This is a genomic window from Salinisphaera sp. G21_0 (genome assembly GCF_017744115.1).
In the GTDB taxonomy this organism is placed as follows: domain Bacteria; phylum Pseudomonadota; class Gammaproteobacteria; order Pseudomonadales; family Endozoicomonadaceae; genus Endozoicomonas.
Genome location: NZ_JAGHQW010000026.1, coordinates 1 through 57,671 on the forward strand (window position 1 = coordinate 1; position 57,671 = coordinate 57,671).

Genomic DNA, 57,671 nt, shown 5'->3' on the forward strand with positions numbered 1-57,671 from the left:
ATCTGAGTTTCAACTGATTCTGAATAATTATTCATAACCACTCGCACAGAAAAGAGCCGTAAGGTAGATATTTATGGCTCTTTACTATAGGCGAAATGTAGGAATTATTTCGGGACAATTACTTACTTTGTAAATCATCGCCTGATTCCAACGGAACTGTCTAACCACCTGTGGGTAGTGGGTCAAACCTGAGATTGTTATTTTCTGCTAAAATGCGGCATATGACGCTTTTACAACTTAAGTAGTTGGTCAAATGGAATCGTATATTTCTGGCTAAGTGGGCAGTTACTATGCAAGGCACAACGAAGGGAGCATAGCCTTAGCTATGTGACCGGAGTTGTAACGCAGCAGAGTGACCGTCCACTTAGTCAGAAAATATGATTTCATTTGGTTAACTACTTAGATACATTAAAAAAAGAGGAAGGATTGGTTCAAGTCAATCCTAATATTCAGAAAACGAATCTTGGGGATCGGTTATACATGTAGGCCTTGTCTGCCAAGAGGCTGAACTGGATGAGCAATGGGTCCTTTGTTCATGATAAATCAAATCAGCGTTGGCTCTGGTATGCCGTTGACCACTTTACCAATACCGTTTTGGCTTATGTTTTTGGTAAACGAAATGATGAAGTTTTTAAAAAGCTGAAAGAACTTCTCGAACCATTTGGAATTAAGAAATTTTATACGGATGACTGGGGAGCTTATGATCGCCATCTTGATAAAATACACATCACATATAGTTGGAAAGAAAAACACCAAGAAAATAGAACGAAAAAATCTCAACTTTAGAACTTGGATCAAGCGTTTGGCCAGAAAGACAATATGCTTTTCAAAATTAGAGAAATGCATGATACCCTAATTGGCTTATTAATTAATAAAGTCGAATTTGGCATTGATACTCATGGAATATAACAGGTTTAGCCCACTACCAAGTCGATATAATCCTGAAAACTGGCAAGTATGGAAATACCATCCCCACCCCTGTTCCCCAAGCAGCCGGGGTGCCTCTTCAAGCAGCTCTTGATGAAGGTTGCTATGGTGAGTAATACCAATTCCGGCTTCTATTAGGAAACTAAATATATGAACCCCATGATTGAGCTTGCATCCTGCACAGAAGCTGTAAGCAACATCACACTACCATACAACCTTATCTTAGAGGCCAGGTTTAAAGGCTATAAGATTAGCATTGTGCCCAAAGTATCCGACATATCATATATTCGAGAATATTTTCATTCCAAAAATATAAAAGTCTCAGCTATTAAATATGCGAAGAAAGCATTAAAAAAAATAGATACAGCTAAAAACTTTAACAAAAGAGTTATTGAACTTATTGATATTAGTAATGCTACCACAGCTGCTTATCTATCATTTAAAATTAATCATGAATCAATATCTATTGAACTTTTATCGGTAAAAAAATCCTATCAAGGTAATGGACTTGGAAAGTTGTTGATGAAATCAATTATTGAAGTTGCGGTGTCCAGGAAAGTTCCTGTCATAGTCTTGAATAGCGACTACGATGCCATTTCATTTTATGAAAAATTTGGATTTGAAAAAGTTAAAGCAGGAGAATCTGAACCACTGATGAAATTAGCAACTCCTGTGCGAGATTATTTACGGCAAGAGAGCCTGGAACACTATAATCTGATCTGCCTTGATAAGCAGTTATTATCGCCAATTCCATATAAAAAGGTTTGACAAAACCGGGGACGGAAAGAAAACCGACACTGGACCGTCTTACACCTCATACTGCGCCATATCGGGCGCACTATTTTTGATCTCCACTGCCAAAATAATAATGAACATTTCTTTGTGCATCATGGAAATATACTTTTCTTATACCGTTGCCGCTGCCAATATCATCTCTACTGCACTGTCCGACATGGCATCAATGGAGTTTCTATCCAGGTAAATACCATCGTTCAATAAACGACTCATACCGTGCAACATGCTCCAGCTCACCTGGGCAAGGCGCAGACCATCGATATCTTTTGAAAACTTACCCTTATCCTGCCAGCTGCGGATCAGGTCGACATAGTGCTGAAAGCAGGCAAAAGAGGCCGCTCTCAGACTCTCTGTTGGTTCACCATTTTTCCAGACCGGACGACCAAACATCAGGTCATACTCCTCAGGATACTGCCAGGAAAGATCCAGATAAGCATGGACAAAAGCTTTTAACCAGCCATTCATGTCCCCTGACTGCTCATGCTTCTGTTGCGCAAAGTGTGCCTGCCACTTCTCAAACCCCTGCTCGGCGATGGCACAGAGCAGCGCATTCTTATCTTTAAAATGATGATAAGCCGCCGTTCTGGAGACCCCTACCCGTTCCGCCAGCGCGCGCATGGAAACGCCATCCACCCCCTGCTCCCCGATCATCCGGGTTGCCTCTTCGAGCAGCTCCTGGTGAAGGTTGCCATGGTGGTAGGATTTTCTGCCAGTCATATGTCGTTTAATGCCCGTGCGCTGTCTAATACAAAATGGTGCAGTCCAGAGACAATACAAATTATCTTGACAGTGTCAAAATACCATTTTATCTTGACAGCGTCTAGATGAGGCGTCGAATCACAAGAAGGATTATAAAATGACTACTCCCTACCCACATCTTCTGGCACCGCTGGATCTGGGTTTCACCACACTGAAAAACCGGGTTTTGATGGGCTCCATGCATACCAGCCTGGAAGAACAGCCCAACGGTTTTGAACGACTGGCGGCTTATTTTGCCGAACGCGCAGCCGGCGGTGTGGGACTCATTGTAACGGGCGGTATCGCGCCGAACCAGGAGAGCGGGGGTATGCCGGGTGCTGCCACCATGGAAACCATGGATGATGTTAAGCACCACCAGCTGGTTACAGACGCCGTGCATAAGGCTGGCGGAAAAATCTGTATGCAGATCCTGCATACCGGTCGTTATGCCTACCACCCAAAATGCATTGCTCCCAGTGCCATTCAGGCTCCTATCAATCCTTTCAAGCCTAAAGAACTGACCTCTGAAGAGGTGGACGAGCAGATCGAGAGCTTTGTCAACTCTGCGGCCCTGGCAAAAGAAGCAGGCTATGATGGCGTGGAAATCATGGGGTCTGAAGGGTACTTCATCAACCAGTTCATTGCCAATCGCACCAACCAGCGACAGGACGAATGGGGTGGAGAATACCATCAGCGCATTCGCCTGCCGGTAGCCATGGTGAGACAGACCCGGGAAAGAGTAGGTCCGGACTTCATCATTATTTACCGCCTCTCCATGCTGGATCTGGTTGAAGGCGGCAGTAGCTGGGATGAAATCGTTGAACTGGCCAGAGAGATTGAGCAGGCGGGTGCCACCATTATTAATACCGGCATTGGCTGGCACGAAGCCCGTGTCCCCACCATCGCAACGATGGTACCAAGAGCAGCCTTCACCTGGGTAACCGCAAAAATTCGCAACGAAATCAATATCCCGGTCATCACCTCCAACCGGATCAACATGCCGGAAACCGCAGAAGAAGTTCTGGCCCGTGGTGATGCAGACATGGTGTCCATGGCCCGCCCTATGCTGGCTGATGCCGAATGGGTGAACAAGGCGGCGGAAGGCAGAGCCGATGAAATCAATACCTGCATTGGCTGCAACCAGGCCTGCCTTGATCATGTCTTTTATATGAAACCCGTCAGCTGTCTGGTAAATCCCAGGGCGTGCCATGAAACCGAGCTGAACTATCTGCCAACCAGTACACCCAAGAAGCTGGCCGTGGTGGGCGCAGGTCCTGCTGGCATGGCATTTGCCACCACAGCAGCCTATCGTGGTCACAACGTCACACTGTTTGACGCGGCGGACAAAATTGGCGGGCAGTTCAATATCGCGAAAACCGTACCCGGCAAGGAAGAATTTGAAGAGACCCTTCGCTACTTCAAACGACAGATCGAGCTGACCGGCGTCGAGCTGAAGCTCAACCACAAAGTAACGGCAGAAGAGCTGGAAAACAGTGACTTTGACGAAGTCATCATCGCCACAGGTATCACCCCCAGAAATCTGGAGCTGGAAGGTATTGATCACGCCAAGGTCCTGAGTTACCTGGATGTGTTCAAGGGAGCACCTGTGGGCAACAAAGTAGCCGTTATCGGCGCTGGCGGTATTGGTTTTGATTTATGCGAACTGATTACCCAGGAAGGCCCATCCAGCAGTCTTGATATTCCGGCCTTTATGAAAGAGTGGGGCGTGGATATGACACTGGAAAATCGCGGTGGCCTGCTGGCCGAAAGCGAGCACCCAAAACCCTCCAGGGAAGTCTTTTTACTGCAGAGAAAAAAGAGCAAGCCCGGTAAAAACCTCGGCAAAACCACCGGCTGGATTCACCGCTCATCACTGGCTAACCGGGGGGTGCGCATGGTACCAGCCTGTGAGTACCATAAGGTGGATGATCAGGGCCTGCACCTGTCCATTGCCGGGGAACCCCAGGTGCTTGATGTGGATAGCGTTGTTATCTGCGCAGGCCAGGAGCCCATGCGCGAGCTTGCTGATAGCATCAGCGGTAAGACCGTGCACCTGATTGGCGGAGCGGATGTGGCTGCTGAGCTGGATGCCAAGCGGGCAATCAACCAGGGCTGCCGACTGGCCGCTGACATTTGATACTGCCACTTAACCAGAAAAGGGGGCTCGCCCCCCTTTATGATTTCGGCCTCAAGTAAACCTGACCCGAATTGCTATTATTTCTATATGTGTTTGACATAAATATTGAATGGGTTGTAGTGGGGAGGAACTTTTATAATAAAGGGTGGTCTTAAGCTGTAATTCTTTAATTTGATAATTCAATGGATCACTACAATAAATTACCGCCCTTCCATATTGCGTTTTCCGGACTCAATTTGAATTCGGTTCAACAAACGTACCAGCATGACAAAAATGAACAGCATCCCACCTATCAAGGTATAGCTGTCCAGACACTGAAATATCCTTTTCCTGTTTATGTCAGGCCAGAATCAACGGAATCTTCCGAGTTTGGTGAAGCTCTGCCCCTTCCCAATGAAGGGGCATGCACTTCTGGATTGGACAAAACGAGCAAAACCAAATACGCCGCACCCATTAAAGGTAAGGAAAGCAAAGACAAATGCATCGCAAAAGCTAAGCATAGGGCGGCCCAGGCCAGATACGCCGCATCCAAAAAAGGCCAGGCAAACAGAGCCAGGTACCTTGCATCCGATAATGGCAAGGTGAGCCAGGCCAAATACACCGCATCCATAAAAGGCAAGGCGGTCAGGGCCATATACAATGCATCCGATCAGGGCAAGGCAAGCAAGGCCAAATACGAAGCATCCGAAAAGGGCCTGGCGACAATAGCCAGATACAATGCATCCGATAGTCGCAAGGCGAGCCAGGCCAAATACAGAGCATCCGAAAAGGGCCAGGCGGCCAAGGCCAGAAAACTGGTCAGGTACGCCTTATCCAGGGATAAAAGGATTTCCCAGTCCATAAAAAATGCAAGATCATAAGCCTATCGATCAGCCATAAATAAAGGCTTTAGTGAACAAGTAGCGATGGAAAAAGAGTCAGCTACTACGACAAAAAAAGCAGGGTTATCATCAACGTCCTTCATCACTGCTCAGTTATCAGACTGAAGGAATATTTACAATGCCATTCGAGCCCTTTGACACTGAGTGGTTAACAGGCAAAGTAAAAAAATAGTTTCAGTTAACTGACTGATGACTGGATTGCGAAAGGCTGGGAACTTCTATAAAAAATAGCGGTCTTGAAATATATTTAAATGCTACAATTTCTCAATGCACAGTTCACCAATCATAAATGATGTTTCTTTTTGTTCGAACGCTTGTGATTCGATACAGTGGAAAGATTTAACTCCGAGCCCAGCTGCACCTTCAATTCATGAGCCAGGCATATCTGGTCATTCCGTGAAACAGGTATTTGATAAAACCATTCCTTTATATCTTACAAAGGATACAACATACCAGGTTATATTAACCCCTCAACACTCATTAACTGAATTTTCTATTTCTCATATTTCACCTGATATCGATGATTTATTTCCTGAATTATCACAGAGTACTGCCAATCAATTTTCATTTAATTCCGATAATAAACCCATCAATAATGGATTGATAAGCACAAACTCAACATCATTGAATCATAGTAAATTATCCCATAATTTACTATCTGCGAAACCACAAATTCCCCATAACCAATTAACTCATATAGAGGCTTCCAAAAATAAAATTTCAGACATGACAATATATGAGATTTGGAAAACAAATAACAGAAAGAAATTAAATAGGATATCTGCAAAAAGAAGCCGGGACAATATAGAAAACCATATACAAGAAATGGAGTCAAAGCTGGATTTACAAAAAATCACATCAATCAAGTCAATTTGCAGAAAAAAAATTAACAATATCAATGAACTTGATACAATTAGAGGTTATCTTGATCGCAACCAAAAAAACAACAAACTGATAGAAAAATACGGCATCGACAAATTATCTAATTTAATTACCGACGCCAAAAGAAGAAATATCAACTCAATTGATCTAGATGATTTGAATAGCTTTAAATTTTTAAAAAAGAAGGCTAGAAATTTATACTCTTCAACAAAATCAAGATTCTTCAAATCTGAATACATAAAAAAATTGGAATCTGCTATTGAAGCCAATACCAACTCCTCCTCTGAAATCCAAACACCAGGCTGAAAAATCGGCTGATTTCATCTATTAAACCCATACCCACATAGACTTAATTACCAATAACCCGACAACCACCATTCTTCACAACTGTAAAGTGCTGAATTTCACATTACCATGGTTAATAACTATAGAAAGCATCTATTCTTATTTGATATAGGGTCGGATAAATTATTTAAGGAAGGAACTTTTATAAAAATAGAAGGTCAAGGGTTACAGTTCAATAATTCAATAATTCAATAATTCAATGGATCACTTAAATAACTGCTCTCCATTCAACTTTGATCTTTCTGATTCATACTCCTACTCACTGAATTTGACAGAACAAACGTATCAGTTTGATAGGGAACAACAGCCAATGCATTTAGGTATGTCTATACAGGCAGTGGACTCCATTTTTTCTGTTTACAATTACGATAGCCAGTCAAAAAACCAACAAAGCAATGCTGATCCTCTTAGCTTATTGCATAAATATAATATTTCTGCTCGAACACCAACTAATCCAGAAGACTCTTTCGGATCCGATATTTTCGGGACACAACAGGCAGATCTTGATAAATATTTATTCTCGTATTCTGATAATGGGCACGACAATGATGCGATATCATCCATATTAAATGCCCCATTGACTCAGCAGACATGTTCATCAGGTAGTGAGACTGAAACCGGGGAGTCAGCACCAGCAAGTCTTTCGAATCCGGTAGACCATTTAACTGATCTTCCTGTTGGACTCTCAAACCCACAAAATATACAACCTGCTGCTGATAACCCACTCAACCTTTACCACACCACGAGTGATAACCAAACGACAGAAAAAGTTACTGTTGGTAACTCTTCAAGAGTCGTGGAACAAAAGGGTTTCTGCAAGAATCCCCTCAATGCCACAGAGCGGCAAAAACAACGCCAAAGGGAGCGCTATCAAAATGATCCCGACTACGCAGAGCGTATAAAGAAGATACATAGGGAGCGCCAGAGGGAGCTTCGTAAAGATCCTGTTTACCTGGAGCGCCAAAACAAGATACAAAAAGATCGACAGAGGAAACTCCACAGAGAGCGTAGCAAAGATCCTGCTTACGCAGAGCGCCTGAGGCAGCGCCATAGAGAGCGTCGCAAAGATCCAGCTTACGTAGAGCACTTGAGGAAGCGCCAAAGAGAGCGCCAAAGAGAACGCTACCAGAATGATCCCGATTACGCAGAGCGCCAAAGGGAGCGACAAAGAGAACTTAGAAAAAATCACGCTTACATGGAACGTCGAAGGAAGCAACAAATAGAGCGTTACCACAATAAGATCACCTGCGCCGAGCACAAAAGAACGCCTGGCAATAATCTCGCTTCTGCTGAGTGCGAAAGGGTTCGCCAAAAAAAACACAAACAGAATGATTCTGCTTAAAGAGAGGAACTTTTACCAATGGTTTGCGTCTTAAGCTATCACTCAATCATTCAATTATTCAATTATTCAATGAACTACTACAATAGCATACCTTCGCACAACCCTGCTTTTTCTGGCTTTTATTTCGACTCTTTACATTTAATAGAATACCCGTATCAACCTTATTCCGTTGAACAACCGTCGATCTATCAAGGCAGGTCTGTTATCAGGCTGGACAATCCTTTTCCTGTTTACCATAGCCAATCAGCCATTCTCCCGAATAATGAAGATTTTTTAAGATTATTGACTGAACATAATGTTGACTCTCAATTAATTCATGATCCGGCAAACCTCCTCAGAACTGATATTTATGAGATACCACAATCAGTTCTTGATGAATATGTACCATGGCATCCTGCTTATGAACGCACTAATAATCCGCCATCATCAATAACAGAGACATGCTGTACTCATCAGGCATGCTTATCGGGGAGTGTGCCTGAGATCAGGAAGCCAACCACAATAAGCTATTGGAATCCAGATCATCAATTATTCAACCCGCAAGATTTTCAGCCTATTGCTGTAGTTAACACGCCAAACCTGATCCAAACGAAAATTGCCCCTCCCCACCAGACAAAAGAAATGACTGAGAGTAACGCTTCAATAATTGAGCACAAAAGGAGCCGCTACCAGAGTGATCCGGCTTACGCAGCGCGCCAGAGGCAGAGCCAAAGGAACCGCTATAAGATGGCTTGCAAAGACCATGCTTTCCGGAAGCGTGAAAGGGAGCGTATAAGGCAGCTTCGCCGGGACCCTGAATACGCTGAGCGCGAAAGGGTACGCCGAAGGGAGCGCTACAATAATGATAAGGTTTATGCAGCGCGCCAAAGGGAGCGCCAAAGGAACTACAAAATAGCGCGCAAAGAAAAAGCAAAAAAGGAAGCGAAACCAGGATAATCATTCTTACCCTGTTGTCACCCTGTGTGATTACCAGCTGCAGATTAACCTTCAAGCAGTTACCTCTGCTGTGCGTCAACGATAGCGCCATTCAACCAATCAGAAAGGTCCAGGGGGATTTCTGAGTTGGTGCTCAAGGGCTCTAATGTATAGACACGCCTGTCTTAATATCTGTAGTTTTGTTAATGATTTGCCAGTCCCTCCGGGAATTTTATTTTTAAGTACCTTGAAGGCGTCGTTAATTCTACTGACACGACGCCTTTCTCTAAGGCTAGCTATTTCGCCTATGCTGATCAATGGCCGCTAGCAATCTTTCTCTTGTGGTGAGATCGGTATCTTCCCCTGCAGTTGGTGTGAAATAACGGTTTCGGTGATCAACTTGATGAACATCGCACTGTTTGAACGTTGTATCTTTATTTGTATGATTAGCAGGATTTATTCCTATAGCGCCAGATGGTTCATCTGGTGGCATCTGATTTGGCTGCATTGGTATTGTATTAATATGCATCTGATTTATTACCTTCTTCATTTTGAATAATGAATATAGCAAAGTACTCCCCAGCCCCCTTTTACGCTCATGTTAATGGCCCTGTCCCGGCTTCGGTAAGTAGAAAGACGACACTTTCCGAAAACTTAAGGCGCTGGCATGGTATCTTCAGAAACCTCAAAGTTATCGAAGTACGCTGTACGTGCATGCGCTGTTTTCAGAAATAGGCCAATACGGCTTCTGTCTACTGCGAAGCCATAAGATGTGAGCTTCTGCATGCCATTACCATCCAACAGGTCATAGAAGAACGTGTACCTGTCAACTCCGGTGCCATTGCCATTTTCAATCACTTCCATACGCAGTTTGACCTTGCCAGAAGCGTTGGCACTGACGTTAATAAGCGGGTTGTTGGTACCAAGGCCTTGGAGGTTAATGAGTCCATCACGGCCACTCCAGTAGTCCAGGCCATAGGAAAATACCGGTTGTGCACCATCTTCATCCGCATAGACAGTAAGACCTGCAATTTGACGATTTTGTGCGGCGTTCAGTTCGACTTCGGTTTCCACTGCCCAGGACTCAGAGCCGGGTGCTGCAAAATAAGCAATAGGGCCATTGTTACGTGCCTTCCACATATCCGTGTTGCCCGTTGTGGTAATGTCGAGACGATCATTAACCTCATCGATGGTAATAGAAGCCAGTGAGCTATCAGGGATATCCGCAGATAAGCCAGAGTCGGTGAGCGTAGCGCCTGCAAAAGACGTCGAATAAGTAGTATGAAGCGGTAGCCCCACCGTGTTGCCAATTGAAATGGTGAAGGTCTGTTCAGAAGAGTAACCATGTTCATCGGTTGCGCTGACAACGAGGCTGTATGAAGGTTTCAGGTCAAAGTCCAAAGCCGCTATTAAGGTCACTTTACCATCAGGGGCAACTGCGAAGTGACTGAGTCCATCACCACCCACTGCAGAATATAATACCGTTGTGTCTCCATGGTTGGCATCCGTTGCGGTGAGCGTCGTAACGACCGTGTTGACCGCTGTATCTTCCAATACGAGAAAAGCATTGCTGGTGAATTTCGGGGCTTGCTCAACCTGGTAATTCAAGTCGAAGAACGTTTCCTGACCCCGGTCGTCGACAACCTTGAGGTTTATGGTCTGCGCATCAGCATTCGTTACCCCCTCATTAGAGTAAACCTGGCCGCTACCATGGACGTTCAAACCCGCGGAAAAGGCACCACCCCATGGCCCATAAGTACCAGTAGCCGTATCTTTATGGAAGACGAGGAGTTCACCTCCCTCAGGATCACTGTAGTATTGGCTCAGATCAAAAGGTCCAAATGGTTTACTTCCTTCAATGGTACCAAGGTTAATGGTTGGCTGAGTGACCACCGGAGCCTGGTTGGTATGAGCCACGTAGCCAGAAGCCACTTTTCGAAAGCTGGAGGTATCCCCCCGGATACGACTGGCGTCGGCCATGACGGCATCCACTCGCCAGAAAATCTGGTCGGTGTCGTTAACCGTCTGTACAACTTCAGTAGGGCTGCCTTTCCAGGCTGCTGTTAAGCCACTGTCCGGGTTATCAACATCCGTTTTGTTTGAACTGACAAAGAGTTCGTAGCCTGCAGCACCGCGCACGCCTGTCCAGTCAAATTGGACATCTCCCGCAGCAACAATACCGTTATAAGCAGGAGCAATCGGGACCGGTTTAGTCCGTTGATAATTGGCAGCAACCTGATTGTCATTCAGGGCATAGTTAAAGCTTTGAATCTCATCAATGAGCCCGTTAAAGCCCTTGCCAAAAGTCAGACTGTTAAAGTTATAGGCATAGCCCACGTGGGGTGCAGAATCGACCAGTTGACCATCGAAGAAGAGTTTGTTGATACCGCCATATTCATGGACCATGGTTACCTGATGCCAGGTTCCTGTTGCAATGCCTACAGTCCCTTCATTGGTGTATTTGGCGTCGATCTCATTCCACTCTATGGCACCGGCTAATTGTGAAGATGGCCAGTGCATTTTTATGCCTGTGCCATGGTTGACGATATCAATGTTGAGTGACTCTTTATCATAAGCACCGTGGAGTAAATTAACGTTAGAACTGATCGCCTGGGCGGAATTAAACCAAAAAGAGAGTGTCATGCTGTGATGGCGTGCAGAGGGTATTACATCATTGCCGATCACCAGGCCATGGGTGTCGATAGATGTGTCGTACGCCTTGCCACTGACACCACCGGAAACGACAGCTGCCTCATTGACTGCCACTTTCGCGCCACCAGAACACATTGTTTGTGATTGACCTGAAACAACATGATCGAAGTCGATTAAACCATCGACGTGTGGTATTCGCTTAAAGAAATTAAATTTCCGGGTCGTGGTATAACCACCGGTTTCCTTGATATAAATATGAGCGACTGACTGACCTTCATCGAGGTTCACTGCGGCAGTATTAGCTGTAGCAGTGACAGTGATTGTTTCACCTGCTGCCAGTGAGGCAGATGTCCTGTCAAGGCTTAACCACGGACTGTCTGTTTGAATTGCCAGAGTCTGACTTACATCTGTGTTGTTGGTAATGTCGTACTCTTGATATGGTAACTTGGCATTACCATCCCAGTCATAGACGACTTCCTGAGTCGGGCGGGCGATGATCGGGTAAGTTGGCTTCATCGCCTGTGGCATCACCTTGATGGACGGATCGCCATTGAGTGTCCAGACAATATCACTTCCTGTGATACTACGATGCCCATCACACATTCTCTGCCAGTGTGCCAGTCCCATGGGCTCACCTTTGGTGAAAATATCGAAGCGGCTGTGACGGTAGAACGGTTCACCAAAACCATTATTTTTGCCCAGTGACCCCACCGGGCGTGTCCCTCCCATGACACCAATGGAACCATAACGTAACTGGGAGGCACAAAGGTTATTGTCGTAACCAACTTCACAGGCTTCACAGGAGCCGATCTCAGATAAGTACGGGCGGACATTGTTACCATGGTTGCGTGAGAAATCGACACTGAGACCACCTTGTGTCCAAGTGGGTGTACCATGGCCACCCGTACGGATATAGCCAATATCGTAGTTGGTCAGGAAGTAGTCATTCTGCCACTGTTCGAAATCTGTCGGGACGTGGCCATCGCCAACACCTCCGCGAACTCGATACTCAACACCTGCATATTCGTAGACAGCTGCATTGATATTCCAGGTTGTACCGTTGATATCCGGTCTGTAGCGCCAGGTGGTATCTGCCTCGTTTTCGTAATCGATAAACTTCTGCAAGATCGCGTCCACATCACTGTATTTACCAAATTGACTGCCTTCACCCGCCACCTGGATACGACCAACGAGTACACTCCACTGCCCTGAATGCCCTTTACCCCAATCGCCATTACTGTAGAGAACGCCATCGCCATCGGCATCAATCGTTTCATTCACCAGGTCCACGTAGTAATGGTCAGTAGCCGCTACCCCATAGGTATATTCGTGCCAATCTGTGACTTTACCCGCATCGACGTTGGCCTGGCGTTCAAAGCGTGAGATACCGCCTTTGGCAATGGCCATCGGCACATCGCCCTGGTAAATATCGGGATCACCGACCATAAGGACATAAAGAATATCCTTGTTCTGATAGTTATTACGCAGCCAGGTACGTATGTTATCCGCAGCATAGACACCATGACCGCCACCGTGATCTTTTTCTGTGACAACATATACGGTAAAGCCGAGGGCTTCCTTATGAGCGATAAAGTCATTTAGCTTTGTCAGATTTTTTCTAAGCTTCTCGGTGGTTACAATTGCATAGCCTTTACGGTTAAGACGGGCATCATCCACATCTTTCATTGGCGATGGCGTGTCGAAGTTACCATTGCCGGTATACCATTGGGCTCCGAGAATTAAAGGGGGTCTCTTCGTCTCCCATGTCTGGCCAAGGGGATTCCACCAACGCTGGATGGTAACTGGAGTCAAGACGATACGATAGACTTCCATCAAGCTGTCATTGTAGTCGTCCAAACCTTTTAAAAATGCTGTGTGCTCTCCTTCGCCAGGCGTAGCTGTGCCTAATTTGATACTTGTTAAATCACCACTTGTCTGGGCCAGAGTAAATTGAAGCGTTTCCGGGCCGATTTGTAACTGAACGCTCTTGCCAGCAGAGCTGGCAGGGACATTTCTGAGCAAGAGGTTCACATCGTAAGAGATGTTCTCCAGGCCTTTGATTGTCCATTCTGCTTGAGAGCCAGCAGAACTTCCGCTGAACAATAAGTACTTGGCGTTTTCCTGCCAGGTGATACCTGCCCCCAGTTTGGCGTCCCAGCCGCGCAGGGTTACCACACCCGCGGCGTTTGGTTGAGGATTGCCTTTGGGAATCTCTGCAAAAGTGAGCGGCAGGAATAGTAGAGATATCAATAGAACCAGCCAGACCTGTTGTTTAGCCTTTGTTTTTCGCTGGCTGGTAGCAGGGTCCCGGTAAGTTTCGAAAGCCGGGGTCACGAAAGCTGGGGGCAGGTCTTTCATGGTTAACAACTCTGGTCGTTTACGGTGATAAGAGAAAAAGGCGGCAAAAAGCGTAGGCGGGAAACGGTGGCAGGTCTTTGCATAAAGCAAAATTCAAGTCCTGCCTCAGAAACGTTCTTAGTATAACAAACAGAATCACCCTCTGTTTGAATGATTAGGCTAAAAAGGGTGTTCCGGAATTTCAGCTGCGCCCGGAAGCAGTCATACTCCGGGCGCAGCTGAGATGATAAGCCGATTAAACAGGATTAAAACAATCGGTTCAGCCCATCCAAAGCAGCAACACGGTAAGCTTCAGCCATCGTCGGATAGTTAAATGTGGTATTCAGGAAGTAACGAAGTGAATTGGCCTTACCCTCCTGACGCATCACCGCCTGACCGATATGGATAATCTCCGAAGCCTGGTCACCAAAACAGTGAATGCCCAACACTTCCAGGGTATCCCGATGGAAAAGGATCTTCAGCATGCCAACTACCTCGCCAGTGATTTGAGCCCTGGCCAGTCTGGAGAAAAACGCCTTGCCCACTTCATAGGGAATGGCATCTGCCGTCAGTTCTTCTTCCGTACAACCCACAGAGCTGATTTCCGGGATGGTGTAGATTCCCGTGGGCACTTCATTGACAAAGTGCCAGTCCTCACTGTTACAAAGGTGTGCTGAAGCTGAGCGGCCCTGGTCATAAGCGGCACTGGCCAGACTGGGCCAGCCAATGACGTCACCCGCCGCATAAATATGGGGTAATGAGGTCTGATAGCTTTCATTAACACTTAACTGCCCACGACCATCGGGCTTAAGGCCGATCATTTCCAGCCCCATTGCCTGGGTATTGCCTGTCCGGCCATTGGCCCAGAGCAACATGTCGGCCTTGAGTTTCTTACCCGACTTGAGGTGCAGCACCACGCAATCATCCATGGTCTCAAGTTTCTGGAACTCTTCATTATGGCGAATAATGACGTTCATTTTGCGCAGCTGATAGCTCAGGGCATCGGAAATCTCTTTATCAAGAAACGACAGCAGCCGCTCACGGGTATCAATCAAATCCACCAGCACGCCCAGACCAGAGAATATCGAGGCATATTCAGAGCCGATAACACCGGCACCGTAGATGATCATGCGTCGTGGCGTAGAGGACAGCTCCAGAATGGAATCACTATCAAAAACCCTGGGATGGTGAAAGTCGACACCGGGTGGATGGTAGGGACGGGAACCGGTGGCAATCAGAAAGTTGGACCCGAACAGACGTTCCGTATTCCCGCTGGGCTCAGTCACCTCCAGGGTGTGCTCATCAATAAAGACACCACGGCCAAAGTAGAGATCAATGCGATTCCGGGCATAGTACATGGTCCGGGACTGCACCTGCTTCTGAATCACCGATTCCGCCCTTTTCAATACTTTGGGAAAGCTGAACCAGCGGGGATCACCAATCTCACGAAACATGGAGTTGGTATTGAAATCCATGATCTGTTTGACAGAGTGGCGCAGAGCCTTGGATGGAATCGTACCCAGGTGAGTACAGCTGCCACCGACAAAGTTAAACTGCTCAACGACAGCGACCTTTTTACCAAGCTTGACGGCATTCATGGCCGCCCCCTCACCCGCAGGCCCCGACCCAAGGATGACCAAATCGTATTTACTGACACCCATTTATTCGATTCCCCCGGTTCCAACACATTATCCGTTTATTCTTATTTACAGCTTATACTTTGAGTGTCCAAAAAGCTTTACACCAGGAGGCTGTCACTGGTGTCTACAACCAATAAAAAACAAACGTAACCAGAAACGATTACGCCTTTTTACTCTGATTTGCAGCCGTCGCGTCATAAAACAGGTCATCATTCACCTCGGAAAGAGGATCTGTTTTGTCTCCACCGCCACAAATAACACAGCTGTCCTTCAGGCCAAGATTACTAAGGCCACCACAGGAGCCTTTAATCGGCTTATTGGCAAAAATTACACCCACCGCCATAGCCGCAATGAGTACCAGAAAAGTACAAAATGTAATCAGCATAATGGTCATGACTGATTCCTCCATTATTTACCATGAAATGGTTCAGGTGATACACGGAACCTGTTTATTGCAGCGCTATTTCCCGCTCAAGGTTGTTCATGGCTGTTGAACCAGGTAAGGCTTAAAGGCCTCACTGGTTACCGTTGCAAATCCTTCATCCGTATAATAGGCAAAACGTGCCGCAATACCTAGCCTGTTCGCCAGTTCCAGTCCTTTCTCATCCCCCAGCACCATAAACATGGTGGCCAGGGCATCGGCCCGGGCCGAGGTATCGGCAATGACAGCCACTTCCGCTACCCGCTTGGCTTCAGGCCAGCCGGTAACAGGATTAATGGTATGTGAGTAACGTTTGCCATCGACTTCAAAAAAATTCAGATAATCACCAGAGGTTGCCAGCGCCTTGTCCAGAGGCTCAACCAATGCTGACACGCCGTTTTTTCCCATTTCAGGACCGATCACCGCCAATCGCCAGGGGTTGCCATTAGGCTTGACCCCATGAACCAGCACTTCGCCACCAACCTCTACCATAAAGTCCTCAATACCCTGAGCCCTGAGAGCCGCCGCCGCCTGATCAACACCATAGCCCTTGGCGATGGAACTCAGATCAACAAACAACGCCTTTTCCCGGGTCAGGGTTGAACCTTCAGGGTCCGCTTTCAGACTTTGATAACCAACGTTGGCCAGAGCTTCCTGAATAGCCGTTGCCTCGGGAATATGGCCCGGATACTGGTCCTCTATCCATTTGACAAATTCCGGAGCATTGGCCAGCGGGTGGGAGTCACTATCATCCTGACTGTCGTTGACGGCAACCCATTGTGTCGGGCCAAAGCCCCACAGGTTCACCAGGGGACCTACGGTAATATCGTAGGCTCCATCCGAAAGATCAGAAATCTCCCTGGCTTGCTGAACCAGCTGAACAATATCACCGGACAGTTTAAATGGCTCCCCTACCGGGGCACGGTTAAACTGCATCAGCTCGGAGTCAGGCTTATAGGTTGACATCCGTTGATCCACATCAGCCAGGGCATCCTGAACTACAGCGGACACATCCTTTACCGGATGACTGAACAGAGTCGCTACATAACTGACGCTATAGGTCGTTCCCATAACCTGCCCCTGAAAGCTATTCAGCCTGGGCCGCGTACTCAACACCAGAAATAACGCCACCAGCACAATGATGGCAGGTATCAATGATCGCTTCAGAGATCGGAAAAGCAAGTGGAGCTCCTGATAGTGGTTCAATGGGGCGTGGGTCAATCTCAGGTAGTTCTCTTAACACAGTGCGGGCAAGGATAACTACCTTATGTCGGTGCGCTGGAAAAGATGCTCTGAGAAAGCTCCCGGCTATAATTCTGGCCGGATTCTAGCACCTGCCCGTGGGATAATCATCAGGGATTAAACGGAACGATTCAGGCAGTTACCCAGGAGCCTGTCGGACCAGCAATTCCCGATGAATCCTGAAGCATTACAGCCACGGGAGATACAGAAGAGGTAAAAAAATCATGCCCGCACAATTCTTCGACTAAAATCTTATGTTATTCAATCATTGTCGTCGGGTCAGTCATGGGTACGGCTATCCAGAAAAATGTCAGGCAATTCAGTGCTTCTTACTTGATAAAAAAGGTATCAGAATGCTTCGACAGCATTCCAGATCATCGTCCAAACAAATGCGTGTTCCCCTTTCCTAATTTCCTGAAATCTGCTTTTGCGATGATGCATCAAAAGTTCGATTCACTATTAGGATTCGATGAAGAGGGGCTTGATGAAATTTGCTGTCATAATCTTGAAAAGCTCTATCACGTCAAAGATGGCAGAGTCCCCTCCGACACCAGAATGAGAGAGGTTGTTGACCCGGTTAATCCACTTGGGTTGAAGACGCCGTTTAAAGAATTGTTTTCTGTCGTTCAGCGCAATGGTGCCCTTCAAGCTTATGCATTCCAATGCGGCAAATTGAAAGATCTTTATCTGCTTCCTATTGATGGTACTGGTCTCTTCTATTCGGGTACCTGCCGCTGTGATGACTGCTGCATTAAGAAATCAGAGAAATCAGTGTCAGATCTTGAATCTTGAATTTCCTTCCAGCATCGCCGCCCCATCAACCACCTGAGAAAGAAGCATTCCTCTCCCGCAGGCTGCTTTCTATAACTCATCAAGCAACTCATTTAAACGTGCTGGTATATCCATACTGCTGTGCAAAATAGACAGGACGTATAAAACTTCCGATTGTGCACCATCGGAGGATTTGACAAATACGTAGTGCTTCTTATAACGCAAAAAACTGACTCCACTAATGATGCTCTCCGGTAGCACTTTCAGTAGAGCGTAGTGTCTGGCGACGCTGGTTAAATATTGGTGCAGTCCATCAATGTAAAGATCGGCCTGTTTTTCTCCCCAATGTTTGTAGGTAAAGAGCCAGATTTCTTCCTGCTGAGCAATGGCTACCGGGTGAAAACGGTAGAGTTCGCTCACTCATCACCTCCGGAATTGTTCAGCCTCTTTCTGGCTCTTGCCTTGATGTCATCAGCGTTGAGTGATTGAAACTCGTCTTCCGGTGTATTCAAGATGGGCTCCAGATGCCCTTTTAACCATTTGGCCGACTGCTCTTGCTGGCGTTTGTCGTTGCGGATCAAGTCCCTCAGATAGTCGCTGGCGCTTGAGTATTCGCCTTGTTTAACCTGCTGGGCAACCCAGTCTCTGAGCTGGTCGGGTAATGAAATATTGAGTGTGGCCATAATTGTCTCCTTTATCATATTATGCTTGAATATTAGCAGATATTGGCAAGATTTGGCATTTTGGCAGGAGAGGGCCTACACGCCACTTTTTACCATTCCCATCAACCGCCCAAAGGTACCTGGTGCCTGAATACTCAGCAGCATCCACCAGCGACTGAATATCTGCCCGGTGTCTGGCTCGCTTCTCGGTAAGGCCGAAAATCTCGGAAAACTCCGGAGGCAGTTCTGGCGCTCCTGCTCCCATGGGTGGCAGTGGGCTGTTTTCTTTCTTCTATCATCCTTCCCCATAGGTTTCCAGAATATATTCTTCGGTAGGCTGAAAACCGAGAGTACTTATCTTGTTGTCCCATTATGCCCTGACCATCAGGTCGCTGTGAAAATTTGTTTCTTATTGAAAACTTGTTTATTGATGTGAGAGGAAGGTATTGTTACGCTTGCCGTCAGGAATTCAGTGATCTGGTCAAAACCCGTTAATAATCCATTGATGCCTGGTTTCAGGCTGCTCTCTATTAATGGCTCTTTTGACCATCTTTCTTTTTGATAAATAACAAAAAAATAGCCCTGAAAGCAGATATCAAAAAAATATACCAACAAATGGAGTCATGGCGATGAGCTTAAGTATTCTCGATTTGTTCAAGATTGGTGTAGGCCCTTCCTCATCCCATACTGTGGGTCCGATGGTAGCCGCCAACCGCTTCCTTGACGCCCTGCTCCAACAGGGGCAGCTTGAGAATACCCGTCAAATTCGTATTGAGCTCTATGGTTCCCTGGCCATGACCGGTACAGGCCATGCCACCGATACTGCCGTGATGCTGGGCCTTATGGGTGAAAAACCGGATCAGCTTGATCCTGACCAGGCTCCGACATTGATCAACGATGTCCGCAGCACCGGTCAGTTGATACTTGCTGGCCAATATCCGATCCCTTTCGTCGAAGATCAACACCTTCACTTTTTGCATGGCCAATCGCTTGCCAAGCACCCTAACGGTATGACGCTGAGAGCCTTCGATGCAGCAGGCCTTGAGCTTTTTCATGACAATTATTACTCCGTGGGCGGAGGCTTCGTACTGAATGAAGAGGAAACCGAACAGACGACTTCGGCAACGGACATTCAGATACCCTTTCCGTTCAATAACGCTCAGGACCTTCTGGATATCGGAGACAGAACCGGACTCTCCATCGGTGAAATTGTCCTGGAGAATGAACAACACCTGGGAAGATCTGACCAGATCCAACCGGCGTTGCTGAATATCTGGCAGGTAATGGATCGCTGCATCAACCGTGGCTGTGAGCAGACAGGGGTACTTCCCGGCGGCCTGAATGTCAATCGTCGTGCAAACCAGCTGCATCAGGAGCTTTTGAACCGCCCCGAAGACCAGCAGGATCACCTGGAAGTCATGGACTGGGTCAATCTGTTCGCCATCGCCGTCAATGAAGAGAATGCCGTTGGTGGTCGTGTCGTTACCGCGCCAACCAATGGCGCAGCCGGTGTTATTCCGGCGGTTCTTGCCTATTACGATCGTTTTGTTCCGGGTAGCACTGAATCAGGTATTGTGACCTTTCTGGCCACCGCGGCAGCCATTGGCATGCTCTATAAAAAGAACGCCTCAATCTCTGCCGCCGAAGTGGGTTGTCAGGGGGAAATCGGAGTGGCCTGCTCCATGGCCGCAGGCGCTCTGTGCGCTGTAATGGGCGGCAATAACCGCCAGATTGAAAATGCCGCTGAAATAGGCATGGAGCACAACCTGGGCCTGACCTGTGATCCGATAGCCGGTCTGGTACAGGTTCCCTGTATTGAGCGCAATACCATGGGCGCTGTCAAGGCCATCAATGCGGCCCGGCTGGCCATGAAAGGTGACGGGCAGCACCGGGTTTCCCTAGATGACGTCATTGAAACCATGCGCCAGACGGGGCTTGATATGCAGGATAAATACAAAGAGACAGCCACCGGTGGTCTGGCTGTCAATGTCGTGATGTGCTGAAAACCCGAACCGAAAACAACATTTGTCTTTTATTTCCACTGCTGACCTTTGTTTTTAACAACAAATGCGTCAGTTCAAAAAAATTTTATTAAAATAACGTAATAGTGAAAACAGGACGACAACATGGCCGTTGAACACACTTCTACTCTGCCGACACTGGCAGAACTGGAACATAACGATGCCTTTACCCATCGTCACACAGGTTCTGACCAGCAGGAGCAGCGGGCCATGCTGGAAAGTCTCGGGCTCAAATCACTGGCAGAGCTGATCAATGAAACCGTTCCGGGCAGTATCCGGTTAAAACGGGAATTAGCACTTCCTGCGGGAAAAACAGAGCAGCAGGCCCTTGCCGGGCTCAATGCCCTGGCCCGGCAAAATACAGTGAATAAGTCGTACATTGGCATGGGCTATTACAACACCGAAGTGCCCAATGTCATTCTGCGTAATCTGCTGGAAAACCCCGGCTGGTATACCGCCTATACCCCTTATCAGCCAGAAATATCCCAGGGCCGGTTGGAAATGCTGCTGAACTTCCAGCAGATGGTTATGGACCTTACGGGCATGGAGGTTGCTAATGCCTCCCTTCTGGATGAAGCCACTGCCGCTGCAGAAGCCATGACTCTCTGTCTGCGCAGCGTGGGACGCAGCAAAGCGGCCTCACAAACATTCTTTGTGGCCGATGACGTGCACCCACAAACCATTGATGTGATGAAAACCCGTGCCGACTGGTTAGGCATCAACGTTATCGTTGGTAACCCCCATACCGAACTGGGCAATCACGATGTATTTGGTGTGCAACTTCAGTATCCGGGCACCTACGGTAACATCACAGATATTGAGAGCATTGCCGCCATGGCCCGACAACAGGGTGCCATGGTTTCAGTAGCCACTGATCTGCTGGCCCTCACCTTATTGAAATCCCCCGGGGAGCTTGGCGCTGACATTGTCCTGGGTAACAGCCAGCGCTTTGGCGTACCCATGGGCTTTGGCGGCCCCCATGCAGCCTTTTTTGCCACCACCGGTAAACTGAAACGCTCAATCCCCGGCCGGGTTATCGGGGTATCCAAAGACAGCCGTGGCAATACCGCCCTGCGTATGGCCATGCAGACCCGTGAACAACATATTCGCCGGGAAAAAGCCACCTCCAACATCTGTACTGCCCAGGCTCTGTTGGCCAACATGGCGGCCGCTTATGGGGTCTACCACGGTCCGGAAGGGTTAAAAACCATTGCCGAACGCGTACACCGCCTGACCCGAATCCTTCATCATGGTCTCACTGAAATGGGTTTCCAGTGCAACCAAACCTTCTTTGATACCCTGACCTTCAAGGTAGGCAGTGAGCAGGAAACCATTATCCAGCGGGCGCTTAAATATGGTTGTAACCTGCGCCGTATTGGTTCTGACCGCCTGGGTGTCAGCCTTGATGAAACCACCCGCTCTGAAGACATTATTGAACTGTTCAATATCTTTATGGGTGAAGGCAAAGAGCTGAATATTGCCTCCATTGACCGCCAGATCTCGGCCAATAACAGTCAGCTGTCTCATACCCGGAGCACCATCGGACTCTCACCGGAACTGCGACGTTCAGACAGCATCCTGAGTCACCCGGTATTCAACAGCCATCATTCAGAAACCGATATGATGCGTTACCTGAAGCGGCTGGAAAACAAGGATTACTCACTGGTTCATGGCATGATTCCACTGGGCTCATGCACCATGAAGCTCAATGCTGCGGCAGAAATGCTGCCGGTTTCCTGGCCTGAATTTTCCAGCATCCACCCTTTCACGCCCAAAGACCAGATTCCGGGTTACCTGACCATGATCCGGCAACTGGAGCAGGCTCTGGTAGAGATTACCGGTTATGACGCCATTTCCATGCAGCCAAACTCCGGAGCCCAGGGGGAATATACGGGCCTTCTGGCTATCCGTAATTATCAGCGGGCAAACCGACAGGAGCACCGCGATGTTTGCCTGATCCCCTCTTCCGCTCACGGCACCAATCCCGCTTCAGCGGCGATGCTCGGCATGAAAATTGTCATTGTCGCCTGTGATGATAGCGGTAACGTGGATGTCAATGACCTGAGGGCCAAAGCAGAAGAGTACAGTGACCGCCTCTCTGCCCTGATGGTCACCTACCCTTCCACCCACGGGGTATACGAAGAAGAGATCCGCACCATCTGCCAGATCATTCATGATCATGGCGGCCAGGTTTATATGGATGGTGCCAATATGAACGCCATGGTCGGTGTCTCCCGTCCCGGCGATATCGGCTCCGATGTCTCCCATCTCAATCTACACAAGACCTTTGCCATTCCCCACGGTGGCGGCGGTCCGGGTATGGGACCCATTGGTGTCAAGAGCCATCTGGCACCTTACCTGCCCAACCATTCTATAAGCCCGGTCGAAGGCCATAATGAAGGCATTGGTGCCGTATCTGCTGCGCCTTACGGCAGCTCATCCATACTGCCCATCAGCTGGATGTACATCACCATGCTGGGCAGCCGGGGTCTACGGGAGTCGACAGAGCTGGCCATCCTGCATGCCAACTACATGGCAAAACGGCTGGGTGATCATTACCCGATTCTCTATCAGGGCAGAAACAACCACGTTGCCCACGAATGCATCATTGATATTCGCCCGATCAAAGAAGCCTGCGGTATTACCGAGGAAGATATTGCCAAACGCCTGATGGATTATGGTTTCCACGCTCCGACCATGTCTTTCCCCGTGGCCGGAACCCTGATGATTGAGCCAACGGAGTCTGAATCCAGGGAGGAAATAGACCGCTTTATTGATGCAATGATCTCAATCAGGACGGAAATTGATCAGGTCGCCAACGGCACATGGCCAAAGGACAACAACCCCCTGGTCAACGCCCCCCACACCATGGCAGACCTGGCAGACGATGAATGGCAGCGCCCATACAGCAGGAAGATCGCGGCATTTCCGTCACCTGCCGCTCATAAGGCGAAATACTGGCCCACGGCCAATCGCATCGACAACGTGTTTGGCGACCGCAATTTTATCTGTTCATGCCCCGGCATTGATAATTATCAATAAGAATCACCAGGAGTGTCTGTCTTCTGAAGTTGCCGGGAAATATTTCGGCAGGAAAGATTCGTCCATCGAACTTCCTGCCTCATAAGATCACCACCGGTGTGATCGTGTAGAATACGAAGGATGGTATTAATGGCTCGTTACTATAGAGGCGAAATATCAGAATTATTTCAGGACAATTTCTTTATACTATTATCCCTTGCAGTGCTTCTTCAGCGTACTCGTTATTGCTGAAATAACCTGATTGAGCTGTGACTAATAATTGTGCAGCAGCATGAGCGATGAAAGGCCTTAAAGGTGTTGCAATTTTTGCAGCACGATCTGCAAATGTTTTGGATGTGCCAGTTACAGCTGCTTTATTTTCCAAATCTACAATTTTACTGACATTTTCGGGTGTTAGTTTCATTTGCAGCAATGTTGGATTTCCTTTTTTCTTATCATATACATTCAAGATATTTTCAGAACATCCTGTCGTAACCGAAAAAGTTTGCATAGCTGCTGACACTAAATCCCCAGTTGTTGGCTTCATCGTACACTACCTCCTTGTGTACTTATTCATTATTTATAAATATATATTCAATTTAAATAAATTATTATTAGACATAAGTCTAAATTAATGGACGCATAGCTAATGATCACCTGGCCCAACCCAGCCTACAGTCCACATTAAGTGGGTAACCTTACCCGGCTTGCGGGTCAGTATTGCTGGTTTTAGCGAATAGTTATGTTGAAACTCTGAAATATCGTTTTATCCCTTGCAGGACAGGAGATTTGACGATTTTGCCCATTCACCCACTGGGCGAGTATGTGGACTCGGATGAGCACACACTCCTGCAAGGGATTTCATCGACTTTATCGAGTTCAGCTGCGGAATATAGGATAAACCCCGGGCGGCCTCCCTTTGAGACTATTAACCAACAAACTATTGCCAGATCTCGCCCAGTAAGGTGTCCGGGGGGAAGTGCCACGCCAATTGCGCCTGCAGCAGCTCGGCGGTGGCCAGGGCATCGGTCAGTGCGTGGTGAGGCTGGTAGGCTGGCAAGCCATAACGCTCACGGGAGCGCCCCAGTCTGACCGATCCCGGCCTTTTGCCCCGCAGGCGGTTAAGCCAGCCTCTGCATGCGCGGTGCTGAATGGCAGCCTCAATATCCAGGGTATCAACGACGGGGAAGATAATGCCTTCACCCAGGCGTTCACGCAACGCCCGGTCCATAAACTCACGTTCAATCTGCTTGTAGTGAACCACCACGATTTTTCCGGCCAGGGCGTTAAGCACCTGGTCCAGCACCACCTCCAGATCCGGTGCCTGCTCCAGATCCGAGTGAGTGATGCCATGAATGACAACCGATTCCTTATTCAGGGGTCGGTTGGGGTTAACGATCCAGTGCGCTGAACCTTTGCACTGGATACGCTGCCGGGTAAAGGGTACCAGACCAATGCTGATGATCTCGTCCTCGTCGGGGTTCAGACCGGTGGTTTCAAAGTCAAGTGCCACGAATGGCACCTGACTCACCGATGTTTCCGGCGCTGCAGGCAACACCCGGTAAAACCGTTTAAGCCGGGCGTCCTGAGCTTCAAGTGCCAATTCAGCAAACCGCTCTGACCAGTTGGGGGTATCACGGGTGTCGAACAGCAGCTCACTATGGGGTTCGGCTCTCAGCAGGGAGATCATGAGTGACTCCTTTGATAGCGGAACTTAATAAAGCTTTGCGCGTTACTGAGGATCTGGAACGCAGCCTTGAGGTTACGGCGCTCGAAATCCGACATATTTTCCGGCTCAACACTGTTGTCCGGTTGTTCGCCCTGCTCCACATCCAGAGCCTGGTGGCGGATTCGCACCATATAGATCAGTTCCATGGCATCACGCAGATCCTGTGCCCGACCCTTGGGCAGAATGCCGGCAGCAATGATGTCATCCAGACGCTCAAAGGAGTTTTTCGCCAGTGAGCCAACGGCCATCGCGTGCACCCGCACTAGGTCCGCCAGAGGAGCGGTACCACGCCGCTTGAGGTTGATAGAGTTGCGGTGGCGACCATCCTGCTCCATCACAAAGTCCTTGAAAAAGCCCAGGGGCGGCGTACGGTTGATCGCGTTATGAGCCATGCAGGCCAGGAAACGGTTGTTGCGACGGGCACGACGCACTACAAAGCCCTGCAGTTGCTCCGCCCATTTCAGGCGGCCATAAACCCCTTCGATGTCGAAGAAGATGGAGGAATGGAGCAGAGTTTCCGGGTTGGGTTGATCAATCCATTGGGCAAAGCACTCCTCCCACTGAGTATGGGTCATGCGCCATTGCGGATTGGACGCCATAATGCCGCCGCTGCAGTAGCTGTAGCCACAGGCGTTGAGGCCATCGCAAATGATGTCGGCCAAGCGTTTAAAGTACTCACCGTGTTCCGCTTCATCATAACTATCATCCAGAATCAGGGCGTTGTCCTGATCAGTCACGATCAGCTGCTCATCACGGGCCATTGAACCCATCGCCAGCAGACAATAGGGAACAGGCGGTGCCCCCAGCTCCTCTTCGGCAATTTCCGCCAGTCGCTGTTTAAAGCTGCGGCCAATCACCGACATGGCACTGCCCACCATATGAGCATTAGCATCTTCATCCACCATACGGACAAAGCAATCTTTTACCTGTCTGGAAACGGCTTTCAACTCATCGACGGTATGGCAGGTAAAGATTGAGTGGACCAGCAACAGGCTGTTTTGGGATTCGTAGCGGACGATGTCGGTCATACCGATGATGCCGATGACGTTTCTGTCCTTCCGAATTGGCAGATGATGCAGGTTGTAGCGCAACATCATCAACATGGCTTCAAACACGTAGGTGTTGTAATCCACGGTCACCACATCGGTACTCATCACCTCGGCAACGGTGGTGTCCGTATTCAGACCGGCAGCCAGCACCCGCACACATAAGTCACGCTCGGTCACGATACCGAGCAGGGTATCTGCCTCATCCTTCGATTCATCCTGTTGGTTCACCACCAATAGCGATGTGACGTTCTCGTCATCCATCAACCGGGCTGCCGCCTGGATAGTCGTATCCACAGAGACGGTCACCGGCTCCCGGGCAATGAGTTTACGGGCTTTTACGGTGGTCAGGTTATTGCCTTTGGCGCGGTTCGAGATAGCATTGCGCAGCTGGTTGCCGTCATGCAACTCCATAAAATCGGCAAAGTGATCAAACTCATCACAGAGGCTTTTGAACAGGGCATCGGGAATGCAGTAGACCAGGGTGTCTTCAATGGCCCTGGCTGGCATCCTTACCTTGTTGTTCATCAACAGCCCTTTCTGACCAAACACTGCGCCGCTGTCCAGACGGTTGTACAGCTCACCTTTGCGCAGGTAGATCTCCACAACGCCACTGCGGATCAGGTAGAGGTCCCGAATACTATCCCCCTGATTGAGGATCATGCTGTCAGCCCGATAGTAAGCCACCTCAATATTCAGGGTGATTTCTTTGAGCTTCTCTTCTGGTAACTCGTCAAAGGGCGGGTACTGCGAGATAAAGTTGAGTACTTCCAGCTGTTCCGCTTCCATCTTCGATTCCGGCAAGTATGAGGTTGATCGGGTAGCTACCACCGTGCCCTGTATTAAGCCACCCTTTTCTGGCCAGTACTGTGGGCTTAGGGAACGGGAATGGTAAACATCTAAAAAAAGGGGCTCATAGCCCCCTTTTTTCTTTTTTCAGCGCGGGGCTTATTTGGTCGAAAACGCCAGTGCGCCGGGCTTGTTGGCCGGTTTTCTCGGCTCGCTGACCAGGCCCTTCAGCAGTGAGAAAGTTGCCAGTAGCAGGACCACGGTAAAGGGCAAACCGGTGGTGACCGCCATGGCCTGTGCCGCAGCCAGGCCACCACCCAACATCAGGGCAATCGCCACCAGGCCCGCGAAGCTACACCAGAAAATGCGCTGCGCCATAGGCGCGTCCACTTTACCGCCGGCGGCGATGGTGTCGATGACCAAAGAGCCGGAGTCTGCTGAGGTAATAAAGAACACCACCACCAGGATGATACCCACCACTGAGGTGATCTCAGCCAGCGGCATCACGTCCAGCATGGCGAACAGCTTCAGCGGCAGTTCCGCGTTAAAGACCGCCTGGTAGCCATCGTTAACGTATTGGCTCATGGCGGTACCGCCAAACGCCGTCATCCACAGCACACACACCGTTGACGGAATCAGGATCACGCAGGTGATGAACTCACGCACGGTACGGCCACGGGAAACACGGGCGATAAACATACCCACGAACGGTGACCAGGAGATCCACCAGGACCAGTAGAAGGCAGTCCAGCCCTGGGAAAAGTTCGCGTCCTCACGACCAAACGGCATCGACAGCGCTGGCAGATACCCCAGGTACGACAGGATATTGTCGAAGAAGCCCCCCATAATGGCGGCAGTAGGGCCCACAACAATAACGAACACCAGCAGCAAAGCGGCCAGCCCCATGTTGATCTCTGACAGACGCTTCACGCCACCGTCCAGACCCGCCACAACAGAGATCAGTGCCAGAGCGGTAATCGCCAGGATCAGCATCACCTGGGTACTGTTGTTCAGCGGGATATCGAACAGGAAGTTCAGACCGGTCATCGCCTGAGAGGCTCCATACCCCAGCGAGGTTGCCAGACCGAAGACGGTGGCAACGACAGCCAGAATGTCGATGACATGACCTGTCCATCCCCAGATACGCTCACCGAAAAGTGGGTAGAAGATGGAACGCATCGTCAGGGGCAGACCTTTGTTAAAAGAGAAGATGGCCAAACCCAATGCCAGCAGCGCATAGATGGACCAGGGGTGCAATGCCCAGTGGTAAATGGTGGCAGCCATGCCCAGCGCCTGAGCACCTGCGTTATCACCCTCTGCACCATTGAGCGGTGCCCAGTCAGTACGTACGCCATTTTCAACGGTGACACCGCCCAGGGAGGAGCTGAAGTGAGACATCGGCTCGGACACACCGAAGAACACCAGACCAATACCCATACCAGCGGCAAACAGCATCGCCAGCCAGCCTGCATAGCTGTAGTCCGGTTCAGCTTCGGTGCCACCAATACGTACCCGTCCAAGTGGCGTCACGATCAGCGCCAGGCAGACCAGTACGAAAATATTGCTGGCGGACAAAAAGAACCAGTCCATATTCGACGTCAACCATCCACGCAGGCCTTCAAAGAAAGGCTCAACACTGTTCCGGAAGGCCAGTGTCAATACGACGAACATGACGATCGACAGACCTGAAATCGCAAAGACCCGGTTATGGATATCCAAACCCAGTGGCCCCACTTTAAGGGCAATATTATCCTGGCCAATTTGATAGTCTGTATCAATCGCCTTGACCTTACCGTCAGGGCGCTGAATACCACCGTTATTTTCGCTCACATCATATTCCTCAAGATGCGGCCTTAAGCAAACGGTTGGAGAACGCTGTCAATTGGTCGTGCACTGTCTCAAAGCCCAGCACCTTTGATGATGGGCAGAAAAACGGACACCTTGTGGGATAAACAAGGGGGGTGAAAAATCAACCAAACAGACGATACTTCGTGCTTAGACTGGCATTCAGTTCAGTACCCGTTATGATCTGAACTGAGCGCATAGCCTTACCGCTTACACAGTCGCAATTATTATTACTTAAACCAGAGTCACCCGGCATTACAGGAAAACCTGAGTAAAACCATATCCTTACATTCGGATTATCTACTATAAAGCCTGCTTGATACAACATGAAATAAATATGACGGCAAGTTGGGGCAGGAAAAATGAGATAAGAGGCCTTTGGTTAACTTCATATCAAACCCTCTTGAGGTTAACCACGGATCTTAGGGTAGACATTAAGCGCCTACTCCTCTCTTCGGCAAGTTAAAGATGGAACCACGAATAACAGGATATAACCTCAAGCAGCAATATATCGTCGAATAACGGAACCGTGATTTTCATTTTCCACAAGGTTTCGGTGCAATGCCCGGATCGCCTTCTCATAGTCCGATTCAGCAACAATACACTGCATTTCAACCTGTCGTATGGTCTGATGCATTGCCATACCGATTTTCTCTACTGTATGCGCCATTGTTCTGTTGATCAGATAAGTTGAATATTTTGCCCGGAGCAGACAAATTCTGGCCGGGGTGGGGGGTACCACAAATGGCCCCCGCCCGGTTGTCAATATGGTGGTCGACAAAGAAAAAGTTGCTCCCCCGAGAAGGCATGATATTGCTGCTTCAGGGACGTGAAGTAATGCATCTGCAAACGTGGTTAAATCAACTGTCCTGCAAAAGGGGGTAAACCCCGTTTTTATCGTGTACTTCCTGACCGCTCAGTGCCGGGTTGAAAACACAGGCCAGTTTCAGTTCGCTATGGGCTCTCAGCAAGTGCTCATCGTTTTTATCCAGAATATAGATGATGCCTGGTTTGATGGAGTGAACCCTGCCATCAGCCAGTGTTTCAACTTCACCTTCACCACTGATGCAGTAGACAGACTCCAGATGATTCTGATACCAGATGTGAGTCTCGGTATTGGCATAAATAGTGGTAATGTGAAAAGAGAAGCCCATGTTGTCATTTTTTAACAGCAGGCGCGTGCTTTCCCAATGACCGTCAGGGGAAACGACACGACGCCCTGACTGTTCTGCGTCTTCAAGGGTACGTACAATCATTATTATTTTCTCAGCTGGCTACACGGAACAGGTTGTTGAGTTGATTGCTCTCATTAAGAGGTTGGGTATCCGGGATACAAACTTCAGCAAAGGCATTTTCAATAATATCAAGGCCTGCTTTCAGGTTCTGGTCACTGATAATCAGTGGGCATAGCAGCTTGACTACCTGATCCTCAGGGCCACTGGTTTCAATAATCAGTCCATTTTCAAAACAGCTGCGGGTGATTTTTCCCGCCAGCTCCCCGTTACCGCAGTCAATCCCCCGGAACATACCACGTCCACGGATGCTCAGGGTTTCAGCGTTATGGATTTCTGCAATGTCTTTCAGACGGTTAGATATATAGAGTGATTTCTTTTTGATGTCTTCGGAAAAGCCGTTGTCTGACCAGTAGTGGTCTATGGCGGCCCTGGCGGTAACAAAGGCCAGGTTATTGCCACGGAATGTACCGTTGTGTTCACCCGGTTTCCATTGATCCAGGTCTGGACGGAACAATGCAACGGCAAATGGCAGGCCATAACCACTGAGGGATTTCGACAGTGTAACAATATCTGGTTTTATGCCGGCTTCTTCAAAGCTGAAGAAAGTACCTGTTCTGCCACAACCTGCCTGAATGTCATCAACAATCAGAAGTATGTCGTATTTTTTGCAGACCGCTTCCAGATTTTTCAGCCATTCAAAGCTTGCCGCGTTAATGCCTCCTTCGCCCTGAACGGTTTCAACAATAACCGCTGCCGGGAGGTCAACACCACTGCTGGCATCTCCCAGCACTTTATCCAGGTACTCTGTGGTATCAATATTGCCATTCAGGTAGCCGTCATAGGGTAGTCGGCTGACGCCGTTCAGACTGATCCCGGCACCACTACGGTGATGGCTGTTGCCGGTGGCAGCCAGAGAGCCAAGGCTGACACCGTGAAATCCATTGGTAAAGGCAATGATGTCGGTTCTGCCGGTGACTTTCCGCGCCAGTTTCAGGGCTGCTTCAACAGCATTGGTCCCGGTGGGGCCGGTAAACTGTACGACATAGTCCAGATCTCTTGGTTTGAGGATTTTTTCTCTGAACGTCGTCAGAAAAGCCTCTTTGGCTTTTGTATGCATATCCAGACCATGGGTGATGCCATCCTCCCGGATATATTCCAGCAACGCTTCTTTGAATACGGCATGGTTGTGCCCGTAATTGAGCGTGCCTGCTCCAGCCAGGAAATCAAGATATTTGTTACCATTTTCGTCATACAGGAACTCGCCCTGCGCCCGGTGAAATGTCTGGGGAAAAGAGCGTGCATAGCACTGCACGCCCGATTCAAGTTCGTCAAAAATACTCATTTATTCAGTTACCTCTACAGGGTGGTGATGTTCATTGCTGGCCCGGACCGCTGCTGACTCTGAGACTTCCATTCTGGCCAGATAGAGAACTTCATCTTCATGGCCACTGTCGAGATGAACTCCGGCTTTAAAATGCTCAATGGTTTCAACGGTCATTCCATGGTTTTTGAAAAAGGTCTGGAATAGTTTTTGTGACGCCCGGTTACCGGGTGCAATGGTGGTTTTCAGGCACTGAAGTTGTGGGTAACGGGTAAACAGTCTGCTTAGCATCTGCAGGGCAATGCCTCTGCCACGATATTGTGGGTGCAAGGCCACCTGCCAGATAAAAAGCGTATCGGTGCTGTCAGGAGACAGGTAACCAGAGATAAACCCGATAACCTCTCCGTTGTCTGCCTCTGCAATAATCGAGGTCCCGGCAAAATCCGTACATTGCAATAGATTGCAATACAAAGAGTTTTTATCCAGTGGTGGACACTCGCTGACCAGCCTGTGGACAGACATACCGTCTTCTTTTTCCGGTTTTCGGTAAACAATATTCATCGCTTTATGATATTTTAGTAAAGCTAAAATTTAGTATTTCTATATATTTTACACCATTTAAAACCAAAAAAATCAATAAAAGATTAAAATAAGTCATATGACTTACACCGCATAAAGTTTGATGAGCAATGTATTTTTTATTGAAATCCAGAGAGAAGCCGTGAATAGTAAGGCATTTGTTAGAGAAAATGAGAACTGTACCGAATGGCAAGAAGTCAGGATGCGCTGGTAATTTTGCGTCAGATCATCAGATCAACAGATATGCAGGACAAGGAAATCAGTCGATGTACTAACCTCACCCTTCCCCAGTTAATGGTGTTGCAGACTCTCAGACAGTCTCATCAGATCACAACCGGAGAGCTGGCGAAGTCCATTGGTATTACCCAGGCGACAGTAACCAGTATTCTTGATCGCCTGGAAAAAAAGGCACTGGTTGCCCGGGAGCGTGGAGCCGATGATAAGCGCAAGGTTTGGATCAGCCTGACCACCGCCGGGCTCAACCTGCTGAAAGGTGCCCCCACCCCTCAACAGGATCTTTTTACACGACGATTTAACGATATGCAGGACTGGGAGCAGTCCATGGTGATCTCTGCTCTTGAGCGGGTAGCCTTTATGCTGGATGCTCAACATCTCGATGCCGCGCCCATGCTTGATATCGGTCAGATTGACAGGGACGACAACAGCCCAGTGTAGCAATACCCTCAAATGACCAACCCCTTCAAGCCTCCATTGATATTGCAATCTGTTAACGTCGCAGCCTGTATTTACACTTACCAGGCTGCCTGAAATTAAGAATAAAGTTTCCTCACCAGAGTGATTTTCCTGACTGAGGAATGAAAATAACTGAGATTCTTCGTAACCATAAAATTGTGCTGGCTAAGGTATCAACATATATGGGAAGATGCGCCCTATACTTTCACAAAATCTCACAACCACAACACATAAAATCAAATAAAAACAATATGTTAAAGGTTTTGACAGAATATTTTTCAACCCCTTCCATAATCCATTGATTTATACAGATGATTTTGACAGAAATTATTTAAACAAGAGACTTACTGAGAACCTTATAACCATTCAAACCAGAGGCTCTCTCGATAATTGAATACGATAAATGGAGATGAGGTATGTCTGAAGCGTCCGCTGAAAGCCTGAAGAGAACCCCGTTATATGATCTTCATCTGGCCCGGGGAGCAAAAATGGTTCCTTTTGCCGGTTATGAAATGCCGGTGCAGTACCCATCCGGTGTCAGGAACGAGCATATCCATACCCGCAGTAAAGCCGGGCTTTTTGATGTCTCCCATATGGGGCAGCTGAAACTGTCCGGTGAAGGGGCTGACTATTTCCTGGAATCCCTGGTACCGGTTGATGTTGCAGGCCTTGCCATTGGCAGGCAGCGTTATGCCCTGCTTACCAATGAGGCTGGGGGTATCCTTGATGATCTGATGGTCACCCGTTACGACGATTGCCTCTATCTGGTGGTTAATGCTGCGTGCAAGGCGCAGGATATTCAGCATATCCGGTCCAGACTGCCGGAAGGTATCAAGCTGGACGTTCTCGATAACCGGGCACTCGTTGCTCTTCAGGGACCCATGGCCGCAGCCGTTTTGGCAAAGGTTGTTCCCGAGGTAGCTGAAATGGTCTTTATGGACTCCCGCCAGCTATCCATTGATGGGACGCCCTGTTTTATCAGTCGTTCCGGTTATACCGGAGAAGACGGCTTTGAAATTTCCATCCCGGAAAACGAGGCAGAACGCATCACCCGGCTGCTACTCGACCATCCGGAGGTTGAATTAATTGGTTTGGGAGCCAGAGACTCCCTCCGCCTGGAATCGGGCCTCTGTCTCTACGGCCATGATATGGATGTCAATACCACCCCAATTGAAGCGAGCCTGATGTGGGCAATCAGTAAAAATCGTCGTCATGGTGGTGAGCGGGCAGGAGGCTTCCCCGGAGCCGGAAAAATTCTGCAACAGATTGATACCAGACAGGTTGCTACCAAACGCATTGGCCTTATTGGCAGTACCAGGGCCCCGGTTCGTGAAGGGGCAGAACTGATTGATGATCTCGGTCATCATATCGGGCGGGTAACCTCCGGCACCTTTGGCCCAACGATTGAAGCACCTGTTGCAATGGCTCTGATCCACGCCGATTATGCGACACTGGGCACAGAAGTGTATGCACGGGTCAGAGGTAAAAAGCTGCCAATGACCGTCAGTAAAATGCCGTTTATCGAACAGCGTTATTACCGCGGCTGATTTATTTTCTTAACTGCATTTCATAACAACTGCCGGCTCCCCCCTTTAGAGCTGGCAGTTTCCTGTTAATTCGTTACAGCGTGTTCCCACGCCAATATTCATTTTGGTATTAGAAAATTTAATGATTAATGAAAGCCGTTAATAAGCAACTTTCCCACTGCTTTAAAGTCATATATGTCCAAAACAAATATACTAGTGGACAAGTTCATGCTTCCTTTAAATACAGAAGTCAACTCAATACTTTTCCAACCCTGGCAACCAGATACTTCTTCTGGAAAGTCACAAATACCAACGGTCGCCCATCAGCCAGAATATATTGAATTGCCCGGGGTTCATTGTTATGAAGAACTGGAAACCCACGCTGCTTTTCCCGGGATAAAAACCCGTTTCCTGAATGATATTCAGGCTATGAAACAACTGGTACACCCCTATGTTAATGATCAGTACGATACATCAATCGATATTTTTCATGACAAGCTGAAATCACCTCCTGAACATCTTAAAAACAGCCTGCTACCTCTTTATCGTGAGACACGCTTTCAGATTCGACAGTTAGTCATGCAGCTTAAGGATCAACAAAACGATCCAAATGTTGACAACCAAAATTACATTGCCTGTGTACTCCATGAGTGCCTGAACGACATTCAGGAGTGTGCTCCCGGTATTCATGGCCGCTTTACCCGGAGTTTTCTTAATCTGGAAGCCTCCCGGGGAGGGCTGGATGGGAAGCTCTTTAAGGTCAGGAGTGAGCTGTTTGATCAATTTATCCAGTCTTTCCTGCTTGAGCTACAACGGGAGGGATTGGTTAATATATCACCAAACACAGAAATCCACTGGGTTCACAGCTTTCACAACCTTTTCTGTGAGCCTCTGGGGCTCTCTCCCTTCACTGACACTCTGGCACCGAACAATCTGAGTGATGGCCTTACCCAGCGATTTCTTGCTGCTGCCCCCTTGTCAGTCAATGCCTGTACCATCCTGCGTAAACTCTCGTCCGAGTGGTCTGACCAGATCAGCACAACCCTTCAAAAACTGGGAGTGCAGGCATGGGAAACCGACGTTATTGATCCCTCTGAGCTGACTTCAGACAGAATTGGTACACTTGAAAGCACACTCTTTAAACCAGTTAACCATTTACTGAAAACTACGGGCGAACAGTCGCTTGATCTCAGGGCCCTGATCGAAGAAACAGGCAATGACAACTATTACCTTGGCCGGTACCGGGAGAAGTTACTGGCCTGGGTGGCCAGCTATTTCTCTGAGTCATCGGCCCAGGTGTTCACCGCTATTCCCGCAGGCGTCGATTCGGCATGGCATATCGGGACGATAAATCAGCTTTTCTTCTGGGTATTTAATCATTATCAGTACTTGCCAGCTGGGCAGGCGTGTACCTTAAATGCAAATAATCACACCACGCTGACATTGCCTCATTTAACGTCCATTGACTTCTCAACCTGGCCTCAAACAACCATTTATGCCCTACTTACCCAGGCAATGGAGCAAACGGATAAGGCTGAGCATATTGCCTCGTTTTTCCTGCAACACGTCACCATCAAACAGCTTGGCAAAGCACCAGCGATGGTGACCAGGGCACTTTCCAACCAACTCTGTGACAAGCTGATTAAAAACGATGACACCTTTAAAGAAAAGTTATGCCAGTGTGTAAGTGATCATTTTGCCGCTGGTACAATCACCATTGCTCCAGGCATACTGGACTGGCTGACCGATACGCCTCTACTGAAACCGGTCTTATTGAGACTTCAACAACAGGGAATACATATTTCACCAATCACATCACGCATAGCCAGCTGGCAAATCTCTGATTTTTCACACGAGGATATAATAAAGTTACTGACACCCAATGATTGTCGGCGACTGTTTAAACAGGCATTAAAACTGAAGCAGGCAGAAATCCTGTCCAATCTTCTGTCAACCAGTCATTGTGATCAATTGACCAGGCTCTTGAACGGTGAGGACAGCCCTCTGGCGTGCTTTGCACTTTCCGGTAATTTGCCCGGATTGGAATACCTGTTGAAGTTGGGCAACCCGGAGGTTAACCAGAAAAATACCCTTGGCTACTACCCCCTGCACATCGCTGCCAAATGCGGGCACACAGCGTTCGTCAGGACGTTACTGACCGTCAAGGGCATTGACGTCAATGCGAAGTCTGACGGTGGCTGGACGCCCCTGGCCTGTGCTGTCAAACAAGGCCACGTAGAGTGCGCCAAGGCATTATTGACTGCCGACGGCATTGACGTCAATGCGAAGTCTGACAGTGGCTGGACGCCCCTGGCCGGTGCTGCGTTAAAGGGTAACGCAGAGTGCGTCAAGCTGTTACTGACCGTCAAGGGCATTGACGTCAATGTGCAAATGTCTCAAGGCTTTACCCCCCTGCATTGGGCTGCCGAAAAAGGCCACACAGAATGCGTCAAGGTATTGCTGACCGCCAACGGCATTGACGTCAATGCCAAGTCTAAAAATGGCTATACGCCCCTGATCCGTGCTGCCCAATCCGGCCATGCAGGCTGTGTCACGGAGTTATTGACCGCTGAAGGCATCGACGTCAATGTGAAATCGTCTTCAGGCCTTACGGCCCTTCACTGGGCTGCCTTATATGGCCACGCACACTGCATCACGGCGTTATTGCCCGCTGAAAACATTGACGTCAATGTAAAATCTTACGATGGCTGGACGCCCCTGATCTTTGCTGCCAAATCCGGCCACACAGATTGCGTCAGGGTGTTATTGGCCACCAAAGGCATTAACGTCAATGCAACAGTTAAGGGCTATACGCCCCTGCACTGGGCTGCCATAAACGGCCATACAGAGTGCATCATATTGTTATTAACCGCCAAAGGCATTGACGTCAATATGAAAACACCTGAGACGCCCCTGCACTGGGCTGCCATAAACGGCCATGCAGGGTGCATCACGGCGTTATTGACCGCCGAAGACATTGATGTCAATTTGACGTCAATCCGTGGTATTACGCCCCTGCACCGCGCTGCCCACCGTGGCCAGATAGAGTGCGTCAAGGCGTTACTTAAAGCTCCCGGCATTGACGTCAAAATAAAAAATGCTCGTGGCCGGACGCCCCGGGACACCGCTCACAGATATGGCCACGCAGAATGTGCAAGACTGCTGATTTAATTTTTTGAATCATATTTTTGTGCATGGCTGAGCAGGGCTTGTTATGAAGCAGTTTACAGCCGTAAAAAAGAAAGAGACCAGCCTGCCTAACCTTTTCCCCCGCTCCCACGCTCTGCGTGGGAATGCATACCAGAGCCTGCAGGATATAGAACAACCTGCTTCTGCCCGAAATCATGAGAATTTAATAAAAAATCAATAAAATAGGGCTTTTTCGGGGTAGAAAGTTAATATTTATTAAGAAATAATGCATAATAAACCCGAACAGAGCGCAATCAACAGCCATCAAACCTACCGGCTGCGATATGCACTGATTCAGGTAGACCATTACCGACACTCCTGACTCATTTATTCGCTGGGCAGGAAATTTGAGGTTTTTGAATCATACTTTCGTGCATGGCTGAGTTTGAGGAGCCCGGGGCTTGTTATGAAGCAGTTTACAGCCGTAAAAAAGAAAGAGACCAGCCTTCGTCACTGGTTAACATTTTTAATCCCATCACTGATGGGTCTGTTGCTATTTGTCACTCCGGTCAGTATTAATGATGAATTTACCATTCCTGTTGCCCTGCTGGCCGGCGGGTTAAAAGCGCTGCTCAAAGACCAGCTGACCACCATCATTACCATTATTGTGTGCTTTACCGGGTGCATCACCATCATTACCAAGCTGTTCCAGCCACAAGCAATAATGACGCGCCCATTTCTTAACTCTCTGTTTGATATTACCCCTCTCTGGTGCCTGGTAAGGGTTGCTGGCATGGTCTTTGTGCTTGCCAGCTTTTTCGAGTTTGGTCCGGAAGCCATCTGGTCAGGAGCCACTGGAGGCATGGTTTTAAATGACCTGATGCCGACCCTGTTTTCAGTCTTTATCTTTGCCGGACTTTTACTGCCACTGTTAATGAACTTTGGCCTGCTGGAGCTGCTGGGCACCCTGATGACACGCATAATGCGACCAGTATTTAACCTGCCCGGCCGTTCAGCTATTGACTGTATTGCCTCATGGCTGGGGGATGGCAGCGTTGGTATTCTGATGACCAGTAAGCAGTATGAAACCTCCTATTATACTCAGCGTGAAGCTGCGGTAATCGGCACCACTTTCTCTGTTGTTTCGATTACCTTCTCACTGGTGGTGATTGCCCAGGTGGGTCTGGAACACATGTTTACCCGCTTCTACCTTACCGTCTGCTTTGCCGGGCTGGTTGCAGCTTTTATCGTCCCCAAGCTGCCTCCCCTGTCCAGAAAAAAAGACGTGTTCATCTGCGGCAAAACCCGCAGTGATGATGATGAAATTATTCCTCAGGGTACCAGTGCTTTTGCCTGGGGTCTGGAGCAGGCACTGGACAGAGCCGCAAAAATCACCAATCCCATGAAGATCATTCAGGATGGTGGCAAGAACGCCATCGATATGGTGTTTGGGGTCCTGCCAGTGGTGATGGGCATTGGTACCATTGCCCTGATCATTGCCGAATACACCCCGGTCTTCCAGTACCTGGGCATGCCTTTTCTGCCGTTACTGGAGTGGTTGCAGATTCCTGAAGCCCAGGCGGCCTCAACCACCATGATGGTGGGCTTCACCGATATGTTCGTGCCCTCTATCCTGGCGGCATCCATTGACAATGATATGACCCGGTTTGTAATTGCGGCATTATCCCTGACTCAGCTGATTTACCTTTCTGAGGTGGGTGCTTTGCTCCTGGGAAGCAAGATTCCGGTAACCTTGTTTGAGCTATTTATTATTTTTATTCTGAGAACGCTGGTCACGCTGCCCGTTATTGCCGCGATTGCCCACCTTATCTTCTGATACCGAAAAGTGAGCCTCAGATTGCTGAGGCTCAGGTGCGAATCATTTAATAAGCCTGGCGACATCACGAAATTGTGGTGCGTCGGCAGATTTCATCAGTTCAAACAGCGCCATTTCAACGGTTGTCAGATCAGCCCCCTGGGCTGACATTTTATCCAGAGCCACCTCTTTACTCTGTAATGTTCTTGATGAAACCCCATCAACCAGCACTTCTACCTCATAGCCTCCGGCAAGCAGATCCATCGCCGTCTGATAAACGCAGATATGGGTCTCTATGCCGGTCAACAACACCTGTCTGCCACCGGTCTGTTCCAGTGCTGACATAAAAGCAGGCTCACCACAGGCACTGAAGGATGTTTTTCTCACCGGGCTGAAGTCCGATAACTCATCAGCCAGTTCAGGAATGGTGCTCCCCAGCTTTTCCGGAACCTGCTCCAGCCAGATAATCGGAATATCAAGCAATCTGGCCCCTTTAACCATGGTCACAATATTGTCAAAGAGTGACTCATATTCATGCATCAGGGTGGCCAGCTTGCCCTGAACATCCACAACCACCAACACCGTCGTATCAAGATTTAACATACCTGTTCCCCCTGCCACTTAGATCAATATTATTTTTTGAAATTCCTTGTTTTAGATAATAACCGGAGCCAGCAGAAAACCAAAAATCACACACAGCAGGATGCAGATCACTCCGGGCACAAAGAAAGGATGATTAAACACCATCTTGCCGATGCGGGTAGAACCTGTCTCATCCATCTCGACCGCTGCAAGCAAAGTAGGGTAGGTTGGCAAAACAAACAGGGCACTGACGGCAGCAAATGACGCGATAGCGGTCACCGGGTCAACAATCATCAGGGCTGCTGGCATCAGAGCCCGGGTCGTTGCGGCCTGGGAATACAGTAACATGGACGCCAGAAACAGTGCCAGGGCAAGCAGCCAGGGATAGTGATCAAGAATATCCCCGGCGGTCTCCTGAACATTCTCAAGATGGGCTCCAACAAATGTATTTCCCAGCCAGGCAACGCCCAGAACACAGATACATGCACTCATACCGGACTTGAAAGTCTGGGCATTCAGAATGTGATTGGTATCTATATGGGTAACCAGGGTAATCAGGCACGCTGCACTGAGCATAAAGGCAAAAATGGCACTGTCTCTGGGCAAAACGGGATTTTCAATAACACCCACCTTATCGCTGACCAGCGTCGCATATACCACCACCGCCAGGATACTCAGGCCAAAAATCAGCACGGACATCCTTGCTCCGGGCTTTATTCGATTATCCACAACCTCAGCAGGTTGAATCAGGCCTTCAGAGAGCTTGTGCAGATACACTTCATCTTTGTGCAGTTCACAGCCAAGGTAATTACACACCAGCGACGTCAACATCACGGCAACAAATGTGGTAGGAATGCAAATCAGGAGCAGATCCAGATAATCAACACCAAAGGGCTCCAGCATACCACTGAATACCACCACAGCGGCGGAAACCGGAGAGGCGGTAATGGCGACCTGAGAGGCAATCACCGAAATACTCAGAGGTCGGGATGGGCGAATACCATTCTCACGGGCAACGGCGGCAATAACCGGCAATGTTGAATAAGCCGTATGGCCAGTGCCAGCCAGCAATGTCATAAAGTAAGTAATAGCCGGAGCCAGGAACGTCACATACTGCGGCCGCTTTCTGAGCAATCTGTCCGCAATATATACCAGATAATCAAGCCCGCCAGCGACCTGCATGGCTGCCACAGCACCAATGACAGACATGATGATAAGGATCACATCCACCGGAATGGTGCCAGGATTCATCCCAAGCCCCAGGGTAAGCACCACAACCCCGACAGCACCGGCAAAACCAATACCAATGCTGCCCAACCGGGCTCCCAGGAAAATAAATGCCAGAACAATGATCAGCTGTAACCAGGTCATGCCAAATCCCCTGAGAAATTAATCTTAAGTCAATGGATAGATAATTTAAGATAGCCTGAAAACGGCAAAAGACGTTTCAGCACCGGTCAGGTGGTGCTCAGAGTCAGACCCGTGACTACTATCAGGAGAGGCATTACAGCCAGGAGGCTGACCGAGAATAGCGCCCGTCCAGGCGACCCCGTAGCGAGGATGGCAGAAAATTTCTGACTTTTTAGACCAATTTACTGCCACCGCACGACTGCATGGATGCAGGAGCTAGAGCAACGCAGGAGCAGTTGCCGCGTAGGGCAGTCTATTCTCGGTCAGCCTCCTGGTCCGGGGGAGGGAACTTGATACTGTGCATAGTATCTTCAATTTCAGACTCCCACATTGAGGGAACCACCCAGGACGTCAGAAAAACAGTGGCCATCAGGCCGGCTGTGAGCGGAAAGTAATTATTAATACCAAACTGCCCCATCAGCAGGTAAGACACGGAAGGGGCACCAATAAATGCCAGCCCGGGCACTAACCAGGAAAACAACCTGCGCGTAGTGAAGGTAATGACCTCACTTTTAGAGCGAATGGATGCCTCCGCTGCCAGGCATAGGTTTTCGGTGTAAACCCGGAATGTGGTAACATTCGGAACCTGTTTGACCACCTTTTTACGAACCGTTCTGGTTCTCTCCCTGGGAGTCATTCTGTCACCCCGCGCGCCCCATACATACGTGTCAGGATGCTGATAATAAATTTCGGTTTCATCTTCCTCTTCAACAACCTCAATATCTTTGCTGCCACCTTCGTGTAACATCACTTCACAATAATTCCAGGCGACGGGAACAGGCCCCATGGAAAAATACCCTTTCCTGTCCACCCTGATAATCTGACCACTTCTGAATGCACTTCGCTTTGATATGGTTTTATTCCAGTGATGCAGAAACGTTCGGTCAGACTCCTCATACCGACCTGTTCGTTGGAAAAAATCCGTCTCTTCAAATTCAACAACTTGATAAACGTCAGTTACCAGCTCCTTTGTTGCATAATAGAAATTGTACAGGGACGAAAACAGTGAATTTTCTTCATCCCATATCTCCAGCCTCGGCATAAAAGGTTTTACAACATCAATAACGACCAGTTCATTTTTGTGTTCCTCTGACATTTTGGTTCCCACTTCCGCCGTCTCTGCCCCGAGACGTTCCACCAGAACGGGATGATTATGATATTTATTGTCGGTAATGCCCGGACTGCGTACCTCAGAGCCCAGCTTAAAATCAGCAACAACATTCTTTACAATCCAGCCATAAGGCGCGCCTGCAATAGCATAAGGCCAGTTTGTAGTCCCGGTATCTTCATTCAAAATATTATCAAAGGTACCGAGCATGACACTGTCCATATACCTCATATAGTGTTTACCACGGCGCACCGGATCTAACACGTGATGATTGAAAACATCCTGATACTCCGAAGCAAAGTTGATAAAAGGACGGATCAGGAGGTCCATCATCAGGTCATTAAACAGGTAGTTACTATTATCAATGATCGACATAAATAGAGAGGTTGCATTCTTATTTCTGGCTCGAATCAGATCCTGGTAATATTCACTGTCTGCATTTTCTTTATCGGGTTCGTTGCTGGCTTCATTTTCTTCAGCATCATCATCCAGATCTTCCTCAATTAAATCGTCTTCATCATCCAGATCTTCCTCAATTGAATCATCTTCATCATCCAGATCTTCCTCAATTAAATCATCTTCATCATTCAGATCTTCCTCAATTAAATCGTCTTCATCATCCAGATACATTGATGATTCTGAAACATTTTCAGTATGCTCATCTACGTTGGCAGTGGTATTAATGGCCAGTAAACTGAACATAAGAACAATTAAAAATGAGAAATCATGAACAACTCGATTCTGCCTCATCATACTCCCCGGAAAGCATTTTATTGTCTCAGGCATGTCACCATTCAACAATGAAAGACATGCTCATCCCTTAAAAAAAGATAAATAATGTAATCAAATCGTAATAATCCGATTCACAAAAACCCTCAGCTCTTATGGGACAACTAACACGTAAATTTGTTCCATTAAAAAGCCCAAAGGCAGAAAAATATCGAGATACCTGTGCCGGGTACAAACATTGAGCGGACGACAGAAGTTGTTATGTGCGTGAAAAAAATTTGCTGATAGAATGTCCCGACACGTTTAATAACAAGGCAAGAGGTCGATGGAAGCCACTAATCTTACCCCGGCTCCAGTGTGGAGAAGAGCTGCGGCCATGTTGTACGATTCTCTGTTAATCCTGGCTCTGTTGTTTATGGCCGGTTTTATTAATCTGTTCATCCAGATACAGATTTTCGGTAATGAGCAACTGAAAACCATGACTGAAGAAGGCTACCAGCTTGGAGGCCCCTTTTTCTACGCCGCCCTGCTGGTCATCATTTACGGCTTCTTTGGCTTTTTCTGGACCCGGTCAGGACAAACCCTCGGTATGCAGGCCTGGAGAATAAAAGTGGTCAGCAGCAACAATCATTTGATCAGCCCATGGCAAAGCGTGATCCGTTTTCTGATTGCCATTCCTGCACTGTCGCTTGCGGGTATCGGGCTTCTCTGGGCACTGATCGATCATCAGCGGCGAAGCTGGCAGGATCTGGCATCGTCATCCAGAGTCATTCTTCTGGAAAAACCGGTAAAGAAAACCTGACAACAGTCTTCTAACATCTTAGTGCTGCTTCATAAATAAGCGGCACTGGTTACACTGTCAGCATTAACATTCACAGGCGACTGCTCACTGCCGCCTGATACACACATACCGAAACATTTATTGGTATTTTTACCTATCCAGCATTAGAATGAAACCATCGTCATTCACCAACGACGGTGTACCAACAAGACCATCGATGGCTATTCATAGCAGACAGGCTTTCAGCAGGCATTAAAAAAGGGAGACTCCAGTATGAACACCCGGCTATTTGAACAGGTTGTATCTCAACTGGCGGAAGTCTTTCGTCGTTTATCAGAAAATCCGGAAGCTTTCCACCACTCACATCAACTGGAAGAGTGCAGGCTCTACTGCCCGGTCACACGAATCCCACAAAAGCCTGTAAGAAGAACTCCCGGGCACCATTTCCAGCGATAATCCCCCATCATTCCCACGCTCTGCGTGGGAATGCATACCGGAGCCTAAAGGATGCGCACAATCTCCGTTTATCCTGAGCGGAGTCGAAGGGTGATTGGCACAGTCTTTTATTCAGGACATGGAGCCTACGCCCTTTAACCCTTTAGGCAGCTCGCCTTAACATCACCGCACCCGCCAGCAGGCAGATGATGATTGGAATCATTACCGATAATACCGGTGGAAACCCGAATACCAGGCTGGATGGTCCCATCAGGTTCTGAACGATCATAAAGACAATGCCGGTGATCACCCCGGAGAAGATCCGCAACCCCATACTGACCGAACGCAAAGGACCAAAAACAAAAGAGATGCCCACAATAACCAGGGAGAGTATGGATAACGGTTGAAGCAGCTTTGTCCACAGTGCCAGATCATACTCTCCGGCATCCAGCCCCTGTGCTGTCAGGTACTTCGTATAAGTAAGCAGGCCGGATATGGGCAATGCTTCAGGCTTGACCACCACCACTTTCAACAGCGTTGTTGTCAGACTGGTATCCCAGGGTTCAACCAGACTCTGCTCAGTAATAAACTGCTCATCCTTACGGCGTATGGTGGTGACATTCTCCAGCAGCCAATGATCACCCTGATAGATTCCCCTTTTGGCAAAAGCGCTTTCCTGAAGCTTCATCTCATCATCAAAAACATAACGACTCACGCCGTAAAGCACGCCGTTTGGCTCGACCGCATTGAAGTAGATAAATTCACGTCCTTCACGATGCCAGAAGCCTTCTCCTGTGTATGTGCCATCAGCAGAGCGGGCTATCGCCTTTCTGGTTTCGCCAACCTGCTCAGCCATGGGGGCAAGATATTCGCCAAGCATCAATCCGGTAATAATCATGACCAGGGTGGGCTTCATGACTGCCCCCAGAATACGCCACAGTGAAATACCAGCGGCCCTCATAACCACCAGTTCACTGCTGGACGCCATGGAGCCCAGCCCCATAAGGCAGCCGACCAGTGCCGAAACGGGAATCAGCTCGTACAGTTTTTTGGGTATCATCAACAGGGTATAAATTAAAGCGTCCAGCGACTGATAGTTGCCCCTGACATCATCCAGCTGCCCCAAAAAAGCAAACAACGCTTCCAGAAATACCAGAATCAGCAGGACAATCACCGTTGCCCCCAGAACATTTCTGGAAATGTAACGATCCAGCTTACGCATTTCCAGCCCTCCGGCGCGCCAGCCAGAGTTTACCCGGCTCAACAAGGTACAACAGCAAAGCAATCAGCAAGAAAAGAATATGAATCGGCCACAGGCCAATATCCGGCGACAGTCGCCCATCCTCAATCGCGCCACGGCCACTCATTAACAAAGCCAGATACAGCAGATACAGCAATATTCCGGGCAACAGCTTCACATAACGCCCCTGTCTGGGATTAACCCGGGCCAGGGGCAATGCCATCAGCACCACGATGGGTATTAACAGTGGCAAAGAGATCCGCCATTGCAGCTCAGCACGATGGCCCGGGGTGTCGGACGCCAAAAGTGTCGCCGTTGGCAGAGCCTGCTCCTTGCTGATCTCTTTTCCGGAGCGGCGCTCTTCCATACGAAGGCCGTAATGTTCAAAGGCAATTTCCCGCAGAGGCAATGCGCCGGGCGTCAGGTCATAACGGTAGCCATCATCCAATATCAGATAACGCTGACCACCCTCTGCTGCATTAACTTCAAGGCTTGCCTTTTGCGCCAGCAGCAAGGTCATTGAACCTATGTTTTTGCTATTCCCGTTACGGTTGGCGATAAAAACCCTGTTCATCTGCTGGCGATCATCGGTTAACGTCTCTGCGTAGGTCACGCGCTGCCAGCCAAACTTCTGGAAACGTCCGGAAACCAGGGTATCAAACTCGGTCAGAGCGTCCTGCTCGACAAAAATACTTTCAACTTCCTGTATTCCCCGGGGGGCAACCACCAGGCTTAACAACGCAACCACCAGCATAACCCCGGCCGCAGGCACTATGGTTATGCCTAAAAGTTGATGGTGGCTGAGACCACAGGCGCTGAGCACCGTCATTTCGTTATCAACATACAGCCTGCCATAGGCGAGAATAATGCCCAGGAAAAGCCCCAGGGGCAGTATCATGACCAGAAACTCCGGGATCCGGTAACCCATGATGGCAAAGAGGAAGTCCGCTTTCAGCGTCCCGGTTGCCGCCTGTGCCAGATAGTTCACAAAGCGTCCACTCATGATAATGAGCAATACGACAGACGTTACTGCTAACATAACCTGCAGCATCTGTCTGGACAGGTAACGAAATATGATTAAAGGCATGCCTTGGTGAAATTCATCAAATCAAAACGAACATTTATACGTCAGTCGCCGTAAAAAACCGGTACAATCCCGGTCTGTCTGACAGAATCGTAGAATAAACATACAATTATCCCAATGACTTCTACGTTCTGATAGCCGTCCGGATAATGCCTGAATATCCCATATCCGGGCTAAAGCGTCTGGTTGAATTAGCTTAACCGTATTATTATCCATGAAATCGGATAACTTGTCCCCTTGGAGAGACCATGGAATTTGTTGTTAAGAGTGGTGCTGCAGAAAAACAGAAAACTGCCTGCCTTATTTTGGGCGTCCACAAGAAAAAGCTTCCGCCCTCTGCGACAGCCTTAGACTCGTTAACCGAGGGGTATCTTGCCGACATAATCAAACGTGGCGACCTGGATTTCAAGCCCGGCCACTCACTGATGCTTCTGCACAGTCGGCATGCGACGGTTGAGCGTCTGCTACTGCTGGCCATGGGTGAAAATGATAAGCCATTAACAGAAGCCGGGTTTAACAAACTGACGGGCAACCTGACCAGCCAATTGAAGTCGCTGAATGCCAGGGAAGCGACCATTGTCATCGAAGATATCAACGTCGAGGGCAAATCACTGCACTGGATTACCCGTCAGTTGGTTGAAGCGGTTGAATATGCGTTTTATCAGTTCAGCCAGTTTAAAAACGACACCGGCAAAGGCCCGGTTCTGAAGAAGCTGACTCTGCTGGCAGACCGTAAAAATGCTGAAGAAGTGAAAGCCGGTCTGGCCCAGGGGCAGGCCATTGGTAATGGCCGGAATGTGGCCCGAACCCTGGGCAACCTGCCAGGCAATATCTGCCATCCAAGCTACCTTGCCGATGAAGCCAAAGCATTGGCAAAAAAGCATGCCAAACTGACTACCAAGGTGCTGAATGAAAAACAGATGTCTGACCTTGGCATGAGCTCCCTGCTCTCCGTCAGTGCCGGTTCCGAACAGGAAGCCCGGCTGATCTGCATGGAGTTCAAAAATGGCAAACGCGGTGCCAAACCTCTCGTTCTGCTGGGTAAAGGGATCACCTTTGATACCGGTGGTATCTCCCTGAAACCCGGTGCCTCCATGGATGAAATGAAGTTTGATATGTGCGGTGCCGCCAGCGTATTCGGCGTGATGAATGCCATTCTTGAGCTGGACCTGCCCATTAATGTTATTGGTATGGTGGCTGCGGCAGAAAACATGCCCAGCGGTAAGGCCACCCGCCCGGGGGATATCGTAACGTCCATGTCCGGCAAGACCATTGAAATTCTCAATACCGATGCCGAAGGCCGTCTGGTGCTTTGTGATGCCCTCACCTACGCAGAACGTTATAAGCCGGAAGCGGTGATCGATATTGCCACACTGACGGGTGCCTGCATCGTCGCCCTGGGCCATCATACCTCCGGCCTGCTCAGTAATAACGAGCCGCTGGCTGAAGAGTTGCTCAGTGCTTCCAAAGAAGCCATGGACCGGGCATGGCAGCTGCCGATGGGTGAAGAATATACCCGCCAGCTGGACAGCAACTTTGCCGATATGGCCAATATCGGTGGTCCTGCTGCGGGTACCATTACCGCGGCCTGTTTTCTGGCAAAATTTGCCGAAGCATATCCCTGGGCACATCTGGATATCGCCGGGACCGCCTGGAAATCCGGTAAGGAAAAAGGGGCTACCGGTCGTCCAGTCCCTATGCTGGTACAATACCTGCTGAATAAAATCTGATTGTTACCAGTACTGATGACAGGCCCTGATCGATCAGGGCCTGTTTGTTTGCTCAGATTAGTTTATGATTTCCCCATGACCAGAGTGACTTTCTACCTTCTAGCCAGCAATCTTGACAATAACGGGCAAAACGAACAGCAGTTTGCCTGCCGCCTTATCGACAAAGCATGGCGTGGAGGCCTGCCCATGCATATCCATACGGCGGATGAAAGCAGCTGCCAGTCCTTGGATCAACTGCTCTGGTCATGGCGGGAGGATAGCTTTCTTCCCCATGGGATTATTTCACCCATCCAGGGCAATACTCCGGAAAGTGTACTTCTGGCCAGAGAGTCTCCCATCACCCTGGGGTTTGACCACCCTGCCGTGGCGTCAAAGCGGTTGCTGATTAATCTCAGCCCTGAGGTTCCTTCATTCTTCAGGGACTTTGCCCGTGTCTGTGAAGTCGTGGTTCAGAACCCGGACCAGAAAGCGGTTTCCCGGGCGAAGTTCCGGGCATATCGTCAGGCGGGTATAGAGCCAGAAGTACACAATATGTAGGTCCTGTCATCCATTGCCCGCTGATATCGCCAGCCGATACCGTTCACCCATAGTTTGTCTATCCTTTTTATAAGAAAGCAGACACACATCGCTTTCAAACAAATAAAAATTCTCTAACCATTGAACGGTAAAATAATGATGAAAACATTGAACGCAATGCTGGTCAGCCTGGCGCTGGCTATACCGGCCACCAGCCAGGCTATGGATATTTATGCTTTTGCCCGTGGCGGGGCGGCTTATACGGCGATAAAGGATACTGAGGCTGTCAATCCATTCATTGCAGTTGGTAGTGCACCCTCTACTAACCCTGATGCAACCCAAGGCAGCATGGGGATAGCCAATCTGAATAACGATCACAGCGTTGCAGTTGGAGCTTTCGGTGCCGGACTGGTATTTAACCCCAATTTCCGTCTGGAGCTTGAAGGGTCTTTTCAGAAAGCGTCTGATTATCAGATAGACGTATCTCTCGGTTGGCAGGCAAACTCTGGCCCATTCGATGTAACACTTCTTGGCACCGCGTATAACAACATCAGCATTGAATCTGAAGTATATATGCTGAAAGCTTATTACGATTTCCCCATGAATAAGCACCTGGTGCCCTACGTTATGGCGGGTGCAGGATATGCGAAAAACAAGGCATCCGGTGTACAGACCTTTTCAGCCAACGCCAACTGGAATGAAAAGTGGGATGACCACGCCAGTAATGAAATGGCCTGGACAGTGGGTGCAGGCGTTTCCTATATATTCAGCAAACACCTTACCCTGGATCTTGGTGTTGAACATCGCAACCTAGGAGACTGGGAGCTGAAAAACCTGCCAGCGACCGGTGATGAGTCACTCAAGGGTAAGCTGGAATCCACCACATTGTTGATGGGCTTGCGTTACCACTTCTAACCGCCCCCCGGTTATATTTCTGCACAGGCCGCAGTAAACTCCTGTGCAGTACTCCCTCCAGAACAACTTCATAAGACAAGCCAGGCCAATCAAAGCCAAACTCCCGTCTATAATCATCGTGGCATGCTGAATTTCGGTCATCCCCGTAGTGCAATTTAAGAGGATTCCGCTAATATAGCGCGCTTTTTGGTACATCGGTCATAATCTTCAGGCAGAACACTGCGGGGAAGCGTATGATTGGGATGGCCCGAGTAGCCTGAGAACCTGCTGTTCGATACAGAGGCTCTCTCACCGTAAACCATTTTCAAAATACAGTCCGCCGGTCCATCTCCGGCCTACGCACCGCCAGGGCGGTAACGTATAATGGCGGTCTGTCAGTCAGGCAAGGTTAGTAGTCAAATATGACGAGTTTCGTTTCTGGGCAACGCTGGATTAGTGATACTGAGACCGAACAGGGACTGGGCACTGTGCTCACCTTTGACAGTCGTATGGTCACCCTGCTGTTTCCTGCCACCGGGGAAACCCGGCTTTACTCCATAAACAACTGCCCTCTGACCCGCGTTGAGTTCAACCCCGGAGATCGTGTCGAAAGCCACGAGGGCTGGATCATGCTGGTCACCGAGGTGATTGAGAAAGATGGCCTGCTGACCTACTGCGGCACCCTCCCTGACGGAGAAACACGACAGCTGCCAGAAGCCGAGCTGGGCAACCATATTCGCTTCAACAAGCCTCAGGATCGTATGCTGGCAGGCCAGATTGACCAGAACAGCAACTTTACCCTGCGTTACAAGACGCTCCACTATAACTACGGTCTGCGTAAGTCCCCGATGCGCGGCCTGATTGGCCCACGTACCAGCCTGATTCCCCACCAGCTGCATATTGCCCGGGAGGTTTCCCAGCGCCATGCGCCACGGGTTATGCTGGCCGACGAAGTGGGTATGGGTAAGACCATTGAAGCTGGCCTGATACTGCACCAACAACTGATTACCGGCCGTGCCAGCCGGGTTCTGATTCTCTTGCCGGAAAGCCTGGTACATCAGTGGCTGGTGGAGATGCTGCGCCGTTTCAATCTGCGCTTCAGTGTCTTTGATGAAGAGCGCTGCCGTCAGTCTCCGGATGAAAACCCGTTTAATACCGAGCAGCTGATTGTCAGCAGCATCGGCTTTCTCTGCCATGATGACGAGCGCCGTAAACAGGCACTGGAAGCGGACTTCGACCTGTTGATTGTGGATGAAGCCCATCACCTTATCTGGTCTGAAGAAGAGACCAATGCGGAATACCGCTGTGTTGAAGCGCTGTCCCTGCAGATTCCGGGACTCCTGCTGCTGACCGCAACGCCGGAGCAGATGGGAGCCAAAAGCCACTTTGCCCACCTGCGTCTGCTGGACCCGGACCGCTTCCATGACCTTGCCGCCTTTGAAGCGGAAGAAAGCCGTTATGAGCCGGTGGCAGAAGCTGTTCAGGAACTTCTGAACAATGACAATCAGACGCTCCCTGCCAAGGCAAGGGACCATCTGATCAGCTTCCTTGGAGAAGACAGCAAGTCGCTGATTGATATCCTTGACCAGGGTGACGAAGAGGCACGAAACACTGCCCGTACCCAGCTGCTGCGCCGCCTGCTGGATCGTCATGGTACCGGCCGCGTGATGTTTCGTAATACCCGGGCAGCCGTTGGCGGATTCTCTGGTCGAGCTGCCCAGGGCTACCCCCAGGTGCTGCCGGAACTTTACCAAATCGCCCTGGAAGAAGAGTCCAACTACCGCCATAACCTTTATCCGGAGCTGGCTTATCAGGCCCAGATCCGTGTCGATGATATGGACCCCTGGTGGAAAGTCGATCCCCGGGTAGACTGGCTGATGAACCTGCTGAAACTGCTGAAGAAAGAGAAAGTACTGGTTATCTGTGCCAATGCCAATACGGCACTGGATCTGGAAAATGCCCTGCGCATACTGTCCGGCATTCCGGCAGCGGTTTTCCACGAAAACATGAGCATTATTGAGCGGGATCGTGCTGCAGCCTTCTTTGCCGAAGGAGAGCATGGTGCCCAGGTACTGGTGTGTTCAGAAATTGGCAGTGAAGGCCGTAACTTCCAGTTTGCCCACCATCTGGTACTGTTTGATCTGCCCGAACATCCCGACCTGCTGGAACAGCGTATTGGCCGACTGGATCGTATTGGCCAGACTGAAGCCATCAAGATTCATGTGCCCTATCTGTCTGGCACCGGTCAGGAGGCGCTGTTCCACTGGTACGAGTTGGGATTGAATGCCTTCGCCGATACCTGCCCTGCCGGTAGCATGGTGCAGATGCAACTGGGTGAAGCGCTGTTGCCTTATCTGCAACCGGGCAGCCAGGCCTCCACAGAAGCCATGGATACCCTGCTGAATCAGGCAGCCCAATTGAACCGGCAACAGATGGAGCACCTTCATAAAGGCAGAGACCGACTGCTGGAGCTGAACTCCCGCGGCTTGATCTCCAATGAAGATATGATCAACGACATTGAAGAGCAGGAACAGCCAAGACAGCTCAAGCGGTTTATGGAGAAGCTGTTCGAAGGCTTTGGTGTTGAGGCGGAAGACTATTCCAAACACTGTCTGGTGATTCGCCCGGGCAGCCATATGATCACTACCTTCCCCGGCCTGCCGGATGATGGCATGACCGTCACCTTTGACCGGGACATGGCTCTGTCCAGAGAAGACATGCACTTCCTGACCTGGGAGCATCCCATCGTTGCCGAAGGCATGGATATGGTGCTGACCAGCGAGCTGGGGAATACCTCTGTGGCTTTGCTCAAAAACAAAGCACTGAAGCCCGGTACTATGCTGCTGGAAGCAATTTACGTAGTAGAAACCAGTGCCGACCGAACCCTGCAGCTGGACCGCTACCTGCCAGCCACACCGATTCGCTGTCTGATCGACCCGGGATTCAATGACCTGTCCGAAAAAGTGGCGTTTGATACCCTGAACGCCCAGCTTCAGCCTTTGAAACGGGGTGTTGCCAAGAAACTGGTGAATGCCCAGCGGGCACCTTTTCTGGCCATGCTGGATAAAGCCGAAGGTTATGCCAAAGATCGGGTACAACCCATCGTTAATCAGGCCTGCCAGAACCTGCTGACCGATGTAACTGAAGAGATCAAACGACTGGCGGCGCTTAAAATCGTTAACCCGAACGTCCGTGGTGAAGAGATTGAATATCTGAAAAACCGTGCAGCCCTGGGGCATCAGGCACTGCAGAAAGCGGTTCTTCGACTGGATGCTCTGCGAATTATGATTGCCGGTTGAGTCTCTGGGTCACTGCAAAAGCCATTCCGGCTTTTGCAGGTAGCGGGCAACGCTTATTGAAATAATGATGTTATTAAATAACAACTTCTTATTAGTAGCCCTGACTATTTACACCAGCCATTGAATTAATACCTCGACGTTTTTTCTGAATAGCTTTTGATAATGTCGTTAAGTTTTGGTAAAATTTCAATAAAAGCGGGCTCTGGAGTGAATTGATAATACTCAAATAACATCTGCATGGTTTTCTGGAAAACCACCAGGTTCCTACTACCAATAAAATGCTCAAGAATCGATCCAGTCAAGTAGGAGCGAGCACTATCTCGAAATATACCTTTTTTTATCAATCCTAATGTTTTGTCAATTTTGACATAATATTTATTTTCATTTGTCTGCATTAGCACTTCCATTTTTTTCAAAAGGTCAATTGCCTTACTCTTATCACTGTCATTGTAATCAGGGCTTCCTGGTTCAGCAAGTAACGGATCAAAAACCCCATCACAAAGGAATTTAATTGATTTATGCCATGACTCAAGATTATTTTTTGTTTCACGTGCAGCAGCTGCACAGTCAGAGTATGTACTACCACCGCAGTTTTTTTGGTTACATAGCAGACTAGACTCTTCGAGAATATACCTTCCAAAATTAACCATAGATTCTGAAGATCTTTTCATTTCACGTTTTTTCAATGTTGGGGGGGCTTCAGTATCTTCTTCAATATTTATTAAACGAGTTAGTTCTGAATTAAAATTTTCAACCAGGCTATTCAAGTGCTCAGGCAATTCAAAGCACTTGTATTTATCCAACAGCTTCCCCATTGGATGTATCGATACAGCCCCGGTCTCAGAGGAATCTTCAGCAAGGGCTACCCCTCGATCACGCAAGGATCTTTCAAATTCCACTATTTCACCAGGAAAATTCCTGTTTACAAACCGCAACATTTCTTGAATGGTTTTGCCGCGTCTGCCCTCAGGCAACAACTTGATATGATCTTGAAAGGTTTTAGAAACGGCATCAGTTAATAATGCTGAGCCGTCAGACCCCGACTCATTTGCGAAAGTATATAAGGCATTCTCGTTTCTGCCAGTAGTTGAAAGATGCATGTTAATGTTCTCATACTTTTATGAGTTAAAAGGTATTCAGGATTGACCATAAGATGGTGTCAATGCCGGATTTTTCTCTCAGGAAAAGCCTGCCAATAACGTCCTTAATTTTTCTACCCTGCCTGCTTTGAACAAGTGGCAGTGCCTGATTTGGTCAGACTCATTCCAAACGGGGATTAGTAATTATTTCATTACGATCTTTTTGACCAGTAGCCTTGCAATAAGTTCCAACTCTTTACGGCACAAAAAACATCGTTTTTTCACCAAAGACTTCCAAACAGGGCATACTGCTCACATCAGGCCAAAGACTGCCGGAGAATCTGCTTGTTCAGTGGAACCAGCACTTCATGGGCCTGACGTTCTGCAATTACAGCTTTTGCCGCCAGATCCTTCAGCTGTTCAAAGCGGGCCAGTGCAGAACCTTCCAAGCTCCACGGATCCACTTCCTTCACCAGTCACTGAATTAATAATTGAACCCAGTCGGCTTTTTCATTGCTGCATATATTTGGATAGATTCATAGAGGTCATTGGTAATTTCACCAAGAGGCCCTTCGTATGGTATGAAATGATAATAATCAAATAACCGCTGCAGGGTTTTCTGGAATACCATCAGGTTACCACTACCAATGAAATCCGTAAGAATTAAATTACTCAAGCGGGAACAAATATTTTCGCGTGGTGCATTTGTAGTTAAATATCTTAATATACTATCAATCTTGAAATAATCTTTTTTCCCAATATCATGCTTTAGACTTTGTATATCCTTCAGAGTGGAAAGTGCTTTATCCTTCTCTCTGGAATTGTGATTGGGTCCCTCTGGATTATCAAGTAACGGATCCAGCAATCCCTGACTAAGAACTTTTACCGAATTGTGCCATGCATCAAGCTTCTGCTGTGTTTTTACTACTGTTCCACTATCCGCGCGGGCTCTTTCACAATCCTGGTTAGTCCTTTTGTTAATATGCTTGCCAAAATCTTCCAATTGTTTTGAAAACCTTCTCGAAGCATCTTCTCTCAAGTATGAAGAAATTTCACTATCTTGTGAATATTTTATGAAATGTTTTAATTTAGTGTTAAATTCTTCCACCATACTATTCAAATTAGCAATTAATTCATGGCAATTATGATCAGCAACTAATTTTTCCATCGGACTTATCGATACAGCCCCGGTCTCAGAGGAATTTTCAGCAAGGGTTACCTCTCGTTTATGAAAGGGTTTTTGAAATTCCAATATTTCACCAGGATAGTGCTTTTTTATAAACTCCAACATTTCTTGAATAGTTTTGCTGCGTCTGCCCTCAGGCAACAACCTGATATGATCTTGAAAGGTTTTAGAAACGGCAGCAGTTAATAATGCTGAGTCAGCAGACGCCGACTCATTTGTGATGGTGTTGAAGGCATTCTCGTTTCTGCCGGTAGTAGTTGCAGGATACATGCTAGTGTTCTCAAACTTTTAAGAGTTTAAAGATATTCAGGATTGACCATAAGCTGCAGTCAATGCCGGATTTTTCTCTCAGGAAAAGCCTGCCAATAACTTCCTTCATTTTTCCACCCTGCCTGCTTTGAACAAGTGGCAGTGCCTGATTTAGTCAGACTCATTCCAAACGGAGATTAGTAATTATTTCACTACGATTTTTTTGACCAGCAGCCTTGGGATAAGTTCCAACTTTTCATACGATCAGTCAAAATACCTATGTGACTCAACCAATTCCCTTTTGATCAGGTTGCGAATTTCCCCTGCAAACTTTACGAGTACTTTAATACCAGGTGTATACCGCCACACTGTCGTTAGCCGTGTTTGTTTCCAGTATTACCAAATGCAATCTTTTCTGATTGCAAAGAAATTTTAAGCGTTCACCCTGCCAGACAACTATCCTGTCACAGCGGAAACCTGTGAATTAAGCCGTTGTCAAACTCACTGTTTTATTAATGACCTCTGGAGATTAATGATAAATAATTACCCTGTTGACCGTTCATATATCCGGTTTGACAACAACTTATCCTCCCCGCCAACTTTTCAGAGCCATTACAGAGAAAGCCCCGGCAGGTGGTCATTATACCGGGTGGCAAAAGTGACACTAACGGCCCTGGGGCTACTTTTCTCAACACAGCAACTCACACACAGCAGTGAAAGAAGGCAACTTTCTCTGCAAACCCAGCAAACCCTGCAAAGAGGGCTGCAAAGCCGTAATATCTCCCACCTGTTGGAATCTGATATCAAATCCTGGCTGAGCCGCTCCCTGGTCAACGTGGATAAAACCAGCCCTGTCACAGACATTTTTCTGCAGCACAATAACCATCACTCTATTCCAACATGCCTTGATAGTGATGAATCAGGACAGACAGATATTGATGAAATCTTACCCGACCTCAAGCATCTGTTTGATCAAACCTTCGACCAGACAATGTACACTGACGATAAATCCCCTCACATCAAACAGCATCACCACAAAAATTCAAAGGAGCATAACGCCGGGATGGGCTGGCTCTACCAGCTATCACCTGAACCACCCCAACGGTCCCAATGCCATTTTAACACCTCGTATGAATATACCAGCCAGAACACCTTAACAACGTCCACACTGAATCTGCTCACCACCCACCAGACATCGCCCACCGTCGTTGCGGTTATTGATAGTGGCATTATTCCGCACAGAGCACTTAATGACCGGATCGTACCAGGTTATGACTTTATCAGCGATCCGGAGTGTGCCGGGGATGGGAACGGTTATGACGACACCCCCACCGACGAGGGCATCTTCACGGGCTTATCGCGCCCCTGGCACGGTACAAGAATGGCTGGAGTTATTGCAGGAGCGTCCATCAATAAAGATGACGTTTCGCCATTGCAAAATATTATCAAGATTCAACCCATCCGGTATTTGGGCCGCCATAGCCGTTGCGGCGGAACACGTGAAGACTTCATCAATGCGTTAAAATGGGCTGCGGGAATGCAGGTTGCCGACGCTCCCCTTAATACTAATCCCGCCAAAGTCATTAATCTCTCAATTGGCGGAATGTGTGACTGTACGCCGTATGAGACACTGTTCAAAGCGTTATACCAGAGAAATATTACCGTTATTGCAGGTGCTGGCAATGAGGCAATACCAGCCAGCAATAGCAATAATTGTTATTCAAACTGCCCTCATGTCATCGCCGTTGGTGCGCAGTTAACAGAATCCTTGTTAGCCAGTTATTCCAACTTCGGCCCCCCCATCACCATTTCTGCCATTGTGGGTAAGGGAGTGACAACCACCTTCAATACCGGAAGGACAATCCCACTGGCAGATACATTCACCAAGTCGGACGGTACCAGTGCTGCTGCT

General features: G+C 48.5%; 47 protein-coding genes and 1 pseudogene (1 of these 48 running past the window's edge). 22 read left to right on the plus strand and 26 right to left on the minus strand.

The window, feature by feature from the left end; translation table 11 throughout:
- Nucleotides 1–497 precede the first annotated feature (497 nt).
- Both J7439_RS13370 and J7439_RS13375 read left to right on the plus strand, forming a co-directional pair.
- A pseudogene (locus J7439_RS13370) lies at nt 498–909 on the plus strand (IS1 family transposase); the annotation flags it as partial.
- 177 nt (nt 910–1,086) lie between these two features.
- The gene (locus J7439_RS13375) at nt 1,087–1,695 is read left to right on the plus strand and encodes a GNAT family N-acetyltransferase (RefSeq protein ID WP_209202343.1); all 609 of its coding nucleotides are present in this window, start codon (nt 1,087–1,089) and stop codon (nt 1,693–1,695) included.
- A 138-nt stretch (nt 1,696–1,833) separates the two neighbouring features.
- On the opposite strand, the gene J7439_RS13380 is transcribed toward J7439_RS13375, so the two are convergent.
- Complete coding sequence (locus J7439_RS13380; protein WP_209202345.1) at nt 1,834–2,439, minus strand: TetR/AcrR family transcriptional regulator; 606 nt, start codon at nt 2,437–2,439, stop codon at nt 1,834–1,836.
- A gap of 139 nt (nt 2,440–2,578) precedes the next feature.
- Between J7439_RS13380 and J7439_RS13385 the strand changes: the two genes are divergently transcribed.
- The 5 genes from J7439_RS13385 (at nt 2,579) to J7439_RS13405 (ending at nt 8,983) form a co-directional block, all read left to right on the plus strand.
- Nucleotides 2,579–4,597, plus strand: a complete 2,019-nt coding sequence (locus J7439_RS13385; protein WP_209202347.1) for an NADPH-dependent 2,4-dienoyl-CoA reductase — start codon at nt 2,579–2,581, stop codon at nt 4,595–4,597.
- A 182-nt stretch (nt 4,598–4,779) separates the two neighbouring features.
- Entirely contained in the window at nt 4,780–5,457 is a 678-nt protein-coding gene (locus J7439_RS13390) for a hypothetical protein (protein WP_209202349.1), read from the plus strand.
- 288 nt (nt 5,458–5,745) lie between these two features.
- Nucleotides 5,746–6,666, plus strand: a complete 921-nt coding sequence (locus J7439_RS13395) for a bZIP transcription factor (protein ID WP_209202351.1) — start codon at nt 5,746–5,748, stop codon at nt 6,664–6,666.
- Nucleotides 6,667–7,027: 361 nt separating this feature from the next.
- A complete protein-coding gene (locus tag J7439_RS13400; RefSeq protein ID WP_209202353.1) occupies nt 7,028–8,047 on the plus strand; it encodes a hypothetical protein in 1,020 nt (339 codons plus the stop codon).
- 621 nt (nt 8,048–8,668) lie between these two features.
- Nucleotides 8,669–8,983: a hypothetical protein gene (locus tag J7439_RS13405; protein ID WP_209202355.1), complete on the plus strand. Its 315-nt coding sequence runs from the start codon at nt 8,669–8,671 to the stop codon at nt 8,981–8,983.
- A 99-nt stretch (nt 8,984–9,082) separates the two neighbouring features.
- Here J7439_RS13405 and J7439_RS27155 read toward each other — a convergent pair whose 3' ends face one another.
- The 6 genes from J7439_RS27155 to J7439_RS13435 all read right to left on the minus strand — a co-directional run bounded on the left by J7439_RS27155 (nt 9,083) and on the right by J7439_RS13435 (nt 17,194).
- Nucleotides 9,083–9,280, minus strand: coding sequence for a basic helix-loop-helix domain-containing protein (locus tag J7439_RS27155; protein ID WP_209202357.1), 198 nt, complete (start codon nt 9,278–9,280; stop codon nt 9,083–9,085).
- Complete coding sequence (locus J7439_RS13415) at nt 9,255–9,491, minus strand: hypothetical protein (protein WP_209202480.1); 237 nt, start codon at nt 9,489–9,491, stop codon at nt 9,255–9,257. The genes J7439_RS27155 and J7439_RS13415 overlap by 26 nt, the downstream gene beginning before the upstream one ends.
- Nucleotides 9,492–9,616: 125 nt before the next feature.
- Nucleotides 9,617–14,062, minus strand: a complete 4,446-nt coding sequence (locus tag J7439_RS13420; RefSeq protein ID WP_209202359.1) for a LamG-like jellyroll fold domain-containing protein — start codon at nt 14,060–14,062, stop codon at nt 9,617–9,619.
- A gap of 155 nt (nt 14,063–14,217) precedes the next feature.
- A complete protein-coding gene (sthA, locus tag J7439_RS13425; RefSeq protein ID WP_209202361.1) occupies nt 14,218–15,612 on the minus strand; it encodes a Si-specific NAD(P)(+) transhydrogenase in 1,395 nt (464 codons plus the stop codon).
- A gap of 139 nt (nt 15,613–15,751) precedes the next feature.
- A complete protein-coding gene (gene nqrM, locus J7439_RS13430; RefSeq protein WP_209202363.1) occupies nt 15,752–15,985 on the minus strand; it encodes a (Na+)-NQR maturation NqrM in 234 nt (77 codons plus the stop codon).
- An 87-nt stretch (nt 15,986–16,072) separates the two neighbouring features.
- Nucleotides 16,073–17,194 carry an FAD:protein FMN transferase gene (locus J7439_RS13435; RefSeq protein ID WP_209202366.1) on the minus strand — a complete coding sequence of 374 codons (1,122 nt, stop codon included), beginning with the start codon at nt 17,192–17,194 and terminating at the stop codon, nt 16,073–16,075.
- Nucleotides 17,195–17,539: 345 nt separating this feature from the next.
- Between J7439_RS13435 and J7439_RS13440 the strand changes: the two genes are divergently transcribed.
- Nucleotides 17,540–18,046 (plus strand): hypothetical protein, encoded by a 507-nt coding sequence (locus J7439_RS13440; RefSeq protein ID WP_209202368.1) that lies wholly within the window; start codon nt 17,540–17,542, stop codon nt 18,044–18,046.
- 69 nt (nt 18,047–18,115) lie between these two features.
- On the opposite strand, the gene J7439_RS13445 is transcribed toward J7439_RS13440, so the two are convergent.
- The 3 genes from J7439_RS13445 to J7439_RS13455 are packed head-to-tail and all read right to left on the minus strand — an operon-like array spanning nt 18,116 to nt 18,952.
- Entirely contained in the window at nt 18,116–18,445 is a 330-nt protein-coding gene (locus J7439_RS13445; protein WP_209202370.1) for a type II toxin-antitoxin system RelE/ParE family toxin, read from the minus strand.
- Nucleotides 18,442–18,708 (minus strand): type II toxin-antitoxin system ParD family antitoxin, encoded by a 267-nt coding sequence (locus tag J7439_RS13450; RefSeq protein ID WP_209202371.1) that lies wholly within the window; start codon nt 18,706–18,708, stop codon nt 18,442–18,444. The genes J7439_RS13445 and J7439_RS13450 overlap by 4 nt, the downstream gene beginning before the upstream one ends.
- 19 nt (nt 18,709–18,727) lie before the next feature.
- Nucleotides 18,728–18,952, minus strand: coding sequence for a hypothetical protein (locus tag J7439_RS13455; RefSeq protein WP_209202373.1), 225 nt, complete (start codon nt 18,950–18,952; stop codon nt 18,728–18,730).
- A 364-nt stretch (nt 18,953–19,316) separates the two neighbouring features.
- On the opposite strand from J7439_RS13455, the gene J7439_RS13460 reads away from it, so the two are divergent.
- Both J7439_RS13460 and gcvP read left to right on the plus strand, forming a co-directional pair.
- Nucleotides 19,317–20,690: an L-serine ammonia-lyase gene (locus J7439_RS13460; protein WP_209202375.1), complete on the plus strand. Its 1,374-nt coding sequence runs from the start codon at nt 19,317–19,319 to the stop codon at nt 20,688–20,690.
- A gap of 123 nt (nt 20,691–20,813) precedes the next feature.
- Nucleotides 20,814–23,750: an aminomethyl-transferring glycine dehydrogenase gene (gene gcvP / locus J7439_RS13465; RefSeq protein ID WP_209202377.1), complete on the plus strand. Its 2,937-nt coding sequence runs from the start codon at nt 20,814–20,816 to the stop codon at nt 23,748–23,750.
- 181 nt (nt 23,751–23,931) lie between these two features.
- Here gcvP and J7439_RS13470 read toward each other — a convergent pair whose 3' ends face one another.
- From J7439_RS13470 to ectA, 8 genes are all read right to left on the minus strand, one after another.
- Entirely contained in the window at nt 23,932–24,276 is a 345-nt protein-coding gene (locus J7439_RS13470; RefSeq protein WP_209202379.1) for a hypothetical protein, read from the minus strand.
- Between the two features lie 393 nt (nt 24,277–24,669).
- Nucleotides 24,670–25,419 (minus strand): 3'-5' exonuclease, encoded by a 750-nt coding sequence (locus tag J7439_RS13475; RefSeq protein WP_209202382.1) that lies wholly within the window; start codon nt 25,417–25,419, stop codon nt 24,670–24,672.
- Nucleotides 25,416–27,293 carry a DUF294 nucleotidyltransferase-like domain-containing protein gene (locus J7439_RS13480; RefSeq protein WP_209202383.1) on the minus strand — a complete coding sequence of 626 codons (1,878 nt, stop codon included), beginning with the start codon at nt 27,291–27,293 and terminating at the stop codon, nt 25,416–25,418. Before J7439_RS13480 ends, J7439_RS13475 begins: the two co-directional genes overlap by 4 nt.
- A 159-nt stretch (nt 27,294–27,452) precedes the next feature.
- A complete protein-coding gene (locus tag J7439_RS13485) occupies nt 27,453–29,123 on the minus strand; it encodes a BCCT family transporter (RefSeq protein WP_209202385.1) in 1,671 nt (556 codons plus the stop codon).
- Nucleotides 29,124–29,634: 511 nt separating this feature from the next.
- A complete protein-coding gene (locus J7439_RS13490) occupies nt 29,635–29,808 on the minus strand; it encodes a hypothetical protein (protein WP_209202387.1) in 174 nt (57 codons plus the stop codon).
- Nucleotides 29,809–29,998: 190 nt separating this feature from the next.
- Entirely contained in the window at nt 29,999–30,394 is a 396-nt protein-coding gene (locus J7439_RS13495; RefSeq protein ID WP_209202390.1) for an ectoine synthase, read from the minus strand.
- A 10-nt stretch (nt 30,395–30,404) separates the two neighbouring features.
- Nucleotides 30,405–31,715, minus strand: a complete 1,311-nt coding sequence (gene ectB, locus J7439_RS13500) for a diaminobutyrate--2-oxoglutarate transaminase (protein WP_209202392.1) — start codon at nt 31,713–31,715, stop codon at nt 30,405–30,407.
- Nucleotides 31,716–32,255, minus strand: coding sequence for a diaminobutyrate acetyltransferase (gene ectA / locus J7439_RS13505; protein ID WP_209202393.1), 540 nt, complete (start codon nt 32,253–32,255; stop codon nt 31,716–31,718).
- Nucleotides 32,256–32,459: 204 nt separating this feature from the next.
- Between ectA and J7439_RS13510 the strand changes: the two genes are divergently transcribed.
- From J7439_RS13510 to J7439_RS13530, 5 genes are all read left to right on the plus strand, one after another.
- Nucleotides 32,460–32,948: a MarR family winged helix-turn-helix transcriptional regulator gene (locus tag J7439_RS13510; RefSeq protein WP_209202396.1), complete on the plus strand. Its 489-nt coding sequence runs from the start codon at nt 32,460–32,462 to the stop codon at nt 32,946–32,948.
- A gap of 434 nt (nt 32,949–33,382) precedes the next feature.
- Nucleotides 33,383–34,513 (plus strand): glycine cleavage system aminomethyltransferase GcvT, encoded by a 1,131-nt coding sequence (gcvT, locus tag J7439_RS13515; RefSeq protein ID WP_209202398.1) that lies wholly within the window; start codon nt 33,383–33,385, stop codon nt 34,511–34,513.
- Between the two features lie 207 nt (nt 34,514–34,720).
- Nucleotides 34,721–37,663: an ankyrin repeat domain-containing protein gene (locus J7439_RS13520; protein ID WP_209202400.1), complete on the plus strand. Its 2,943-nt coding sequence runs from the start codon at nt 34,721–34,723 to the stop codon at nt 37,661–37,663.
- Nucleotides 37,664–37,706: 43 nt separating this feature from the next.
- Nucleotides 37,707–37,862: a hypothetical protein gene (locus J7439_RS13525; RefSeq protein ID WP_209202402.1), complete on the plus strand. Its 156-nt coding sequence runs from the start codon at nt 37,707–37,709 to the stop codon at nt 37,860–37,862.
- Nucleotides 37,863–38,087: 225 nt separating this feature from the next.
- Nucleotides 38,088–39,458: a YjiH family protein gene (locus J7439_RS13530; protein ID WP_209202404.1), complete on the plus strand. Its 1,371-nt coding sequence runs from the start codon at nt 38,088–38,090 to the stop codon at nt 39,456–39,458.
- 42 nt (nt 39,459–39,500) lie between these two features.
- On the opposite strand, the gene J7439_RS13535 is transcribed toward J7439_RS13530, so the two are convergent.
- The 3 genes from J7439_RS13535 to J7439_RS13545 form a co-directional block, all read right to left on the minus strand.
- Nucleotides 39,501–40,040 (minus strand): hydrolase, encoded by a 540-nt coding sequence (locus tag J7439_RS13535; protein WP_209202406.1) that lies wholly within the window; start codon nt 40,038–40,040, stop codon nt 39,501–39,503.
- Between the two features lie 51 nt (nt 40,041–40,091).
- Nucleotides 40,092–41,390, minus strand: a complete 1,299-nt coding sequence (locus J7439_RS13540; RefSeq protein ID WP_209202408.1) for an anaerobic C4-dicarboxylate transporter — start codon at nt 41,388–41,390, stop codon at nt 40,092–40,094.
- Between the two features lie 292 nt (nt 41,391–41,682).
- Nucleotides 41,683–43,239, minus strand: a complete 1,557-nt coding sequence (locus J7439_RS13545) for a hypothetical protein (RefSeq protein WP_209202410.1) — start codon at nt 43,237–43,239, stop codon at nt 41,683–41,685.
- 352 nt (nt 43,240–43,591) lie between these two features.
- Between J7439_RS13545 and J7439_RS13550 the strand changes: the two genes are divergently transcribed.
- Together J7439_RS13550 and J7439_RS13555 are read left to right on the plus strand one after the other, a co-directional pair.
- A complete protein-coding gene (locus tag J7439_RS13550; RefSeq protein WP_209202412.1) occupies nt 43,592–44,068 on the plus strand; it encodes an RDD family protein in 477 nt (158 codons plus the stop codon).
- Between the two features lie 252 nt (nt 44,069–44,320).
- Nucleotides 44,321–44,503 (plus strand): hypothetical protein, encoded by a 183-nt coding sequence (locus J7439_RS13555; protein WP_209202414.1) that lies wholly within the window; start codon nt 44,321–44,323, stop codon nt 44,501–44,503.
- A gap of 142 nt (nt 44,504–44,645) precedes the next feature.
- Here the strand turns inward: J7439_RS13555 and lptG are convergent, their stop codons facing one another.
- Nucleotides 44,646–45,704: an LPS export ABC transporter permease LptG gene (gene lptG / locus J7439_RS13560; protein WP_209202416.1), complete on the minus strand. Its 1,059-nt coding sequence runs from the start codon at nt 45,702–45,704 to the stop codon at nt 44,646–44,648.
- Nucleotides 45,697–46,809 (minus strand): LPS export ABC transporter permease LptF, encoded by a 1,113-nt coding sequence (gene lptF, locus J7439_RS13565; RefSeq protein WP_286198341.1) that lies wholly within the window; start codon nt 46,807–46,809, stop codon nt 45,697–45,699. The genes lptG and lptF overlap by 8 nt, the downstream gene beginning before the upstream one ends.
- Nucleotides 46,810–47,054: 245 nt before the next feature.
- Between lptF and J7439_RS13570 the strand changes: the two genes are divergently transcribed.
- The 4 genes from J7439_RS13570 (at nt 47,055) to rapA (ending at nt 53,245) form a co-directional block, all read left to right on the plus strand.
- Nucleotides 47,055–48,536, plus strand: coding sequence for a leucyl aminopeptidase (locus tag J7439_RS13570; RefSeq protein WP_209202419.1), 1,482 nt, complete (start codon nt 47,055–47,057; stop codon nt 48,534–48,536).
- Between the two features lie 75 nt (nt 48,537–48,611).
- Entirely contained in the window at nt 48,612–49,073 is a 462-nt protein-coding gene (locus tag J7439_RS13575; RefSeq protein ID WP_209202421.1) for a DNA polymerase III subunit chi, read from the plus strand.
- A gap of 135 nt (nt 49,074–49,208) precedes the next feature.
- On the plus strand, nt 49,209–49,967 hold the full coding sequence (locus J7439_RS13580; RefSeq protein WP_209202423.1) for an outer membrane protein: 759 nt from the start codon (nt 49,209–49,211) through the stop codon (nt 49,965–49,967).
- Nucleotides 49,968–50,368: 401 nt separating this feature from the next.
- Nucleotides 50,369–53,245 carry an RNA polymerase-associated protein RapA gene (gene rapA, locus J7439_RS13585; RefSeq protein WP_209202425.1) on the plus strand — a complete coding sequence of 959 codons (2,877 nt, stop codon included), beginning with the start codon at nt 50,369–50,371 and terminating at the stop codon, nt 53,243–53,245.
- A gap of 125 nt (nt 53,246–53,370) precedes the next feature.
- Here rapA and J7439_RS13590 read toward each other — a convergent pair whose 3' ends face one another.
- The 3 genes from J7439_RS13590 to J7439_RS13600 all read right to left on the minus strand — a co-directional run bounded on the left by J7439_RS13590 (nt 53,371) and on the right by J7439_RS13600 (nt 55,780).
- A complete protein-coding gene (locus J7439_RS13590; protein ID WP_209202427.1) occupies nt 53,371–54,345 on the minus strand; it encodes a hypothetical protein in 975 nt (324 codons plus the stop codon).
- A gap of 296 nt (nt 54,346–54,641) precedes the next feature.
- Complete coding sequence (locus tag J7439_RS13595) at nt 54,642–54,788, minus strand: hypothetical protein (RefSeq protein WP_209202429.1); 147 nt, start codon at nt 54,786–54,788, stop codon at nt 54,642–54,644.
- Between the two features lie 20 nt (nt 54,789–54,808).
- Nucleotides 54,809–55,780, minus strand: coding sequence for a hypothetical protein (locus tag J7439_RS13600; RefSeq protein ID WP_209202431.1), 972 nt, complete (start codon nt 55,778–55,780; stop codon nt 54,809–54,811).
- Nucleotides 55,781–56,408: 628 nt separating this feature from the next.
- Here J7439_RS13600 and J7439_RS13605 point away from each other — a divergent pair.
- Nucleotides 56,409–57,671, plus strand: partial view of a S8 family serine peptidase gene (locus J7439_RS13605; RefSeq protein WP_209202433.1) — the 5' portion only. Its footprint extends 630 nt past the window's final position; 1,263 of the gene's 1,893 nt are visible here — the first part of the coding sequence; its start codon is at nt 56,409–56,411; the stop codon falls past the right edge of the window.

Excerpts from the sequence above, each read along its gene's own strand:
- J7439_RS13375 (WP_209202343.1), top strand. The coding sequence starts at position 1,087 with ATGATTGAGCTTGCATCCTGCACAGAAGCTGTAAGCAACATCACACTA.
- J7439_RS13380 (WP_209202345.1), bottom strand. The coding sequence starts at position 2,439 with ATGACTGGCAGAAAATCCTACCACCATGGCAACCTTCACCAGGAGCTG.
- J7439_RS13385 (WP_209202347.1), top strand. The coding sequence starts at position 2,579 with ATGACTACTCCCTACCCACATCTTCTGGCACCGCTGGATCTGGGTTTC.
- J7439_RS13390 (WP_209202349.1), top strand. The coding sequence starts at position 4,780 with ATGGATCACTACAATAAATTACCGCCCTTCCATATTGCGTTTTCCGGA.
- J7439_RS13395 (WP_209202351.1), top strand. The coding sequence starts at position 5,746 with ATGCACAGTTCACCAATCATAAATGATGTTTCTTTTTGTTCGAACGCT.
- J7439_RS13400 (WP_209202353.1), top strand. The coding sequence starts at position 7,028 with ATGTCTATACAGGCAGTGGACTCCATTTTTTCTGTTTACAATTACGAT.
- J7439_RS13405 (WP_209202355.1), top strand. The coding sequence starts at position 8,669 with ATGACTGAGAGTAACGCTTCAATAATTGAGCACAAAAGGAGCCGCTAC.
- J7439_RS13415 (WP_209202480.1), bottom strand. The coding sequence starts at position 9,491 with ATGCATATTAATACAATACCAATGCAGCCAAATCAGATGCCACCAGAT.
- sthA (WP_209202361.1), bottom strand. The coding sequence starts at position 15,612 with ATGGGTGTCAGTAAATACGATTTGGTCATCCTTGGGTCGGGGCCTGCG.
- nqrM (WP_209202363.1), bottom strand. The coding sequence starts at position 15,985 with ATGACCATTATGCTGATTACATTTTGTACTTTTCTGGTACTCATTGCG.
- J7439_RS13440 (WP_209202368.1), top strand. The coding sequence starts at position 17,540 with ATGGGTACGGCTATCCAGAAAAATGTCAGGCAATTCAGTGCTTCTTAC.
- J7439_RS13450 (WP_209202371.1), bottom strand. The coding sequence starts at position 18,708 with ATGGCCACACTCAATATTTCATTACCCGACCAGCTCAGAGACTGGGTT.
- J7439_RS13455 (WP_209202373.1), bottom strand. The coding sequence starts at position 18,952 with ATGGGAGCAGGAGCGCCAGAACTGCCTCCGGAGTTTTCCGAGATTTTC.
- J7439_RS13460 (WP_209202375.1), top strand. The coding sequence starts at position 19,317 with ATGAGCTTAAGTATTCTCGATTTGTTCAAGATTGGTGTAGGCCCTTCC.
- gcvP (WP_209202377.1), top strand. The coding sequence starts at position 20,814 with ATGGCCGTTGAACACACTTCTACTCTGCCGACACTGGCAGAACTGGAA.
- J7439_RS13470 (WP_209202379.1), bottom strand. The coding sequence starts at position 24,276 with ATGAAGCCAACAACTGGGGATTTAGTGTCAGCAGCTATGCAAACTTTT.
- J7439_RS13475 (WP_209202382.1), bottom strand. The coding sequence starts at position 25,419 with ATGATCTCCCTGCTGAGAGCCGAACCCCATAGTGAGCTGCTGTTCGAC.
- J7439_RS13480 (WP_209202383.1), bottom strand. The coding sequence starts at position 27,293 with ATGGAAGCGGAACAGCTGGAAGTACTCAACTTTATCTCGCAGTACCCG.
- J7439_RS13490 (WP_209202387.1), bottom strand. The coding sequence starts at position 29,808 with ATGGCGCATACAGTAGAGAAAATCGGTATGGCAATGCATCAGACCATA.
- J7439_RS13495 (WP_209202390.1), bottom strand. The coding sequence starts at position 30,394 with ATGATTGTACGTACCCTTGAAGACGCAGAACAGTCAGGGCGTCGTGTC.
- ectB (WP_209202392.1), bottom strand. The coding sequence starts at position 31,715 with ATGAGTATTTTTGACGAACTTGAATCGGGCGTGCAGTGCTATGCACGC.
- ectA (WP_209202393.1), bottom strand. The coding sequence starts at position 32,255 with ATGAATATTGTTTACCGAAAACCGGAAAAAGAAGACGGTATGTCTGTC.
- J7439_RS13510 (WP_209202396.1), top strand. The coding sequence starts at position 32,460 with ATGGCAAGAAGTCAGGATGCGCTGGTAATTTTGCGTCAGATCATCAGA.
- gcvT (WP_209202398.1), top strand. The coding sequence starts at position 33,383 with ATGTCTGAAGCGTCCGCTGAAAGCCTGAAGAGAACCCCGTTATATGAT.
- J7439_RS13520 (WP_209202400.1), top strand. The coding sequence starts at position 34,721 with ATGCTTCCTTTAAATACAGAAGTCAACTCAATACTTTTCCAACCCTGG.
- J7439_RS13525 (WP_209202402.1), top strand. The coding sequence starts at position 37,707 with ATGAAGCAGTTTACAGCCGTAAAAAAGAAAGAGACCAGCCTGCCTAAC.
- J7439_RS13530 (WP_209202404.1), top strand. The coding sequence starts at position 38,088 with ATGAAGCAGTTTACAGCCGTAAAAAAGAAAGAGACCAGCCTTCGTCAC.
- J7439_RS13535 (WP_209202406.1), bottom strand. The coding sequence starts at position 40,040 with ATGTTAAATCTTGATACGACGGTGTTGGTGGTTGTGGATGTTCAGGGC.
- J7439_RS13540 (WP_209202408.1), bottom strand. The coding sequence starts at position 41,390 with ATGACCTGGTTACAGCTGATCATTGTTCTGGCATTTATTTTCCTGGGA.
- J7439_RS13545 (WP_209202410.1), bottom strand. The coding sequence starts at position 43,239 with ATGTTCAGTTTACTGGCCATTAATACCACTGCCAACGTAGATGAGCAT.
- J7439_RS13550 (WP_209202412.1), top strand. The coding sequence starts at position 43,592 with ATGGAAGCCACTAATCTTACCCCGGCTCCAGTGTGGAGAAGAGCTGCG.
- J7439_RS13555 (WP_209202414.1), top strand. The coding sequence starts at position 44,321 with ATGAACACCCGGCTATTTGAACAGGTTGTATCTCAACTGGCGGAAGTC.
- lptG (WP_209202416.1), bottom strand. The coding sequence starts at position 45,704 with ATGCGTAAGCTGGATCGTTACATTTCCAGAAATGTTCTGGGGGCAACG.
- lptF (WP_286198341.1), bottom strand. The coding sequence starts at position 46,809 with ATGCCTTTAATCATATTTCGTTACCTGTCCAGACAGATGCTGCAGGTT.
- J7439_RS13570 (WP_209202419.1), top strand. The coding sequence starts at position 47,055 with ATGGAATTTGTTGTTAAGAGTGGTGCTGCAGAAAAACAGAAAACTGCC.
- J7439_RS13575 (WP_209202421.1), top strand. The coding sequence starts at position 48,612 with ATGACCAGAGTGACTTTCTACCTTCTAGCCAGCAATCTTGACAATAAC.
- J7439_RS13580 (WP_209202423.1), top strand. The coding sequence starts at position 49,209 with ATGATGAAAACATTGAACGCAATGCTGGTCAGCCTGGCGCTGGCTATA.
- rapA (WP_209202425.1), top strand. The coding sequence starts at position 50,369 with ATGACGAGTTTCGTTTCTGGGCAACGCTGGATTAGTGATACTGAGACC.
- J7439_RS13590 (WP_209202427.1), bottom strand. The coding sequence starts at position 54,345 with ATGCATCTTTCAACTACTGGCAGAAACGAGAATGCCTTATATACTTTC.
- J7439_RS13600 (WP_209202431.1), bottom strand. The coding sequence starts at position 55,780 with ATGTATCCTGCAACTACTACCGGCAGAAACGAGAATGCCTTCAACACC.